48 protein-coding genes and 2 pseudogenes (1 of these 50 running past the window's edge) are annotated in these 57,101 nt (G+C 71.3%); 33 read left to right on the top strand and 17 right to left on the bottom strand.

What is annotated here, in order from left to right; translation table 11 throughout:
• Window positions 1–561, bottom strand: the 5' portion of a protein-coding gene (locus tag ACFZAM_RS34335; RefSeq protein WP_391051834.1) for a hypothetical protein. The gene continues 57 nt to the left of window position 1, outside the view; the window shows 561 of its 618 coding nt (coding positions 1–561); it begins with the start codon at window positions 559–561; its stop codon lies beyond the left edge, outside the window.
• Between the two features lie 231 nt (window positions 562–792).
• Window positions 793–1,233 (bottom strand): protein-tyrosine phosphatase family protein, encoded by a 441-nt coding sequence (locus ACFZAM_RS34330; protein WP_355343584.1) that lies wholly within the window; start codon window positions 1,231–1,233, stop codon window positions 793–795.
• Window positions 1,234–1,323: 90 nt separating this feature from the next.
• Between ACFZAM_RS34330 and ACFZAM_RS34325 the strand changes: the two genes are divergently transcribed.
• Window positions 1,324–1,719: a hypothetical protein gene (locus ACFZAM_RS34325; RefSeq protein WP_391051831.1), complete on the top strand. Its 396-nt coding sequence runs from the start codon at window positions 1,324–1,326 to the stop codon at window positions 1,717–1,719.
• Here ACFZAM_RS34325 and ACFZAM_RS34320 read toward each other — a convergent pair.
• Window positions 1,689–2,336, bottom strand: coding sequence for a hypothetical protein (locus tag ACFZAM_RS34320; RefSeq protein ID WP_391051828.1), 648 nt, complete (start codon window positions 2,334–2,336; stop codon window positions 1,689–1,691). The genes ACFZAM_RS34325 and ACFZAM_RS34320 overlap by 31 nt on opposite strands.
• Window positions 2,337–2,471: 135 nt before the next feature.
• Here ACFZAM_RS34320 and ACFZAM_RS34315 point away from each other — a divergent pair, with 135 nt between their 5' ends.
• Entirely contained in the window at window positions 2,472–3,134 is a 663-nt protein-coding gene (locus tag ACFZAM_RS34315) for a response regulator (protein WP_391051825.1), read from the top strand.
• Window positions 3,131–4,735, top strand: a complete 1,605-nt coding sequence (locus tag ACFZAM_RS34310; protein ID WP_391051822.1) for an ATP-binding protein — start codon at window positions 3,131–3,133, stop codon at window positions 4,733–4,735. The genes ACFZAM_RS34315 and ACFZAM_RS34310 overlap by 4 nt, the downstream gene beginning before the upstream one ends.
• Window positions 4,736–4,751: 16 nt before the next feature.
• Here ACFZAM_RS34310 and ACFZAM_RS34305 read toward each other — a convergent pair whose 3' ends face one another.
• From ACFZAM_RS34305 to ACFZAM_RS34295, 3 genes are all read right to left on the bottom strand, one after another.
• Window positions 4,752–5,732 (bottom strand): aldo/keto reductase, encoded by a 981-nt coding sequence (locus ACFZAM_RS34305; protein ID WP_391051819.1) that lies wholly within the window; start codon window positions 5,730–5,732, stop codon window positions 4,752–4,754.
• A 228-nt stretch (window positions 5,733–5,960) separates the two neighbouring features.
• On the bottom strand, window positions 5,961–6,647 hold the full coding sequence (locus ACFZAM_RS34300; protein WP_391051816.1) for a response regulator: 687 nt from the start codon (window positions 6,645–6,647) through the stop codon (window positions 5,961–5,963).
• Window positions 6,644–8,359, bottom strand: coding sequence for an ATP-binding protein (locus ACFZAM_RS34295; protein WP_391051813.1), 1,716 nt, complete (start codon window positions 8,357–8,359; stop codon window positions 6,644–6,646). Before ACFZAM_RS34295 ends, ACFZAM_RS34300 begins: the two co-directional genes overlap by 4 nt.
• A gap of 136 nt (window positions 8,360–8,495) precedes the next feature.
• Here ACFZAM_RS34295 and ACFZAM_RS34290 point away from each other — a divergent pair, with 136 nt between their 5' ends.
• The 6 genes from ACFZAM_RS34290 to ACFZAM_RS34265 all read left to right on the top strand — a co-directional run bounded on the left by ACFZAM_RS34290 (window position 8,496) and on the right by ACFZAM_RS34265 (window position 16,419).
• Window positions 8,496–9,932, top strand: coding sequence for a cation:dicarboxylate symporter family transporter (locus ACFZAM_RS34290; protein WP_391051804.1), 1,437 nt, complete (start codon window positions 8,496–8,498; stop codon window positions 9,930–9,932).
• A 264-nt stretch (window positions 9,933–10,196) separates the two neighbouring features.
• Entirely contained in the window at window positions 10,197–11,363 is a 1,167-nt protein-coding gene (locus ACFZAM_RS34285) for an ROK family transcriptional regulator (protein WP_355343557.1), read from the top strand.
• The gene (locus tag ACFZAM_RS34280) at window positions 11,360–12,970 is read left to right on the top strand and encodes an ATP-binding cassette domain-containing protein (protein WP_391051800.1); all 1,611 of its coding nucleotides are present in this window, start codon (window positions 11,360–11,362) and stop codon (window positions 12,968–12,970) included. Before ACFZAM_RS34285 ends, ACFZAM_RS34280 begins: the two co-directional genes overlap by 4 nt.
• Window positions 12,967–13,986, top strand: coding sequence for an ABC transporter permease (locus ACFZAM_RS34275; RefSeq protein ID WP_391051797.1), 1,020 nt, complete (start codon window positions 12,967–12,969; stop codon window positions 13,984–13,986). The genes ACFZAM_RS34280 and ACFZAM_RS34275 overlap by 4 nt, the downstream gene beginning before the upstream one ends.
• Before the next feature lie 94 nt (window positions 13,987–14,080).
• Entirely contained in the window at window positions 14,081–15,142 is a 1,062-nt protein-coding gene (locus ACFZAM_RS34270) for a substrate-binding domain-containing protein (RefSeq protein ID WP_391051794.1), read from the top strand.
• A gap of 68 nt (window positions 15,143–15,210) precedes the next feature.
• On the top strand, window positions 15,211–16,419 hold the full coding sequence (locus ACFZAM_RS34265; RefSeq protein WP_391051791.1) for a Gfo/Idh/MocA family oxidoreductase: 1,209 nt from the start codon (window positions 15,211–15,213) through the stop codon (window positions 16,417–16,419).
• A 42-nt stretch (window positions 16,420–16,461) separates the two neighbouring features.
• Here ACFZAM_RS34265 and ACFZAM_RS34260 read toward each other — a convergent pair whose 3' ends face one another.
• Window positions 16,462–18,690, bottom strand: coding sequence for a glycogen debranching N-terminal domain-containing protein (locus tag ACFZAM_RS34260; RefSeq protein ID WP_391051789.1), 2,229 nt, complete (start codon window positions 18,688–18,690; stop codon window positions 16,462–16,464).
• Window positions 18,691–18,855: 165 nt separating this feature from the next.
• Here ACFZAM_RS34260 and ACFZAM_RS34255 point away from each other — a divergent pair, with 165 nt between their 5' ends.
• From ACFZAM_RS34255 to ACFZAM_RS34235, 5 genes are all read left to right on the top strand, one after another.
• Window positions 18,856–19,941: a substrate-binding domain-containing protein gene (locus ACFZAM_RS34255; RefSeq protein WP_391051787.1), complete on the top strand. Its 1,086-nt coding sequence runs from the start codon at window positions 18,856–18,858 to the stop codon at window positions 19,939–19,941.
• A 222-nt stretch (window positions 19,942–20,163) separates the two neighbouring features.
• The gene (locus tag ACFZAM_RS34250) at window positions 20,164–21,405 is read left to right on the top strand and encodes an extracellular solute-binding protein (protein WP_391051784.1); all 1,242 of its coding nucleotides are present in this window, start codon (window positions 20,164–20,166) and stop codon (window positions 21,403–21,405) included.
• 49 nt (window positions 21,406–21,454) lie between these two features.
• Window positions 21,455–22,672: a sugar ABC transporter permease gene (locus ACFZAM_RS34245; protein ID WP_355343533.1), complete on the top strand. Its 1,218-nt coding sequence runs from the start codon at window positions 21,455–21,457 to the stop codon at window positions 22,670–22,672.
• The gene (locus tag ACFZAM_RS34240) at window positions 22,669–23,586 is read left to right on the top strand and encodes an ABC transporter permease subunit (protein ID WP_391051780.1); all 918 of its coding nucleotides are present in this window, start codon (window positions 22,669–22,671) and stop codon (window positions 23,584–23,586) included. Before ACFZAM_RS34245 ends, ACFZAM_RS34240 begins: the two co-directional genes overlap by 4 nt.
• 195 nt (window positions 23,587–23,781) lie before the next feature.
• Window positions 23,782–25,053, top strand: coding sequence for an isocitrate lyase/phosphoenolpyruvate mutase family protein (locus ACFZAM_RS34235; RefSeq protein WP_391051777.1), 1,272 nt, complete (start codon window positions 23,782–23,784; stop codon window positions 25,051–25,053).
• Here the strand turns inward: ACFZAM_RS34235 and ACFZAM_RS34230 are convergent.
• The 3 genes from ACFZAM_RS34230 to ACFZAM_RS34220 all read right to left on the bottom strand — a co-directional run bounded on the left by ACFZAM_RS34230 (window position 25,033) and on the right by ACFZAM_RS34220 (window position 26,998).
• Entirely contained in the window at window positions 25,033–25,833 is an 801-nt protein-coding gene (locus ACFZAM_RS34230; RefSeq protein WP_391051774.1) for an SAM-dependent methyltransferase, read from the bottom strand. The two genes, ACFZAM_RS34235 and ACFZAM_RS34230, sit on opposite strands and share 21 nt — an antisense overlap.
• A 23-nt stretch (window positions 25,834–25,856) precedes the next feature.
• Complete coding sequence (locus ACFZAM_RS34225; protein WP_391051771.1) at window positions 25,857–26,267, bottom strand: MazG nucleotide pyrophosphohydrolase domain-containing protein; 411 nt, start codon at window positions 26,265–26,267, stop codon at window positions 25,857–25,859.
• Window positions 26,268–26,419: 152 nt separating this feature from the next.
• Window positions 26,420–26,998 carry a CGNR zinc finger domain-containing protein gene (locus tag ACFZAM_RS34220; RefSeq protein ID WP_391051769.1) on the bottom strand — a complete coding sequence of 193 codons (579 nt, stop codon included), beginning with the start codon at window positions 26,996–26,998 and terminating at the stop codon, window positions 26,420–26,422.
• Window positions 26,999–27,054: 56 nt separating this feature from the next.
• Between ACFZAM_RS34220 and ACFZAM_RS34215 the strand changes: the two genes are divergently transcribed.
• The 7 genes from ACFZAM_RS34215 to ACFZAM_RS34185 all read left to right on the top strand — a co-directional run bounded on the left by ACFZAM_RS34215 (window position 27,055) and on the right by ACFZAM_RS34185 (window position 34,733).
• Window positions 27,055–28,254 carry an MFS transporter gene (locus ACFZAM_RS34215; RefSeq protein ID WP_391051766.1) on the top strand — a complete coding sequence of 400 codons (1,200 nt, stop codon included), beginning with the start codon at window positions 27,055–27,057 and terminating at the stop codon, window positions 28,252–28,254.
• Between the two features lie 43 nt (window positions 28,255–28,297).
• The gene (locus ACFZAM_RS34210) at window positions 28,298–29,482 is read left to right on the top strand and encodes an FAD-dependent oxidoreductase (RefSeq protein ID WP_391051764.1); all 1,185 of its coding nucleotides are present in this window, start codon (window positions 28,298–28,300) and stop codon (window positions 29,480–29,482) included.
• On the top strand, window positions 29,479–29,739 hold the full coding sequence (locus tag ACFZAM_RS34205; RefSeq protein ID WP_391051762.1) for a 2Fe-2S iron-sulfur cluster-binding protein: 261 nt from the start codon (window positions 29,479–29,481) through the stop codon (window positions 29,737–29,739). The genes ACFZAM_RS34210 and ACFZAM_RS34205 overlap by 4 nt, the downstream gene beginning before the upstream one ends.
• The gene (locus tag ACFZAM_RS34200) at window positions 29,726–31,282 is read left to right on the top strand and encodes an FAD-dependent oxidoreductase (protein WP_391051759.1); all 1,557 of its coding nucleotides are present in this window, start codon (window positions 29,726–29,728) and stop codon (window positions 31,280–31,282) included. Before ACFZAM_RS34205 ends, ACFZAM_RS34200 begins: the two co-directional genes overlap by 14 nt.
• The gene (locus ACFZAM_RS34195; RefSeq protein WP_391051756.1) at window positions 31,279–32,208 is read left to right on the top strand and encodes a dihydrodipicolinate synthase family protein; all 930 of its coding nucleotides are present in this window, start codon (window positions 31,279–31,281) and stop codon (window positions 32,206–32,208) included. Before ACFZAM_RS34200 ends, ACFZAM_RS34195 begins: the two co-directional genes overlap by 4 nt.
• 75 nt (window positions 32,209–32,283) lie before the next feature.
• Entirely contained in the window at window positions 32,284–33,732 is a 1,449-nt protein-coding gene (locus ACFZAM_RS34190) for an aldehyde dehydrogenase family protein (protein WP_391051753.1), read from the top strand.
• Window positions 33,733–34,055: 323 nt separating this feature from the next.
• Window positions 34,056–34,733 (top strand): FCD domain-containing protein, encoded by a 678-nt coding sequence (locus ACFZAM_RS34185; RefSeq protein WP_391051751.1) that lies wholly within the window; start codon window positions 34,056–34,058, stop codon window positions 34,731–34,733.
• A gap of 10 nt (window positions 34,734–34,743) precedes the next feature.
• Here ACFZAM_RS34185 and ACFZAM_RS34180 read toward each other — a convergent pair whose 3' ends face one another.
• The 3 genes from ACFZAM_RS34180 to ACFZAM_RS34170 form a co-directional block, all read right to left on the bottom strand.
• Complete coding sequence (locus ACFZAM_RS34180) at window positions 34,744–35,280, bottom strand: TetR family transcriptional regulator (protein ID WP_391051748.1); 537 nt, start codon at window positions 35,278–35,280, stop codon at window positions 34,744–34,746.
• Window positions 35,277–35,600, bottom strand: a complete 324-nt coding sequence (locus ACFZAM_RS34175) for a multidrug efflux SMR transporter (protein WP_188282846.1) — start codon at window positions 35,598–35,600, stop codon at window positions 35,277–35,279. Before ACFZAM_RS34175 ends, ACFZAM_RS34180 begins: the two co-directional genes overlap by 4 nt.
• Before the next feature lie 182 nt (window positions 35,601–35,782).
• Entirely contained in the window at window positions 35,783–36,187 is a 405-nt protein-coding gene (locus ACFZAM_RS34170) for a MerR family transcriptional regulator (RefSeq protein WP_355343487.1), read from the bottom strand.
• A 431-nt stretch (window positions 36,188–36,618) separates the two neighbouring features.
• On the opposite strand from ACFZAM_RS34170, the gene ACFZAM_RS34165 reads away from it, so the two are divergent.
• Window positions 36,619–38,121: a SulP family inorganic anion transporter gene (locus ACFZAM_RS34165; RefSeq protein ID WP_391051744.1), complete on the top strand. Its 1,503-nt coding sequence runs from the start codon at window positions 36,619–36,621 to the stop codon at window positions 38,119–38,121.
• Window positions 38,122–38,169: 48 nt separating this feature from the next.
• Here the strand turns inward: ACFZAM_RS34165 and ACFZAM_RS34160 are convergent, their stop codons facing one another.
• Window positions 38,170–38,976: a tat (twin-arginine translocation) pathway signal sequence gene (locus ACFZAM_RS34160; RefSeq protein WP_391051742.1), complete on the bottom strand. Its 807-nt coding sequence runs from the start codon at window positions 38,974–38,976 to the stop codon at window positions 38,170–38,172.
• A gap of 514 nt (window positions 38,977–39,490) precedes the next feature.
• On the opposite strand from ACFZAM_RS34160, the gene ACFZAM_RS34155 reads away from it, so the two are divergent.
• The 10 genes from ACFZAM_RS34155 (at window position 39,491) to ACFZAM_RS34110 (ending at window position 50,829) form a co-directional block, all read left to right on the top strand.
• On the top strand, window positions 39,491–40,723 hold the full coding sequence (locus tag ACFZAM_RS34155) for an ROK family protein (protein WP_391051739.1): 1,233 nt from the start codon (window positions 39,491–39,493) through the stop codon (window positions 40,721–40,723).
• Between the two features lie 5 nt (window positions 40,724–40,728).
• Window positions 40,729–42,015, top strand: a complete 1,287-nt coding sequence (locus ACFZAM_RS34150) for an extracellular solute-binding protein (protein WP_391051737.1) — start codon at window positions 40,729–40,731, stop codon at window positions 42,013–42,015.
• Between the two features lie 22 nt (window positions 42,016–42,037).
• Window positions 42,038–43,012, top strand: coding sequence for an ABC transporter permease subunit (locus tag ACFZAM_RS34145; RefSeq protein ID WP_391051734.1), 975 nt, complete (start codon window positions 42,038–42,040; stop codon window positions 43,010–43,012).
• Window positions 43,009–43,851 (top strand): carbohydrate ABC transporter permease, encoded by an 843-nt coding sequence (locus ACFZAM_RS34140; protein ID WP_355343469.1) that lies wholly within the window; start codon window positions 43,009–43,011, stop codon window positions 43,849–43,851. The genes ACFZAM_RS34145 and ACFZAM_RS34140 overlap by 4 nt, the downstream gene beginning before the upstream one ends.
• 65 nt (window positions 43,852–43,916) lie before the next feature.
• On the top strand, window positions 43,917–45,386 hold the full coding sequence (locus ACFZAM_RS34135; RefSeq protein ID WP_355343465.1) for a glycoside hydrolase family 3 N-terminal domain-containing protein: 1,470 nt from the start codon (window positions 43,917–43,919) through the stop codon (window positions 45,384–45,386).
• Entirely contained in the window at window positions 45,383–46,555 is a 1,173-nt protein-coding gene (nagA, locus tag ACFZAM_RS34130; protein ID WP_391051730.1) for an N-acetylglucosamine-6-phosphate deacetylase, read from the top strand. The genes ACFZAM_RS34135 and nagA overlap by 4 nt, the downstream gene beginning before the upstream one ends.
• Before the next feature lie 116 nt (window positions 46,556–46,671).
• Window positions 46,672–47,040: a VOC family protein gene (locus ACFZAM_RS34125; protein ID WP_391051727.1), complete on the top strand. Its 369-nt coding sequence runs from the start codon at window positions 46,672–46,674 to the stop codon at window positions 47,038–47,040.
• Window positions 47,041–47,957: 917 nt separating this feature from the next.
• The gene (locus ACFZAM_RS34120) at window positions 47,958–48,491 is read left to right on the top strand and encodes an AAA family ATPase (protein ID WP_391051725.1); all 534 of its coding nucleotides are present in this window, start codon (window positions 47,958–47,960) and stop codon (window positions 48,489–48,491) included.
• 173 nt (window positions 48,492–48,664) lie between these two features.
• Window positions 48,665–49,246, top strand: a complete 582-nt coding sequence (locus ACFZAM_RS34115; RefSeq protein WP_391051722.1) for a dihydrofolate reductase family protein — start codon at window positions 48,665–48,667, stop codon at window positions 49,244–49,246.
• Between the two features lie 1,340 nt (window positions 49,247–50,586).
• Window positions 50,587–50,829 (top strand): hypothetical protein, encoded by a 243-nt coding sequence (locus ACFZAM_RS34110; RefSeq protein ID WP_355343450.1) that lies wholly within the window; start codon window positions 50,587–50,589, stop codon window positions 50,827–50,829.
• Between the two features lie 2,406 nt (window positions 50,830–53,235).
• Here the strand turns inward: ACFZAM_RS34110 and ACFZAM_RS34105 are convergent.
• Complete coding sequence (locus tag ACFZAM_RS34105; RefSeq protein ID WP_391051717.1) at window positions 53,236–53,712, bottom strand: Pycsar system effector family protein; 477 nt, start codon at window positions 53,710–53,712, stop codon at window positions 53,236–53,238.
• 517 nt (window positions 53,713–54,229) lie between these two features.
• A pseudogene (locus ACFZAM_RS34100) lies at window positions 54,230–54,996 on the bottom strand (transposase).
• 220 nt (window positions 54,997–55,216) lie between these two features.
• On the opposite strand from ACFZAM_RS34100, the gene ACFZAM_RS34095 reads away from it, so the two are divergent.
• The gene (locus ACFZAM_RS34095; RefSeq protein WP_391051714.1) at window positions 55,217–55,402 is read left to right on the top strand and encodes a transcription termination/antitermination protein NusG; all 186 of its coding nucleotides are present in this window, start codon (window positions 55,217–55,219) and stop codon (window positions 55,400–55,402) included.
• A 9-nt stretch (window positions 55,403–55,411) separates the two neighbouring features.
• Here the strand turns inward: ACFZAM_RS34095 and ACFZAM_RS34090 are convergent.
• A pseudogene (locus ACFZAM_RS34090) lies at window positions 55,412–56,862 on the bottom strand (NF041680 family putative transposase).
• Window positions 56,863–57,101: the final 239 nt, after the last annotated feature.

Raw genomic sequence — 57,101 nt, 5'->3', positions numbered from 1 at the left:
GGCGGCCAGTTCCTGGAGTGTGCCGCCCGCCGTCAGCCAGCCGAGCAGGCACGACGGCAGTAACCAGGGTCGCAGCGACGTCGTCACCGGTACGAAGGTGATCTGCCGGTCCGTGGTGTCGAGTACCGCCCAACCGCCGTCCCTGACCAAGGGAACGGCCGCTATCCGGCAGGTGTCGTGCGCCGCGGTGACGGCCAGCAGCCAGCGGCTCGCGTCGCCTGCCGAGCGCGACCTGCTCCCGTAGAGCACATCGGCGAGCTGCCGCCACTTCGGCGCCTCGTGGGTGTCCGCGTCGACCACGAAGTGCTCGTCCAGGACGCGGTGTTCACCCGGCAGGGCCGCGCCGGGCGCGGCCGAGAAGACGGCCTGCCGCCCCGGCGTCCGTACGGCCAGCGAGAGCGCGGGCGCCGGTCGGTTGGCCACCGAGGCCGTGGGCATGTCCCTTTGCGTGACGGCGAGTTCGACGCCGAGGTCCATGCCGAGTTCGACACTGACCAGACATCGGCCGCTCGGCGGTTGAGGTCCGTCCGCCCATGCCGCCGACCCGCTGTCCATCGCCATCCGGGCCGTCCTCCCCCGCTCACCCGCTGGACCCGTCGGAACCGCTGGGTCCGCCGAGCCCCCGAGCCCTGAGCGCCTCCGGTACGGCTCTCACGAAGAGGCCGGGGACCGGGCCGTTCTGTGACTCGACAGGACATCAAACCGGCATTTCGCCCGCGTTACGATCAGCGAACAAGCGATGACGGATTCCCGTACCTGTCTGGCGCGTTGGGGATCGCCGCAGGCGCGCGCTCAGCGCTCCGCGCGGTCGAAGCGGCGGATGAAGCGGCGCTGCCACGGCGTCTCCACGGCGCGGTGGTGATAGTGCCGGCGGATGAAGGCGACGGCCTCGTCCGCCGGGACCCCGTCCAGAACGGCCATGCAGGCGAGGGCCGTTCCGGTCCGCCCGATGCCGCCGCCGCACGCGACCTCCACCCGCTCGTCCGCCGCCCGGGCCAGCGCTTCCTCGAAGGCCGCCCGCGCCTGCCGTCGATCGGCGGGCAGCCGGAAATCCGGCCAGCGCACCCACCGCGCCTCCCAGCGCGTCAACGGCGGCTCGCCGCCCAGCAGATAGACGCCGAAGGACGGCGTCGGGCCCGCCGGAAGCGGTCGGCGCAGACCGCGCCCGCGCACCAGCGCACCGGACGGAAACCGTACGATCCCGTCGCCCGACGGGTCCCAGCTCTCGGTCATCCCGGCACCCTACCGAGACCCGCCGGTCGCGACCCGTGCGCGGACCCCGCCGCCACACCGGGCGCGGCGAGCGCGCGCGGACAGGCGATCATGGCCGGTCTGTCCGGCCGCTCGTTCGACGCCCTGCTGATAGCGGGCGACCGCGACCTCATCGACCACCTCCCGCTGCTGGCGGACGCGCGCTTCCCCGTCGTGCTCTGCGCCTGGGAGAACGCGGCCCCCGAACTGTTCTTCGTCCTCACCATCGACTACGAGGGCGCCGGTCACCTCGCGGGACGGCGCCTGCGCGGCCTCGGCCACGAGCGGGTCGCCGTCGTCGCCAGCCCCGCGCACACCGTCCAGGTCGCGGGCTTCCGCCGCGCCTTCGCCGCCGCCGGCCTCGCCGTACCCGACACCGCCGTCCTCCTCGCCCCGGAACCGACCCCCGAGGGCGGCTTCGCCGCCGCGACCACGGCTCAGGAGTCGTCGCCTCGGCCCCGGTGCTGAGCGCCGTCGTCCGCGCTGTGCCCGCTCCCATGACCGTCGCCCGACCGGTCACCTCCGTGGTCGTCACTGCCGTGGTCGTCGGCTCCGGGCGAACGCGTCGGGCTCGGAGTGCCGCCACCGTGGTCGTCACCTCCGGGCGAACGCGTCGGGCTCGGGGTGCCCGCGCCGTGGTCGTCGGCCCCGGGCGAACGCGTCGGGCGGGGAGTCGCCGCGCCCCGACCGCCGCCACGGTGACCGTCCAGGCTGACGGTGCCGGAGGTCGCGTTCACCCTCAACTCGCGTAGCATGCCGTCCTTTCCGAGCGCCCTGACCTCCCAGAAGTCCGCGCGGGAACGCTCGACGGAGACGACCGTCCCCGGATACAGCGTGAGCGCGGCGGTCACGGCCTCGGCCGCCGTGAGGCCGGTGCTGCTGGGAGTCGGGACGCCCGTCGGGGTACCCGTCGACGGCGTACGGCGGTCGCCGCCGTGGTCGTCGCCCGCGTCGTGCGGGGACGTGGCGCTCGGGACTGCCGTCGCACGGCCGTTGTGGTCGTCACCCGCGGCGATGGCGGTGTAGCCGCCACCGGCGAGCAGGGCCGCCGCGGCGACGGCGGCGACGGTGATGTCGCGCTTCATGAGGAGCCTCCCCGGCCGGGCTGTACCCGGCCTGTGTCGTTGCTGTGTCCGTGCCAACACGATGGCCGGAGCAAGCTGAAGGCAGCCTGAAGCGACCTGAAGATCGCTTCAGGTTCGATTTGGGAGGGTGGGCCCATGCGCTTGCTGATCGTGGAGGACGAGAAGAGACTCGCCGTCTCCCTGGCCAAGGGACTGACGGCCGAGGGCTTCGCCGTGGACGTCGTCCACGACGGGCTCTCGGGACTGCACCTGGCCGGAGACCGCGCCTACGACCTCGTCGTCCTCGACATCATGCTGCCCGGCATGAACGGCTACCGCGTGTGCGCCGCGCTGCGCGCCGCGGGCAACGACGTACCGATCCTGATGCTCACGGCCAAGGACGGCGAGTACGACGAGGCCGAGGGCCTGGACACCGGCGCGGACGACTATCTGACCAAGCCGTTCTCCTACGTCGTGCTCGTCGCACGGGTGAAGGCACTGCTGCGCCGCCGGGCCTCTCCCGGTGCCTCGCCGGTCCTGCGGGTCGGCGGCCTCGCCGTCGACACCTCCGCCCGGCGGGTGTTCCGCGGCGAGGACGAAGTGGCGCTCACCGCCAAGGAGTTCGCGGTTCTCGAACAACTCGCCGTCCGGGCGGGCCAGGTGGTCGGCAAGCCGGAGATCCTGGAGCACGTCTGGGACTTCGCCTACGACGGCGACCCCAACATCATCGAGGTCTACATCAGCGCGCTGCGCCGCAAGCTGGGCGCAACCACCATCCAGACGGTACGCGGCGCCGGCTACCGCCTGGTCACGTCATGAGGCGCCGCCCGCTCGGCTCCGTGCAGGCCAAGACGGTGCTGGGCGCGACCGCCGTGGTGACCGTGGCGATGGTGGCCGCCGGGATCGCGGTCCTCCTCTCGCTCGGCGCCAACCTCACCGAGCAGGCCCAGAGCCAGGCCAACGACACCGCACGCCGCGTCGCCGTGACCGTCGCGACCCGCAAGGCGGACGCCGCGCTCTACTCCGGACTCGCCCTCCCCGACGACGCGCCCGTCCAAGTGGCCACCACGGACGGGCGGTTGCTCGCCGCGAGCAGGACCCTGGAGAAGATCAGCGGCACGGGCGTGCCGGACGTCACGCCGCGTGGGTCTGCGCCCGAGCCGACACCCACCGTCAGTCCGACCTCGGCACTGACGCCGCCACCGACCGTGTCGCCGAGCGGGACCGCCGACGACCACGGCGGCGCAGGCGGCGGCCGTGGCCGGGGCAAGGGCGGGCGCGACGGCGACGCGCAGGAGACGACCCCCAGCGGCCGGGGGAGCGACGACCACGCCACGCCCACCGGCACCGCCGACCCCGTCGTCGGCGAGATCAGCGGCACCGTCCAAGAGGGCGCGGGACACGCCACGTTGGACGGCCGCGGCGCCGCCTACCGGTTCGCGACGGTCAAGGCCACCGACCTCGCGGGGCAGACGGTCCTGGTCCACGCGGGCGCCTCGCTCGCGGCGCGCGAGAGCGCCGTGCGCACCACCACCGTGGTCATGCTGGCGGGACTGCCCGCCCTGCTGGCGGTCGTCGGCGGCGTGACCTGGCTGGTCACCCGCCGCGCACTGGCCCCGGTCGCGGGCATCCGCCGCGAGATGGCCGCCATCACGGCCTCGGAGGACCTCTCCCGGCGCGTGCCGGAGCCCGCGGCGCACGACGAGGTGGCCCGGCTGGCCCGGACCACCAACGAAACGCTCACCGCCCTCGAAGCGTCCGTCGAACGGCAGCGCCGCTTCGTCGCCGACGCCTCGCACGAACTGCGCAGCCCGATTGCCTCCCTGCGCACGCAGCTCGAAGTGGGCTCCGCGCACCCGCAGTTGCTCGACGTCCCCGGCGCCGTCAAGGACACCGTGCGACTCCAGCAACTCGCGGCCGACCTGCTGCTGCTCGCCCGCCTCGACGCGGGGGAGACGCCGACGCAACGGCCGGTCGATCTGGCCGCGTTGGTGCGCGAGGAGGCCGAGGGGCGGGCCGCCGACCGTACGCCGGTCGCCGTCGACATCGGTCAGGACGCCGCCTTGAGAGCGGAAGTCAACGGGTCACGGGGCCAGTTGGCCCGGCTCGTGCGCAATCTGCTCGACAACGCCCAACGGCACGCCCGCACCGAGGTCACCGTGTCCGTACGCCGCGGGGACGGCCGGATCGTGCTCGCGGTCGCCGACGACGGCGCGGGCGTACCGGAGGCCGAGCGCGAGCGGATATTCGAGCGGTTCGTACGGCTCGACGAGGCCCGCAGCCGGGACGACGGCGGGGCCGGACTCGGCCTGGCCATCGCGCGCGACGTGGCGCACCGGCACGGCGGCACGCTCACCGTCGGCGCAGCGCCGAGCGGCGGCGCCCGCTTCGAACTCCGGCTGCCGGACGCCGATGTGTGACCCCGTCAGTTCCGGGTCAGTTCCACGGCATGCGCGAGCGGTGATCCCAGTACGCGGCCGGTGTCTGCGCCAACTCGGTGACGAGACGGCCGAGTTGCGCGTCGTCGAGACGGACGTCGGTCGCGCGCAGATTCGAGGCCAGTTGGTCCTCGGTCGCCGCTCCCGACAGCACCACGTCGACCCACGGCTGACGCAGCGCGGCGGCCAGCGCCAGAGCGTCGTAGGAGGCTCCCGTCGCCTCGGCGACCGGAGCCAGCACCGCGTCCAGTCGCGGGTCGCGTTCTGCGAGACGCCCGTTGGCGAGACCTTCCTTGATGATGACGGTACGACCCGCCTCGTGCGCCTCCGCCAAGGCGGGGCCCGCCGACGGCTCCAGGACATTCCAGGTGGACTGGACGCTGCCGAACACCGGACGCCCGTCGACGCCGACATCGAGGGCGGCGCGGATCGCGTCACCCTGCCGGGGCCCGCTGGTCGAGATGCCCACGGCCACCCCCTGATCGGCGAGCGCGACCAGCCGCCGGTGCAGGACGGGATCGGTGAGAGCCGGGCTGTCCGGTGTCACCGAATGCACCTGGTAGAGGTCGAGCCGGTCGCCGAACAGCCCGCGCGTCTCGGCGAGTTGACGGTCGTAGACCCCGACGCTGTGGTCCTTGACCTCATGGGTCTCCGCGTCGACCCGCCAGTCCGCCGTATAGGTGTAACCCCACTTGCTGCCGACCATGACCCCAGGCCGGTCACCGCCCGCCTCCAGCCACTCGGCCAGGAACTCCTCGGCCCGGCCGTACGAGCGCGCCGCGTCGAAGTAGCGCACGCCGCGCGCGTACGCGAAGTCCAGCACCTCGTGCGTCCGCCGTCGCATCGCCGCCACGTCCCGGCCCGGCGGCAGATCCCGCTCCCGGCCGAGATTGATGTATCCGGGCCGCCCGAGAGCGGCCAGGCCGAGGCCGATCCGGTGGGGTACGTCGGCGAGCGACGGCGGCGGCTGCGTGACCATGCGACGGCTCCTGACCGTGGGGCGACTGCGACTGCGACTGCGACTGCGACTGCGACTTCGACTTCGACGACGAGGACGGCTGCGGCCGTGCGGCGCGGGCGTACACCCGCGACATCCCGCCCACCCGCATGATCACCGTACGTCGTCCGCCGCCGCGCCCGTCACCCGCCGCACCGACCGAGCCCTTACGGGCCCGCACCGTCCTTGACCGGCCCGGACCGTACCGCCCTACGGCTTCGCCCCGTCCGACCAGCGGTAACACAGCTCCGGGCGGCCGACCTGCCCGTACTGCGGGCTGCGGACCGCGAGCCCGGTGTCGACCAGGTGCTCCAGATAGCGGCGGGCCGTGATGCGCGAGACCCCCGCCGCCTGGGCCGCCGAAGCCGCCGACAAGCCGCCGTCCGCCGCCGCCCGCAAGGCCGAGGTCACCGCTTCGAGGGTCGGACCGCTCAGCCCCTTCGGCAGCACGGTGGCCTGCGGACTGCGCAGCGCCCCCAGCACCCGGTCCACCTCGTCCTGCCCGGACGCCTCACCGCCCGCCGCGTCACTGCGGTAGCGCGCCCAGCGCTCCAGCCGGTCCCGCAGCGAGGGGAAGGTGAACGGCTTGAGCAGGTACTGCACGACCCCGAGCGAGACGGCCTGCCGTACGACCGCGAGATCCCGCGCCGAGGTCACCGCCACCACATCGGCGCTCTGCCCCGCGCTGCGCATCCGTCGTACCAGGTCGAGACCGTGGCCGTCGGGCAGATGGAGGTCGAGCAGCACCAGGTCCACCGGCTGCCGGTCCAGCAGGCGCAGGGCGGCGCCGCCGGTGTGGACGACGGCCGCCACCGCGAAGCCGGGCAGCCGCTCGACGTACATCCGGTGCGCGTCGGCCGCCACGGGATCGTCCTCGACGACCAGGACCCTGATCACGCGCGTGCCTCCTGCCCCAGCGGCAGCCGTACGGTGAACTCCGCGCCGCCGCCCTCGGCGCGGTCGAGGCCGACCGTGCCGCCCGCGCGCCGCGCGGCCTGCTGGACCAGGGCGAGGCCGAGGCCGTGGCCCTCGCTCTTGGTGGTCCAGCCGCGCCGGAACACCTCGCGGATGGTGGCGGGGTCGACGCCGCGCCCGGAGTCGGTGACCTTCAGCAGCAGCTCGTCCTCCTCGACCTTGGCCCGTACGGTGACCGACGGCCGGCCGCCGCCGCGCGCGGCGCCCTCGATGGCCGCGTCGATCGCGTTGTCTATCAGGTTTCCCAGCACGGTGACCAGGTCGCGGGCGGTGAGCGCGGGCGGCAGGACGCCGTCGTCGATCCGGCTGTCCTCGGTGACGGTCAACTCAACCCCGCGCTCGTGGCTCTCGGCGGCCTTGCCGAGCAGCAGCGCCGCGAGCACCGGTTCGCCGACCGCCGCCACCACCCGGTCGGTGAGCGCCTGGGCGAGTTCCAGCTCGGAGGTGGCGAAGTCCACCGCCTCCTGCGCGCGGCCCAGTTCGATCAGCGACACGACGGTGTGCAGCCGGTTGGACGACTCGTGGGCCTGGGAGCGCAGCGCCTCGGCGAAGCCGCGCACCGAGTCCAACTCCCCGGTCAGCGCCTGGAGATCGGTGTGGTCGCGCAGGGTGACCACGGTGCCGCGGCGCTCGCCGCCGCGTACCGGCGAGGTGTTCACGACCACGACCCGCTCGGACGTCAGGTGCACCTCGTCGACCCGCGGCTCGGCGGCCAGCAACGCGCCGGTCAGCGACACGGGCAGGCCGAGCGTGTCCACGTACCGGCCGACGACCTCCTGCTCGCCGAGGCTCAGCAGCTCGCGCGCCGCGTCGTTGCACAGCGCGACCCTGCGGTCGGCGTCGAGCAGGATCAGGCCCTCGCGCAGCGCGTGCAGCGTCGCCTGGTGATAGTCGTACATCCGGCTCAGCTCCGTCGCGGCCATCCCGTGGGTGTGCGTGCGCAGCCGTCGGTTGGCCACATACGTGCCGAGGCCGCCGACGACGAGCGCGGCCAGCGCCACCGCGACCAGGGCGGTGAGCTGCTTGCGGACCTGCTGGCTGATGGTGTCGACCTTGATGCCGACGCTCACCAGCGCGACGATCCGGTCGCCGGAGCGGACCGGCGTCACGACGCGCACCGAGGCGCCGAGCGAACCGGTGTACGTCTCGGTGAACGACTGCCCGCGCAGGGCGGGGCCGATGTGGCCGAGGAAGTGCTTTCCGATCAGCGACCTGTCGGGATGGGTCCAGCGGATGCCGTGGGTGTCCATGATGGTCACGAAGTCCACGCGCGCGTCCGCGGTGACGCGGTCGGCGTACGGCTGGAGGGCCGCTGTGGGATCGGCGGAGCGCGCCGCCCGCACGACGGTGTCGGAGTCCGCGACGGCGGTGGCCGCGGCGGAGACGCGGTCACGGGCCGCGTCCTCGGCCCGGCTGCCCGCGTTGACGTACGCCAGCACGGCGCAGCCGCCGACCACCAGGGCCACGATCACCACCTGCACGGCGAAGAGCTGACCGGCCAGGATGCGCGGCCGGGTCCGAGTGCGGCGGAAGCGGCTCAGTCCGGGCACGGTGAACCGGGCGGCCGGGCTCGCCGCGCTGGCCTGGTGCGTCGGTCCGGCCGCCGTGCTCGACGTGGGGGGTATGGCGGGCATGCACAACAGTGTGCACGCCAACCCGCGAACTCAATGAACGCAAACGTGACCTGGCTCACGCCCCGAGCGCATAGTCACCGGGACCTGTCCGATCGCGGGCGTTCGGGACGGCGCCCGCGGACCGAGGGAGACGAAGGTGTCAGCCCAGGCCCCCAGCGACGTCACGAGCCGTCGAGACCATACCCACTACCTCTACACCGCCGTCATCCTGGCGACGATCGCGGGCGCCGTGCTGGGCCTCCTCGCGCCCGGTGTGGCCGTCGAGCTGAAGCCGATCGGCACCGGCTTCGTCAATCTCATCAAGATGATGATCTCGCCCATCATCTTCTGCACACTCGTGCTCGGCATCGGATCCGTCCGCAACGCCGCCAAGGTCGGCAAGGTCGGCGGCCTCGCGCTCGGCTACTTCGTCACCATGTCGTTCGCCGCGCTCGCCGTCGGCCTGCTGGTCGGCAACATCCTGCACCCCGGCAGCGGGCTGCACCTGACCGAGGCGCTGAAGAACGCGGGCCAGGCCCAGGCCACCGACGCCCCCGCCGAAGGCGTGGACTTCGTCCTCGGCATCATCCCGACCACCCTGGTCTCCGCCTTCACGCAAGGCCAGGTGCTGCAAACGCTGCTGGTGGCGCTGCTCGTCGGCTTCGCCCTCCAGGCCATGGGACCGGTCGGGGCGCCCGTGCTGCGCGGCGTCGGGCACATCCAGAAACTGGTCTTCCGCGTCCTGTCGATGATCATGTGGGCGGCCCCCGTCGGCGCGTTCGGCGCGATCGCCGCCGTCGTCGGCTCCGCGGGCGTGGACGCGCTCAAGGCGCTGGCCACGATCATGATCGGCTTCTACGTGACCTGCCTGATCTTCGTCGTGGTCATCCTCGGCGCGGCGCTGTGGCTGTTCGCCAAGGTCAACCTCTTCCACCTGCTGCGCTACCTCGCCAGGGAGTTCCTGCTGATCGTCTCCACGTCGTCGTCGGAGTCGGCGCTGCCGCGGCTGATCGCCAAGATGGAACACCTCGGGGTGAGCCGGCCCGTCGTCGGCATCACGGTCCCGACCGGCTACTCCTTCAACCTCGACGGCACGATGATCTATCTGACGATGGCGTCGCTGTTCATCGCCGACGCGATGGACCAGCCGCTCTCCCTCGGCCAGCAGATCTCGCTGCTGCTGTTCATGATGATCGCCTCCAAGGGCGCCGCCGGGGTCTCGGGCTCCGGCATGGCCGTGCTCGCCAGCGGACTCCAGTCGCACCGTCCCGCGCTGGTCGACGGCATCGGTCTGATCGTCGGCATCGACCGCTTCATGAGCGAGGCCCGCGCCGTGACCAACTTCGCGGGCAACGCCGTCGCCACCGTCCTGATCGGCACCTGGACGAAGGAGTTCGACCGCGACCGCGCGCGGCGGGTCTTCGCGGGAGAGCTGCCCTTCGACGAGTCGACCCTGTCCGACGAGGGCGACGCCTCCGCGCCGTCGGCCATGCCCGGCCAGCCCGTTCCCGGCCGGCCCGCGCCTGATCAGTCCGCGCCCGATCGGTCCGCGCCCGAGGGAGCTCTGGTCAAGAAGGAGACCGCCGCCCTCTGACCTCCCGCGCCCTCCCGAACGGCCCCGTCGGAACTCCCCCTTCCGGCGGGGCCCGCGTGTGTGCCCGCCGCCCCGGAACGCCCGCCACCGAATCAACTCCCTGACGCATGGCCGGAAGTGATCCACCTTCAGTTCGGACCGTCCACTCTTTTTGTCATCCCTATAACAACTTTTAGCAATCTCTGTGAAAGCTCTAGACCGACCCTTGGTGCGGTCCTAACGTTCCGTCACAACTTCTGATGCCGTCAGAGGAAGTGTGGGCCTGTGAGCATCCAGTACCGCGTACTGAGCCGACTGCGTGACCTCGGGCCGCTGTCCCGGGCGCAGCTCTCCGACGAGCTGGAGATGCCGCGCCCACGGCTGGTGGCCGAACTCGACCGGATGATCGCGAGCGGCACGATCCTGGAGGCGGGACCCGCGGCCTCGCGCGGCGGTCGCCGCTCCACCCTCGTCCAACTCGACCCGGAACTGCGCTTCGCCGCGGTCGACCTGGGCGCGAGCTCCATCGACATCGAGATCACCGATGGCCGCCTGGCGGCGGTCGCCTCGTACTCCGAGAGCGCCGACATCCGCCAGGGACCCGGACCCGTGCTCGACCGGGTCAGCGAACTCCTGCGCAAACTGGGCGCGCAGAGCCGCAGCGCCCGGCTCGACACCATCGGCATCGGCCTGCCGGGACCGGTCAGCTTCCGGGACGGCGTCTCCGTCTCCCCGCCGATCATGCCCGGCTGGGACCGCTTCCCGGTGCGTTCCACTCTGACCAGCGAGCACGGCTGCCCGGTCGTCGTCGACAACGACGTGAATCTGATGGCGCTCGGCGAACACCACAGCGGCGTCGCCCGCTCCGTCGACAACCTTCTGTTCGTGAAGATCGGCAGCGGCATCGGCTGCGGTGTCCAGGTGCACGGCCAGATCTACCGTGGCTCGGAAGGCTCGGCGGGCGACATCGGACACATCCAGGTCGAGGCGGCGGGCCTGCCCTGCTCCTGCGGCAACACCGGCTGTCTCGAGGCGCACTTCGGCGGTGTCGCCCTCGCCAGGGACGCCACCGCCGCCGCCCGCGCCGGACGCTCCGAGGCGCTGGCCGAACGGCTTGCCGCCCACGGCGCGGTGACCGCCGCGGACGTCGCCCAGTGCGCGGCGGGCGGCGACCTCGTCTGCCTCAACCTCGTCCGGGACGGCGGCCACCGCGTCGGACAGGTCCTCACCCACCTCGTCAGCCTCATGAACCCGTCGATGATCGTCATCGGCGGCGGCCTGGCCGGACTCGGCCACCTCCTGCTCGCCGAGATCCGCAGCGTGGTCTACAAACGTTCGCCGCCGCTGGCCACCGGCAATCTGGCGATCGTCCTGTCGGAACTCGGCCCGCGGGCCGGGGTCGTCGGCGCCGCGCTGCTGGCCAGCGAACTCCACTACGGGAGACAGCTATGACCGCCAACCCTCCCAGCCCACCCGCCCGTTCCCCCGCGTCCACGGGCCGCCACCTCGTCCGGGAGCCGATCCTCCGCCTGGACCGGGTCGTCAAGACCTTCCCCGGCGTCCGGGCCCTGGACGGCGTCGAGTTGGCGGTCCGGCCGGGGGAGGTGCACTGCCTGCTGGGCCAGAACGGCGCGGGCAAGTCCACCTTGATCAAAGTGCTCTCCGGAGTGCACCGGCCCGACTCCGGCCGTATCGAGTGGCGGGGCAGACCGGTCACCTTCGCCGACCCCCAGGCGGCCATGCGCGCCGGGATCGCCACCATCTACCAGGAACTCGACCTCGTCCCGCACATGACCGTCGCGGAGAACGTGCTGCTCGGCCACGAACCGCGCACCGCGGGGTTCGTCCGCAGGCCCGGCATGCGCGAGCAGGCCCGCGCCGTCCTCGGCCGCCTCGGCCACGCCGAGATCCCCGTCAACCGCACGATCGACAAACTGCCCGCCGCCGCACGGCAGATCGTCAGCATGGGCCGCGCCCTGTCCCGCGAGGCCAGGCTGCTGGTCATGGACGAACCGAGCGCGGTCCTCGCCCACGACGAGGTCGCCAACCTCTTCCGGATCATCCGCGAACTGCGCGGCCAGGGCATCGCCGTCATCTACATCTCGCACCGGCTCGACGAGATCCGCGAGATCTGCGACCGCGTCACCGTGCTCAAGGACGGCCGCACCACGGCCGCCGACCTGCCCGCCTCGACCCCCACCAAGGAACTCGTCGGCCTGATGACCGGCCGCTCCCTGGAGTACGTCTTCCCGCGCCGCCCCACCTTCTCCAGGCGGGCGGCCGCCGAGCGCACCGACCGCCAGGAGCCGGAGACCGAACTGCTGCGGGTGGAACACCTCAGTCGCCAGGGCGAGTTCAGCGACGTCTCGCTCACCGTCGCGCCCGGCGAGATCGTCGGCATCGCGGGACTCGTCGGCTCCGGCCGCTCGGAACTGCTGGAGACGGTCTTCGGCGCGCGCCGCCCGGACCACGGCCATGTCCTCGTACGGGGGCGGCGGTTGCGGCCCGGCAGCGTCCCCGCCGCCGTGCGCGCAGGGCTCGGCCTGGCGCCGGAGGAGCGCAAGAGCCAGGCGCTGCTGCTGGACGAGGCCGTCCAACGCAACATCGGCCTGGCCTCGTTGACCCGGCACACCACCGCGGGGTTCGTACGCGGCGGCGCCGAACGCACCGCCGCGCGCGGCATCGCCGACCGGCTCGACCTGCGCCCGCGCGATGTCGGACGCAAGGCCGGCACCCTGTCCGGCGGCAATCAGCAGAAGGTCGTCGTCGGCCGCTGGCTGCTCGGCGGCACCAGCCTGCTGCTGCTCGACGAACCCACCCGAGGCGTCGACGTCGGAGCCCGCGCCGAGCTGTACCGGGTGATCAGGGACCTGGCCGACGAAGGCGTGGGGGTGCTGCTGGTCTCCAGCGAGGTCCCCGAGGTGCTGGGCCTGGCCGACCGGGTCCTGGTGATGCGCGAGGGCCGGATCGTACGGGAGGCCCCGGCGCGCGAGCTGGACGAACACCTGGTCCTCGACCTGGTCATGGCGGGGGCACTGCTGGAAGGGACGGACCAGTGACGACCGACCTCACCTCGCCGCCGCCGGCGGCGAAGACCGAACCGACGAATTGGTGGAGACGGGACGCGGCCGAGCCCGTACGGCGCAATCTCGGACTCACCGCGGTCCTGGCCGCACTCGTGGTGATCGGCCTGATCAGCGCCAACGACCGCTTCCTGACCAGCGGCAACATCCTCAATGTGCTCACCCAGGCGTCGGCGATCGGCGTGATCGCCATCGGGATGACCTTCGTCATCATCGGCGGCGGCATCGACCTGTCCGTCGGGGCGCTCACCGCGCTGGCCGCCGTGTGGTGCACGACGGTCGCCACCCAGGACTTCGGCGTGCCCGGCATGGTCTTCACCGCCGTGATCGTCGGCGCCGTCGCCGGTACGGTCAACGGCCTGCTGATCGCGTACGGCCGCCTCGTCCCCTTCATCGCCACCCTCGCCATGATGGTCAGCGCCCGCGGTCTGGCCGCCAAGATCTCCGACAAGAAGACCCAGGAGGTCGACGTCGGGGCCGTCAACCGCTTCGCGGAGAACAAGTTTCTCGGCATCCCGCTGCTGGTCTGGCTGTTCGCGGCCGTCGCCGCCGTCGGCTGGGTGCTGCTCAACCGCACCGCCTTCGGCCGCCGCACCGTCGCCGTCGGCGGCAACGCGGAGGCGGCCCGCCTGGCGGGCATCAACGTCCGCCGCCAGACGGTCTATCTGTACGCGCTGTCCGGCGTGTGCTGCGGCATCGCCGCGATCATGGTCGTCGCCCAGGCCAACGCGGGCTCCTCGGGCCAGGGCGACCTGTACGAACTCGACGCCATCGCCGCCGTCATCATCGGCGGGACCGTACTGACCGGCGGCCGGGGCACCGTCGTCGGCTCGCTGCTCGGCGTGGTGGTCTTCACCACCATCACCAATCTGTTCATCCTCAACAATCTGCCGGCCGAAGTGCAGAACATCGTCAAGGGCGCCATCATCGCGGGCGCCGTCCTGGTCCAGCAGTTCCAGCCGAGCAAGCTGCTGCTGCGCCGCCGCCCCTGACCGCCACCGGCGCCCCCCTTTCCGGTCTCTCCCAGCCGCCCGCCGTACGCCGTACGCCACTCGCACGGCACCACCCACCCTCGCGGAGGACGAAATGTCTGAAAAGTCAAGAAGCTCCCGTGTCTCCCGCAGAAACATCCTCTTCAGCGGCGCGGCCGTCGGTGCCACCGCCCTGGTCGCCTCCTGCACCTCCAACAGCGAGGACAAGCCGTCCGCGCAGAGCTCCGCCCCGGCCGCGCCCGTGGACAGCGGCGCGCCCGGCAAGGCCATCACCATCGGCTTCTCCGCCCCCGCCGCCGACCACGGCTGGCTCGCGGCCATCACCACCAACGCGCAGCGCCGTGCCAAGCAGTTCTCCGAGGTCACCTTCAAGGCCGTGGAGGCGGGCGAGGACGCCACCGCCCAGCGCGCCGCGATGGAGACGCTGATCCAGTCCAAGCCCGACGTCATCGTGGTGCTGCCCTTCGACGGCGCCCAACTCACGGCCACCGGACGCAAGGCCATGCAGGCCGGTATCCCGGTGGTCAACCTCGACCGGCAGTTCTCCGACGAACAGGCGTTCCGGGTCCTGATCAAGGGCGACAACTACGGCATGGGCGTGGCCGCGGGTCACTTCATCGGCAGCCGCCTCAAGGCGGACGGGAAGACCAACGCGACGATCGCCGAGATCGCCGGGATCGACAATCTGCCGCTGACCCAGGACCGCAGCCGCGGCTTCAAGGAGGCCCTGGCCACGTACGGCATGAGCGTCAAGCACCGCGTCTCGGCGCAGTTCACCATCGACTCGGGCCACCAGGTCACCTCCGACCTGCTCCAGGCGGCGCCGAAGCTGGACGCGGTGTGGAACCACGACGACGACCAGGGCGTCGGCGTGCTCGCCGCGGTCAAGCAGGCCGGGCGGGACGAGTTCTTCATGGTCGGCGGGGCGGGCTCGCGCAAGGTCATGGAGCAGATCCGCGACGACAACACGGTGCTCAAGGCCACCGTCACCTACAGCCCGACGATGGCGGGCTCGGCCGTCTCGCTCGCCCGGCTGCTGGCCAACAACCGCGGCATGGCCGACCTGACGGAGCTGGGCGTGCCCAAGGAACTGCGGCTCGCCTCGGAGACCATCACCCAGTCCAACGTGGCGGACTACCTGCCGCTGGGCTTCTGACCCCGGCGGCTCCCCTTCCTTTCACCGCGCGCTTGCGCGCACCGAACCCCGATGAGCAGGGAGACCACATGACCACTCAGCGGCTACGCGTCGGCATGGTCGGGCACGCCTTCATGGGCGCCGCGCACTCACAGGCCTGGCGTACCGTCGACCATGTCTTCGACCTGCCCGCCCGCGTCCATATGGCGGCGCTGTGCGGTCGCGACCCCAAGCGGGCCGCGACCGCCGCCGAGCGGCTCGGCTGGGCCGAAAGCACCGCCGACTGGCGGGAGTTGATCGCCCGCGACGACATCGACCTGATCGACATCTGCACACCGGGCGACAGCCACGCCGAGATCGCCGTCGCCGCGCTCGCGGCGGGCAAGCACGTCCTGTGCGAGAAGCCGCTCGCCAACTCGGTGGCCGAGGCCCGCGCGATGTGCCGGGCCGCCGACCGGGCGCGGGAGTCGGGCGTCCGCGCCATGTGCGGCTTCACCTACCGGCGGGTCCCGGCGCTCGCGCTGCTGCGCCGCCTCGTCGCCGACGGACGGCTCGGCCGGATCCGGCACGTACGCGCCGTGTATCTCCAGGACTGGATCGTGGACCCGCGGTTCCCGCTGGTGTGGCGGCTGCGGCGCGAGCACGCCGGATCGGGCGCGCTGGGCGACATCGGCTCGCACATCATCGACCTCGCCCAGCACCTGACGGGCGACCGGCTGTCGGGCGTCGCCGCGCTCAGCGAGACCTTCGTGCCGACACGACCGCTGCCCGGCGCCGTGCCCGCCGCGCGGGGCGAGGTGACCGTGGACGACGCCACGGTGTTCCTCGGCCGGTTCCACGGCGGCGCGCTGGCCACCTTCGAGGCGACCCGTTTCGCCACCGGCCGCAAGAACGCCCTGCGGATCGAGATCAACGGCTCCCTCGGCTCCGCCGCCTTCGACCTGGAACGCCTCAACGAACTGGAGTTCCTCGACGCCGCCCAGCCACCGGCGGAACAGGGCTTCCGCCGCATCCTGGTCACCGAACCCGACCACCCCTACCTGTCGGCCTGGTGGCCGCCGGGCCACGGACTCGGCTACGAGCATGCCTTCACCCACCAGGCCCGCGACCTGGTCACCGCCATCGCGGAGGGGCGCGACCCCGAGCCGTCCTTCGCGGACGCCCTGGAGGTCCAGCTCGTCCTGGACGCGGTCCAGCGCAGCGCCGAGCACGACGCCGCCTGGACCCCGCTCCCTGCCCGTACCGCCGAGAACACCGACCCCGGACCGGGACCGGAGCCCACCGACCGGGGTCAGTGACCGAAAGAACGCCCCCTCACGGCTACGCGGGCGCGGCGGCGCTCAGCCCGCCGCGCCGAAGCGGTCCGCGCCCTCCACCGTCAGGCTGTCGGGAGCGTCGGCCCCCGCCCGGCCGTCCGCGTCGAGCCGTACGGCCAGCGGCTGTTCGCCGACCCGCAGACCGCTCATGGTCAGCGGGCCGAGACGGCCCGCCGCCAGCGGGGACATCCGCAGCGACCCGCCGGGCACATCGGCCTCGAGCCCGAGCGCGGCCTGGACGAGCAGGACGGCGGAGGCCGCCGACCACGCCTGCGGACGGCAGGCCGCCGGATACGGGGCGGGCGCGCTGTCCAGCTCGGAGCCGTGCCCGGCGAAGAGCTCCGGCAGCCGTCCGTCGAAACCTGCGGACGCGGCGATCAGGCCCTCGGCCAGCTTGGCGGCCTCGCGGGGGAATCCGGCGCGGACCAGGCCGTGCACCGCGATGGCGGTGTCGTGCGGCCAGACCGAGCCGATGTGGTAGCCGAACGGGTTGAAACCGGTGGAGTCCGTGCTCAGCGTGCGCAGCCCGAAACCGCAGTCCAGCTCGGGTCCCGCGATCCGGGCGGCCAGCAGGGCGCTCTCCTGCGGGTCCAGCAGCCCGGTGCCCAGCAGGTGGCCGAAGCCGGAGGTCACGGCGTCCACCGGACGCTTGTCGGCGTCGAGGGCGACGGCCGGGTAGCGGCCCTGCTCGTCCTCGACCCAGAAGCTCTCCCGGAAGCGGCTGCGCAGTCGGTCCGCCCACTGCTCCCAGCGCTCGGCGCCCGGCCGGTCGAAGGCCCGCAGCAGCGCCGCGCCCGCCATCGCCGCCTCGTAGCCGTACGCCTGGACCTCGCACAGCGCGATCGGCGCCTTGGCGAGACGGCCGTCGCGCCAGCGGATCGAGTCGCCGGAGTCCTTCCAGCCCTGGTTGGCGAGCCCGTGGCCGGTGGTGTCGATGTACTCCAGCAGCCCGTCGCCGTCCGCGTCGCCATACGTGGCCAGCCACTCCAGGGCGGCCTCGGCGTGCGGCAGCAGCTCGCGCACCTGCCGCGGGTCGAGACCCCAGCGCCACGCGTCGTGCAGCAGGATCACCCACAGCGGGGTGGCGTCGACGGTGCCGAAGTACACCGGCGGGAGCTTCGCGCCCTCGGCCAGGTGCAGGGTCTCGCGGCGCACCTCGTGCAGGATCTTGCCGGGCTGCTCCTCGGTACGGGGATCGGTGACGGTGCCCTGGCGCCGGGCCAGCGTGCGCAGCGTCCCCGCGGCCAGGTCCGTGCCCAGCGGCAGCAGCATCCGCGCCGCCCACAGCGAGTCCCGGCCGAACAGCGTCAGGAACCACGGCGACCCGGCGGCCAGGAAACGGTCCTCGGGGTGCAGCGGGTCCGACAGAAGCAGCCGCTCCAGGTCGCCCACCGACCGGGCCAGCAGCCGGTCCAGACGGCCGTCGGCGCTGCGCAGCTCGGTGGGCGACCACGGTACGGCGTCCCGCGCGACGGCCGGGAACTGGTCCGGCTCCGCGTCGCTGACACCGCACTCGACCGTCGCCCGCCAGGTGCCGCCCGACGGCACCTCCACGGTGTAACGCAGCTCACCGCTGTCGGCGTCGACCAGCGGCTCGCGCGGTCCTGAACCGTCGCCGGAGTCCTGTCCCGGCATCGGCGCGCGGCCGGACGCCGGACCCGACACCGTACCGGCACCGGCACCGGGAGCGGTCACGGCCACCGACACCGGCCGCAGCCGTACGGTCAGCTCGTCGTCGCCCCAGGTCAGCCCGGTGTCCTCGGCCCTCGCGGGGAGCGCGGCGACCGTGCGCCCGGACTTGACGTCGGTCATCCGCGCCAGGTCCGTGGCCGCGGCGACCACCACGTCGAGACGGATCCGCCGCAGCCCCGCGTTGACGATCTCCAGCTCCTCGCGGAGCGTGCCCGGCGCCACCGAGCGGACCCGGCGCAGCGTGACCGCGGGGTCGGCGGTGTGTTCCCCGACACCGCGCAGGATCGCGCGGAAGGCGGTCCTGTCGGCGGGGCCGAGGGTGTGGCCGACCGGGATCAGGGGGACGCCCTCGACCCGGACCGCCAGGCTCGACAGCACCCGGCGGTCGCCGTGGAAGAAGCCGTCCGCACCGGCGGAGATGTCCCCGCCTGGTCGGGACAGCACCAGGCTGGGCGCGTAGAGCGTGGTGCAGGCGTCGTGCAGGAAGGGCTGCAAGCCCTCGGTGACGACGTCCGTGGGAGACGGGTTCGCGGTGCTGTGCCCTTGGACGGCCGTGTTCACAGGGTGGTGCCTCTCGTCGGTGGACCGAGATGGTGCCTCAGAATTTGGATCGATCAAAATTCACTCTAACCCTTGCCAACCAGCAGTGAAAGGGAGTTTTATCGATCCATCGAAGATGCAGCGCCGCATTTCGAGTGGTGCGGCGCATGGACAACGGAGGCCGTGGTGCCGCGTACGACCAGCTCAGGCGGGCGCAACAACAAGCCGGTGACACTGGCTCTGGTCGCCCAGCGCGCCGGCGTGTCCGTACAGACCGTGTCCAACGCGCTGAACTCGCCCGACCTGCTCGCGCCCCGCACGCTGGAGCGGGTCCGTGAGGCGATCAGCGAACTGGACTACCGGCCGCATCAGGCCGCCCGCTCGCTGCGCACCCGGTCCAGCCGGCTGATCGGCTATGCCATCCAGCCGACGTTCGCGGGGGAGTCCACCCCCGTGCTCGACGACTTCCTGCACGCGCTGTCGGACTCCGCGGACAAGGCGGGGTACCGTGTGCTGCTGTTCGCGGCGCGGTCCGGCGCGGACGACGAGGTCGACCGCTACGACGCGCTGCTGCGCGACCACTCGGTCGACGCGTTCGTGCTGAGCAACACCCACCGCGGCGACCGGCGCCCGGCCTGGCTGCACAAACGTGGCGTACCCTTCGTGGCGTTCGGCCGGTCCTGGTCGGCCCGCGACACCGGCGACTGGGTCGACGTGGACGGCGCGTACGGTACGTCGGCGGCCGTCGACCAGCTCGTGGCCGCCGGACACACCCGGATCGCCTTCCTCGGCTGGCCGCGTGGCTCGGGCGTCGGCGACGACCGGGCCGCGGGCTGGCGTGAGGCGATGCGGCGCCACGACCTGCCGGTGCGTGACCTGCGGGTCTCCTCGGTGGGTGACGTGAACGCGGCGCGGGACGCGGTGGCGCGGGTCCTGCCCCGCGTGACCGCGGTCGTCACGGCCAGCGACACCCTGGCACTGGGCTGCTACCGGGCGCTGCGCGACAGCGGCCGGACCCCCGGCCGGGACGTGGCGGTGGTCGGCTTCGACGACTCCCCGGCGGCCGGTCTGCTCAGTCCTGGCCTCAGCAGCGTCCGTCAGCCGCTGGAAGAGGTCGGCCGGGTCTGCACCCGGCTGCTCATGGCGCGCATCGGCGACCCGCAGGCCGATCCCGAGCATGTGCTGCTGACGCCGGAGCTGATCGTCCGGGAGAGCTCCGCGGCGGGACCTTCCGCCGCGACGTCGCCCGACGACCGGCAGTCGGCCCCCTAGTTCCCGACGGACCGCCTGGTCCGAAGGGTTGAAGGACCGTGGGGTGACATGGACCGCGCCCCACGGTCCTGACCTGGCAGACCGGACACGTCTGTCACGCCATAAAGCTACAAAGCGATAAAGCGGCACGGCCACGCTGGCCCACCGCATCGGGCGCCCTCATCGCCCGGCTCGCGGAGTTCCGTAGGTTCCGGATGATCCGGACAGTCCTGGAGAGAAACGATGACAGTACGCAGAGCCGCGACCGCCACCGCCGTGTGCGGGGTGTTCTTGGTCGCCGGGTGTTCGTCCAACTTCGGCAGCGACAGCAGCGGCAAGCAGGACTCGGGCGGCAAGCAGAGCCTCACGGTGATGATCGGCTCCTCGGGCGACAACGAGACCAACGCCGTGAAGCAGGCCGCGACCGCGTGGGCGAAGAAGACCGGCAACACCGTCTCGGTGATCGCCGCCCAGAACCTCGACCAGCAGCTCGGCCAGGCCCTGGCGGGCGGCAAGCCGCCGGACGTCTTCTACGTCGGCTCCAGCGTCTTCGCCAACTACGCCAAGGGCAACTCGCTGTACGCCTACGGTGACCAGCTTTCCGACAAGGACGACTTCAACAGCGCGCTACGCGCGTCCTTCACCTACGACAACAAGTTCGTCTGCGCGCCCAAGGACAGCTCCACGCTGGCGCTCGCGGTCAACACGGCCATGTGGAAGGACGCCGGGCTCACCGACGCGGACTACCCCAAGACGTGGGACGACCTGGAGAAGGTCGCCAAGAAGCTCACGACGAAGAAGACCACCGGTCTGGTCGTGAACGCCTCGTACAACCAGCTCGGCCCCTTCATGAAGCAGGCCGGCGGCTGGGTCACCAACGCCGACCAGAGCAAGGTCACCGCGGACAGCCCCGCGAACGTCGAGGCGCTGACGTATGTGAAGAAGCTGCTCAACGAGGGCGTGATGAAGTTCCCCAAGCAGGTCGACACGGGCTGGGGCGGTGAGGCACTGGGCACCCAGAAGGCCGCGATGACCATCGAGGGCAACTGGCTGACCGGCGCGATGACCGCGGACTACCCGAAGGTCGGCTACAAGGTCGTCCCGCTGCCCGAGGGTCCCAAGGGCAAGGGCACGCTGTCCTTCAGCAACTGCTGGGGCGTGGCCAACAAGAGCGCCCACCACGACGCGGCCGTCGATCTGGTGAAGGCGTTCACCACCGTCGACCAGCAGTTGTCCTTCGCCGACGCCATCGGTGTGCTGCCCTCGCGCGACAGCGCGCTGGCGACGTTCAAGGAGAAGCACCCGGCGAGCGTGGCGTTCGCCGACGGCACCGCCTTCGCGCAGGGTCCGGTGACCGTCCCCGGCTTCACCAAGGTCCTGGCCCAGTTCGACACCGACCTGTCCGGGCTGGCCACCGGCGATCCCAAGAAGATCCTGTCCAGCCTCCAGACCAACGGCGACCAGGTACTCAAGAGCGACAACTGACCGTACCGGCCGGGCAGCACCGCGGGGGCAGGAGCAGGAGGAGAAAGAGATGAGCCAGCACGGCAGCGGCGCCGTCGCCGCACCGGCGGGGCCGGGAGCCCCGCCGGGAGGCACGGGCACACGGGGCGCCCGCGGCGGCGGGACGGCGAGCGCCGGTACGCGCCGCGGTCCCCGCTTCGGCGGCGGGCGCCGCGACCGGGCGATCAAGGGGCATCAGGGCCTGTGGGGCTGGCTGTTCGTCAGCCCGATGGTGGTCGTGCTCGGCCTCTTCCTGCTCCTGCCCATCGGCATGGCGCTGTGGGTCAGCCTGCTGCACTGGAACGGGCAGTCGAACCCCTTCAGCGGCGCCGCCGACTTCGTCGGGGTGCGCAACTACTCCGATCTGCTGACCCGGCCGGGTCAGGACCGACAGCTCTTCATGACGTCGATCCGCAACAATCTGTACTACGTCCTGCTGGTCGTCCCCGTCCAGACGGCCCTGGCCCTGGCTCTGGCCGTGGCGGTCAACAGCCGCCGCGTCAAGGGCAAGAGCCTGTTCCGCACGGTCTTCTACTTCCCGTCCGTGACCAGCTCGATCGCCATATCCACGGTGTTCCTGTTCCTCTTCCAGGGCAGCGGCGCGGTCAACGCGCTGCTGAAGTGGGTGGGCATCACCGGACCGAAGTGGTTCACCGACGCGCACGGCCTGGTGTGGACCGTGCTCGGCGGCCTCGGCATCGTCGACCCGGACAAGCCCGTGCCCGCGCTCGCCGCGCACGGCTTCCTCGGACTGTCCTGGTGGGACTGGCTGGCCGGACCCTCCATCGCGATGTGCACCATCATCATCCTCGCGATCTGGACCAGCTCGGGCACGTACATGCTGATCTTCCTCGCCGCGCTCCAGGACGTACCCGCGGAGCTGGAGGAGGCCGCGCTGCTCGACGGCGCCAACCGCTGGCAGTCGTTCCGCAACGTGACGCTGCCCGCGCTGCGCCCGGTGCTCTTCCTGGTCGTCACCCTCGGACTGATCGGCACCTGGCAGGTCTTCGACGCGGTGTACGTCATGAGCCAGGGCGCACCCGCCAACACGACCCTCACCCCCGCCTACCTGTCGTACACCGCGGGATTCCAGGACGCCGACTACGGGCGCGCGGCGGCCATCGCCTTCCTGCTGCTGGCGATCATCCTGGTGATGACGCTGGTGCAGCGCGTCCTGCTGCGCGACCGCGACGCGGTCACACGATTCAGCCGACTGCGGGCGCGGCTGGTGCGAGGGAGGACGTCATGAGCGCCGGGACGATGGAACGACGCTCCTCCGGCCGGTCAGCGAAAGGCCGTCCCGGCAGCCGGTCCTCCGGCAGCCGGGTGCTGCGGATCGTGGTGTACGGGCTGCTGATCGGCATGGGACTGCTGTACGTCCTGCCGTTCTTCGTCCAGATCGCGACCTCGCTCAAGACGGACCCGGACGCGGCGGCCCATCCCCTGTCGCTGCTGCCGAACCCGTTCTCCCTGGACTCCTACCGGCGCCTGTTCGGCCTCGGCGGCACCGGCGACGCGGTGCCGTTCACCCGCTGGCTGGCCAATTCGATCGTGGTCACGGTCTTCATCACCGCCGGACGCGTCTTCTTCGACTCACTCGCCGGATACGCCCTGGCCCGGCTGGACTTCCGGGGCCGCAACCTGCTGTTCAACGGGCTGCTGACGATCATGTCGGTGCCCGGCGTGGTCCTGCTCATCCCGAAGTTCCTGGTGCTCAACCAGCTCGGGATGTTCGACAGCTACGCCGGAATGATCGTGCCGCTGCTGGTCGACGCGGCCGGGGTGTTCATCATGCGGCAGTTCTTCGTGTCGGTGCCCAAGGAAGTCGAGGAAGCGGCGCGGATCGACGGCGCGGGCGTCTTCCGCACCTTCTGGTCGGTCGTCCTGCCGATGGCCAAGCCCGCGCTGATCACGCTGACCATCCTGTCGTTCCAGGGCTCCTGGAACGAGTTCACCCACTTCCTCGTCGCCACCCAGTCCCCGCAGTACGAGACCCTCACCACGGGCCTGGCCCACCTGGTCTCCGGCGGCCTCAGCGCGGGTACGCAGTATCCGCTGAAGCTCACCGCGGCCCTGCTGTCGACGATCCCGGTCGCGCTGCTGTTCTTCGTCTTCCAACGGCACTTCGTCCGCAGCGCGAACTCGGGCGCGGTCAAGGAGTAGCTTCCCGACCCGCACTCCGCACTCCGCACCCCGCCCACGGCCTCCGGGCCCCTCAGTCCCCCCGGCGGGCGCCCACCTGACAGGGCGCCCGCCGGGTGTGGTGTGCCGGCGTCCGCGTCGGGCCGCCGAGGGTGCGGCGGCGCGGCGGGGACGCTTCGGCCGGCGCCGAAACGATCCGGTCGTAGCGTCGGGGCCATGAGGCATCAGACGCATGAGTTCGACCGCTGGGCGGACGTGCGGGCGGCGCTCGCCGATCCGGCGCTCGTACCGGAACCGCCGGCCGGGGACGTCGGGTCCGCCGGGGCGAGCGTGGCGTGGCTGCGGTCCGCCGTCGCCCGCTTCAGCTCCGGGCGGACGCACCGCCGACGGCGCGCTCTGGTCGAGGCGGAACTCGCGCGGCTGGAACCCGTGACGCTACGGGATGCGGCAGCCGCCGACGGCTCGGAAGGTTCGGACAGCGAGACCCGAGTGCGGGTGCTGCGGGAAGCCCCGCCGGTACGGGGCATGCGGCGCGTCGCCGTCGCGGCCACCCGGATCGCGGGCCGCGAGATCGCCGCGGGCGACACCGTGCTCCTCGACCTCGCGACCGCCAACCGCACCCACCCGGTACCCCTCACCTTCGGCGCCCCGCCCCGCGTCTGCCCCGGCCGCGCCCACGCGCTCGCCCTGGCAGAAGGGCTGCTCCGGCGCCCGCTCACCCCCTTCGCCCGCCTGCACCACCAGGCCGCCCCGCTGCTGCTGCCCAACGCCTGGGACTACGCCAGCGCGGCCGCCCTGGCGGCGGGCGGCTTTCCCGCCATCGGCACCACCAGCCTGGGCGTGGCCGCGGCCCTCGGCCTGCCGGACGGCGCCGCCGCCACCGCGGACGCGACCGTGGCCCTGGCCCGCCGACTCGGCCGCGGCTCCTTCCTGTTCACCGTCGACGCCGAGGGCGGCTTCAGCGACGACGTGGCCGAAGTCGTCGCACTGGCCGAGCGGTTGTACGCGGCGGGCGCGGCCGGGATCAATCTCGAGGACGGCCGCGCCGACGGCACGCTCGCCCCCGTCGCCCTGCACGCCGCGAAGATCGCCGCCGTCAAATCCGCCGTACCGGCGCTGTTCGTGAACGCACGCACCGACACCCACTGGCTCGGCCGCGAGCAGGACACGACCCCGTCCCGCCTCGCGGTCTACGAACAGGCCGGTGCGGACGGGGTGTTCGTCCCCGGACTGTCGGACCCGGACGAGATCACCGCCCTGACGTCGTCCCTCGTCGTACCGCTGAACATCCTGTACGCGCCGAGCGGACCGTCCCTCGCCGAACTGGCCGCGATGGGCGTACGCAGGGTCAGCCTCGGCTCCCTCCTCTACCGAGGAGCCCTGGCCTCGGCGGTCTCCACCGCGACGGCCATTCGGGACGGGCGGCCGACGGATCTCACCGCCCCCTCGTACGCCGAGGTCCAGGGGCTAAGTGACCCGGGCGAGTAGCGCGTAGAGGTTGACCTGCTCGGCCGGTACGAGGGCGTCGCCGGGGCCGGGGCGCCAGTTGGCAGGATTGACGACACCGGGGGAGACGACGTCGAGTCCGCCGACGAGCGCTTCGATCTCGGCGCGCGAGCGGGCGCCGCCGTCCGTGACGTCCTCGCGGTACAGCCGGACGAGGGCGTCCATGACCTCCGGCGCCCAGTCGCGCGTGATGTGCGTGAGGGTGAGATGCGAGCCCGCCGCCAACGGCCCGGTGAAGGCTTCGACCAGCCCGCGCGCCTGGGCGTCGTCCGCGAAGAAGTGCAGCAGCGCGTTCATGCCGAGCGCCACGGGCCGAGTGAGATCGAGGACGCCGGCGATCTCCGGACGCTCGTACAGCGCCGCGCCGTCGGTGACATCGGCCTCCACGTACACGGCCCGGCCCCGCGGTGTGCTGGTCAGCAGCTCGGCCGCGTACGCGCGGACGGCCGGGTCGTTGTCGACGTACACGACACGGCAGGCCGGGTCGACGGCCTGCGCGCTCTCGTGCAGATTCGGGTATTCGGGCGTACGGGTCGGGATGCCCGACCCCAGGTCGAGGAACTGCGTGATCCCGCGGGAGCCGACCAGATACCGCACCGACCGGTCGATGAACCGCCGGTTCACGCGCGCGCTGGTGATCAGATGCGGATTGACCTCCAGCATCCGCCGCGCGGCGGCGCGGTCGGCGGCGGTGTGCAGGGTGCCGCCGAGATAGAAGTCGAGCATGCGTCCCGCGTGCGGCCTCGCGCTGTCGGCGTCCATGGACGGCGATTCTCCCGGAGTCCTCAACTCGCGCCGCCGGGCGCCCAGCCCTGGCGGCGCAGCACCGCTGACACGTCCGGGGCTTCGTAGTGCTCCCCCTTGAGCACCTTGCCGTCGGCCCGGCGCGAGACCTGTCCGTCGGGGCCCAGCTTGGTCATGTTGGACCGGTGGATCTCGGCGATGACCGCGTCGAGGTCGATCCCGTGCACCAGGGCCGTGCCGTACGCGATGTAGACGACGTCGGCCAGTTCGTGCGCCAGACGGTCCAGCGGACCGGTCACCGAGACCTCGGCGACCTCCGTCGCCTCCTCGGCGAGCAACTCCCCGCGATGCGCGGCAAGAGCGGGCGACACCTCCGTCGGCGTATCGCGGACGTCGAGTCCGAAGGCGCGGTGGAACGCGCGGACCAGGTCGGCGGGTGAGGAAGCGTTCATGCGCCGACTCTAGCCAACCGCGTTGCCGCCACGGGCTGTTGGTGTTCGCCACCGCCACCGCCACCGCCACCGCCACCGCCGGCCGCCCGTCCGGGGCCGGTCCTCGCGCCCCGGAGCGCGCGGACGGTCCGCCGGTCGGCGCCCGCGACGCGCTACGTGACCTCGCCCGACTGTCCGGTGGCGTGCGCGCGCCGATGGGCCGCGACGCGTTCGCGGGTCGCGCATCGGCGGGAGCAGTAGCGGCGTTCGGGACCGCTGCCCTGCGCGAGGAAGACGTTCCGGCAACTGGGGGAGGAGCAGATCCCACCGGGCGGGCGCTGGCGGTCCCAGACGAGAACGGTCAGGGCCATGCACGACGACGCGAGGAGCCATTCGTCCCAGGGGGCTTCGTCGTCGTGGTCGAGGTGCGGATGCCACGGCGTGCCGCCGCCGTGCGAGGACAGGCGCAGCGGTCCCGTGTGGTCCTTGAGCAGGCGGTTGAGGACGGCCGCGGCGGCGTCGGCGTCCTCGGCGGCGAAGGCGGGTCGCAGCAGGGCGGCGGCCGCGCGCATGGCCGCGACGTCGCCGGTGGTCAGGTCGATCGGCTCCGCCTCGCCGTACGCGCGGAGCGTGTCGGCGACCCCGGCCGGGTCGGGGCGCTCGTCGGCGAGGACGTTGAGCAGGGCGGCCGTCCGCCGCGCGGTGGCCAGCACCGAGTGCCGGGTGGACCAGTCGTCGCTGTGGGAGGACATCTGTCGAATGTAACGCATCTTGCCGACATTTGAGTTACCTGCGTAACGTCCTGGAGATGAGTTACCGTTACACGCTCCGCCGCTATCTCACCGGAGCGGTCGCCGCCCGTACCGGCGACGAGATGTCGGGACCGGCCCTGATGCTGGCGGGCTTCGCCCTCGCCGGTTCGACCACCACCGCGTCCTCGCTGCTCGCGGGCATCACGGTCTCCGCCGCGGTCGGCGGGCCGCTGCTCGGCGCATTCCTCGACCGAGCCGTACGACCGGGGCGCCTGCTCGCCTGGGCCCTCGCCTTCTACGCGACCGGGCTCGGCGTGATCCTCGCGGGGCTCGCCCGCCTGCCGTTCCCCGTCACCATCGTGATCGCCGTGGCGACCGGACTGCTGGGACCTGCCCTGTCCGGCGGATGGACGGCCCAACTCCCGCGCGTGGCAACGGGCGACCGCCTGCACCGCGCGAACGCCCTCGACGCGATGACCTTCAGCGCCGCGAGCCTGGCCGGTCCGGCTCTCGCGGGCGGTGTGGCGGTGGCGCTCGGCGCCTCGACAGCCGTGGTCGTCTCCCTCACGCTCATCGCCCTGGCGCTGCCCGCCGCGTGGACGCTGCCCGGCCGCCCAGATCCGGCGCGTGGTGTCCGGGCCACGTCGGTGCTCCACGACCTCGCCGCCGGAACCCGGGTCATCCTCGGCCGACCCGCGCTGGCCCGGGCGACCCTCACCTCGGTGATCTCCTGCGTCGCCCAAGGCATGGTGACCGCGTGCCTCCCGCTCCTGGGCGAGCGGGTCCTGGGCGGCGCCGGCCGCGGCGCCCTCCTGCTGTCCTGCGCGGCGGTCTCCGCCCTGCTGGCCACCACCGCGCTCGCGCGCTTTCCCCGTGCGGCGGCCCCCGACGCGATCATCTGGTCCGGGGCCCTCGTCCAGTCCGCCGCCTGGGCCTTGGCTGTATGGGGCCACCCGGCCGCGCTCGTCGCGGCCTTCCTCCTGGCGGGAATCGGCGAAGGCCCCCAACTCGCCGCCCTGTTCGCCGTCCGCCACCGCGAGGCCCCCGCGCACCTGCGAGGCCAGATCTTCACCACGGGCGCCAGTCTGAAGATCACCGCCTTCGCCCTGGGGGCGGCCACCGCCGGACCCCTGGCGAGCCGGTCCCTCTCCTGCCCGCTGACCCTCGCCGCGATCACGGCGCTGCTGGCCGCCCTGGCGTTCTCCGTCATCCCCGCGTCGGGCCGCGCGTCCGGTGGCCTGCGCGTATCGCCCTGAGCCACGTCTATCAATGACGCGTGACATGTGACATGCTACTGAAATGCGGAGTGCGGACGTCGTCATCGTGGGGGCCGGGATCATCGGGGCCGCCGTGGCCAGGAAGTTGGCCATGGGCGGATTCCGGGTGACCGTCCTGGACCGCGGCGCGTCCGCCGGAGGGACGTCGTCCAGCGGGGAGGGCAACATCCTGGTCTCTGACAAGGGCCCCGGCGCCGAACTCGACCTCGCGGTGCTGTCCGGCCGCCTGTGGACCGAATTCGCCGCCGAACTGGGGGAGGAGTTGGGGCCCGGCTTCCCCGACCTCGAGTTCGAGGCGAAGGGCGGCCTGGTGGTCGCGACGATGGGGGAGGGGGCGGACGCGCTCCTGGCATTCGCGTCCACCCAGCGGAAGGCGGGCGTGGACGCCCGTGCGGTGACGGCGGCGGAGGCCGCCGAGTTGGAACCCGACCTGACGCCGCGCGTCGAAGCGGCCGTCTTCTATCCCGGCGACGCCCAGGTCCAACCGGCCGTCGCGACGGAGGCGCTGCTCGCCTCTGCCCGTCGGCACGGCGCGCGGGTACGACAGGGCGTCACCGTTCTCGGCGGCGTCGTGGACCGCGGACGGCTCGTCGGTGTGGAGACCACGGCCGGGCGCTTCGCCGCCGGGCACACGGTCGTGGCCGCCGGACCCTGGTCCGCCGAGGTCGCGGCCGGCCTCGGCGTCCGCCTCCCGGTGCTGCCCCGACGCGGGACCGTCCTGGTCACCGCGCGCATGCCGCACCGCGTCCGGCACAAGGTGTACGACGCGGATTATGTCGGAGCCGTCGAGTCGGGGGACGCGGCCCTCCAGACGTCCAGCGTCGTCGAGTCGACGGCGGCCGGGACCGTACTCATCGGCTCCTCGCGCGAGCGCCGGGGATTCGACGAGCGGATCGAGGCCGCGGTGGTCGGCGAACTCGCCGCCAAAGCCATGCTGCTCTTCCCCTTTCTGGCCGACGTTCCGGTCATGCGCGCGTACGGCGGCTTCCGGCCGTTCGTACCCGACCACCTCCCGGTCATCGGGCCCGACCCCCGGCTGCCCGGCCTGTGGCACGCGACCGGACACGAGGGCGCGGGCATCGGGCTCGCGCCCGGCACCGCGGAACTGATCGGCGCGCTGATGACCGGCGCGGAGCCCGAGATCCCGGCCGCCCCGTACGCCGTGACCCGACCGTCGCTGGGACTGAAGGAGGAGACCACCGGATGAAGATCTCCGTGACGCTGGACGGCGAACGGCTGTCCGCCCCGCAGGGACAGACCGTCGCGGGACTGCTGATGACGCGGGGCCGGGTCTCCTGGCGCACCACCGCCGGCACCGGTCGGCCCCGCGGCCTGTTCTGCGGCATCGGCGTCTGCTTCGACTGCCTGGTGACGGTGAACGGCCTCGGTGACGTGCGGGCCTGCCAACGGCTGGTGGCCGACGGCGACATCGTCGAGACGGGGGCGAGCGATGTCGAGCGTTGACGTGCTGGTGATCGGAGCGGGACCGGCCGGGCTCGCCGCGGCTCGGGCGGCCCGGCTCAGCGGGGCGCGGGTCGTCCTGCTCGACGCGTCGGCCGTCCTGGGCGGCCAGTTCTGGCGACACGCGGCGACCGGGAATTCCGCCCCGGAAGGCCATGCGCCGACCGGGAATTCCGATGAGGACAGCCACGCGGCGGCCGGGACTTCCGCCCCGGACAGCCACGCGCCGCAGCACAAGTGGTCCCGCTTCACCGCGCTGCGCGCCGCGCTGACGCGGGACCCCGACTGCGAGATCGTCACCGGCGCCCAGGTCTGGGCGGTGGACCGCCGCGACGCGGGGCCGCCGGTCGTCCACACGCTGGTCGGCCCGGCCGACGGCGCTGACCGGCGCCGCCGGGTCTTCGAACCCCGCGCCCTGGTGATCGCCACCGGAGCGCACGAGCGCACGCTGCCGTTCCCGGGCTGGGACCTGCCGGGCGTCTACACGGCGGGCGCCGCGCAGGCGATGGCCAAGGGCGACGGCGTCGCCGTGGGCAGGCGGGTCCTGGTCGCGGGCACCGGCCCGTTCCTGCTTCCCGTGGCCACCGGCCTCCTCCACGTGGGCGCGAGCGTGGTCGGCGTCGTCGAGGCGAGCACCTGGCGGCGGATCGCCCGCGGCTGGCTGCCCCGCCCGTACGAGATGCGGCCGAAGGACGTGCTGTCCAAGTCCGCCGAACTCGGCGGATACGCCGGCGCGTTGGCCGTACGGCGCGTCCCCTATCGCACCGGCGCGGCCGTGGTGGCCGCGCACGGCGACGACCGGGTGACAGCCGTCACCGTCGCCCGGATCACCGACGACTGGACACCGCGCGAGGGCACCGAGCGGCGTATCGAGGTCGACGCGGTGTGCGTCGGCCACGGGTTCGTCCCGCGCACCGAGATCGCCATCTCGGCGGGCTGCGCGCTCACCGCCGACGGAAGCGTGCGCGTGGACGACGAACAGCGCACCTCCGTACCCGGTGTCTACGCGGCCGGTGAGATCACCGGTATCGGCGGCGCGGACCTGGCCCTCGCCGAGGGCGAGGCGGCGGGACGAGCCGCGGCCGGTCGGGCTGCGGCCGGTCGGCCCGCTGCGGGCCGGGCCGGTGGCACCGCTGAGGTGACCCGCCACCGCGCCTTCGCCGACCGCATGCACCGCGCACACAGCATCCGGCCCGGCTGGCGGTCATGGGTCGACGACAGCACCGTCGTGTGCCGCTGCGAGGACGTGACCGCGGAGCGGTTGCGCGCCGCGGCCACCGCCACCGGGAGCTGCGGGCTGCGTTCCCTCAAGCTCAGCTCCCGCGCGGGTCTTGGCATGTGCCAGGGCCGCACCTGCGGCCGGAACGTCGAGGACCTCCTGCCGACCGCGCCGCTGGACCAGGGACGTATGGCCCAGCGCCCGATCGTCGTACCGGTCCGGCTCGGCGACATCGCCACGGTCCAGCCGGCGGCGGCCCCATCGACCACCACCCCCCTTCCCGCCGACCGACCTCAGAACACCCCACCGATGAAAGGCAGACCATGACCAGTGAGCACTTCGACCTCGGCGGCGTCATCGTCGCGACGGCGCTGCCCTACAAGCCGGACAGCTCCGCCCCCGCAGGGCTCGCCGTCGACTACGAGCGATACGCGGAGCACTGCGACTGGCTGATCAGCAACGGCTGCCGCGGCGTCGGGCCGAACGGCTCGCTCGGCGAGTACTCGTCGCTCACCGACGAGGAGCGCCGCCGCGTGGTGCAGGTGGCCGTCGAGGCCGTCGGCGGGCGCGGACTGGTACTGGCCGGTGCGCACGGCGCGGGCTGGCACCAGGCCGAGCACTGGGCCGAACTGGCCAAGGCAGACGGCGCGGACGCCGTACTCGCTCTGCCGCCCACCCTCTACCGGGCCAGCGACGAGCAGGTGGTCGAGCACTACCGGCACATCGCCGGGGTCGGCCTGCCGACGATGATCTACAACAACCCGGTCGACACCAAGGTCGACCTCCTGCCGCCCCTGATCGCGGAACTCGCCGAGATCGACGGGGTGGTCGCGGTCAAGGAGTTCAGCGGCGACGTCCGGCGGGCCTTCGAGATCAGCGAACTCTGCGACATCGACATCATCGCGGGCGCCGACGACGTCCTCCTGGAGCTGATGCTCGACGGCGCCGTCGGCTGGTTCGCGGGCTTCCCCAACACCTTCCCCGCCGAGTCCGTCGCGATCTACGAGCACATGGTCGCCGGGCGGTACGACCAGGCCCGGGAGCTCTACAAGCAACTGGTCACCGTCTTCCGCTGGGACTCGCGGACGGAATTCGTGCAGGCCATCAAGGTGGGAATGGACATGGTCGGCCGATACGGCGGCCCGTGCCGCCCGCCGCGCGGACCGCTCACCCCTGACCACGAGAAGCAGGTGCGCGCCGCGATGGACCGCGCGATCTCCGGCATCGAAGCGCTGTCCGCGGAAGCGGCCTGACATGCGGGCGCGACGACGGCTGCGCCCGGCAGCCGGCCCGTGTCCGGCGGCTCTCACGCCGTCCGAGGAGGCGGCATGGATCTGACCGAGACCTCCCCGGCCGAGCGCGCGGCGCTGCTCAACGCGATCGCGGACGCGCTGTCGTCCGCGGCCGACGAGTTGATCCCGCTCGCCATGGCGGAGACCGGACTGGCCGAGGCACGCCTGACCGGAGAGCTGAAGCGCACGGTCGTACAACTGCGGATGTTCGCCGACGTGTGCGCTGAGGGGGAGTTCCTCGACGTGCGGCTCGACGCGGCCGACCCGGACTTCGTCCTGGGCCCCCGTCCCGACCTGCGGCGGTTCAATCTGCCGGTGGGGCCGGTGCTGGTGTTCGCCGCGAGCAACTTCCCCTTCGCGTTCTCCGTCGCCGGAGGCGACACGGCTTCCGCGCTGGCGGCCGGCTGTCCGGTGGTCCTGAAGGCGCACCCCGGCCACCCGCGGCTGTCGGCGCTGACCGCCGAGAAGGTGCGGGCCGCGGTGGCCACGGCCGGCCTGCCCGCGGAGACCTTCGACGTGGTCCACGACCAGGACGCCGCCGTACGGCTGCTGCGCGACGACGACCGGATCGCCGCGGCGGCGTTCACCGGCTCCTACAAGGTCGGCCGACTGCTCGCCGCGATCGCCACCGGACGTGAGCGCCCGATCCCCTTCTACGGCGAACTGGGCAGCGTGAACCCGGTCGTCGTGACACCGGGCGCGCTGGCCGAGCGGGCCGACACCCTCGTGACCGGCTTCGTGGCCAGCGTGTCCGGCTCGGCGGGACAGCTCTGCACCAAACCCGGCTTCCTCTTCCTCCCGGACGGCCACGGCCTCGCCGACACGCTCGGCTCGGCGGCGGGCGCGGTGCCCGGCCACCCGCTGCTGCACGAGGGCATAGCCGCCGCCTACGCCGCGCGCCGCGCCGCCGTGCTCGCGACCCCGGGCGTGTCCGTACTGGCCGAGGGATCGGTGGAGACCGAGCCATCCGGCCGGAGCCTGGCCGCACCGACCCTGGTCGAGGTCGGACTCGGCGATCTGCTGAAGCACCGCGCCACACTGCTCGACGAGGCGTTCGGCCCCCTGTCGGTCGTCGTGCGCTACGACCCCGACCGCCTCGACCTCCTGGTGGCGGCGGTCGGGGAGTTGTTCCCCGGCGCGCTCACCGCCACGGTGCACCGCGCCGCTGGGGAGAGCGACGCGTGGCTGCGCGGCCTTGTCGCGGTGCTGAGGGAACGGGTGGGCCGCCTGCTGTTCGACGGCTGGCCGACCGGCGTCGCGGTGACCCCCGCGATGCAGCACGGGGGGCCATTTCCCGCCACCACCGCCCCGGCGACGACGTCCGTCGGCACGGCCGCGATCCAGCGCTTCCTGCGCCCAGTGGTCTTCCAGGACTGCCCGCCGGAGCTGCTGCCTGCGCCGTTGCGCGACGACAACCCCTGGCGGGTTCCCCAGCGGCGCGCGGCAGCGGGTGCGTCGCAGAACTGGGGACACCGCTCCGCCTGACAGCGGCTGGCGGCGGTCACCGGGCGGAGCCGGAATCCGGACACGGCGATCGTCGCCATGGCGCCGGGCAAGCAGATCCGGCGCACCGCCCAGGTGGCACTCGACGGGACCCGTCCGTTCCACGACCGGGACCCCTACCGGCGGTTCGCCGAGGACGCGGCAGCGGCCGGATTGGACGGACTCACCGTGCGCGCGCCACGCCCCGACGGCCGCCGCATTCGACACGGTCGTCCCGTCACACGCCGCGTGCGGGACCTGACCAATCGGTAAGATGTGCCATTGCACTGACAGGGAATGGCTGTTGACTGGTGATGGGGACGATCATGGCGATTGAGGACAGCACATCTCTGGGGCTGCTCACCCCCTCGACCAGCCTGCGCGAGCGCGTCGAGGAGGCGATCGCCGCGGCCATCGTCTCCGGTCAGATGCCCGCGGGCGAGGTGTTCTCCGCGCCGACCCTCGCCGCCCGCTTCGGCGTCTCGGCCACCCCGGTCCGCGAGGCCATGCTCAACCTCGCCAAGCGCGGCATGGTCGAGATCCTGCGCAACAAGGGCTTCCGCGTCACCGCCGTGAGCGAGGACGATCTGCGCGCGATCGTCGACGTCCGCCAACTGCTCGAAGCCCCGGCGGTCCGCCGCCTGTCGGGCCGGCTCACCCCCACCGACCTGGCCCATCTGCGCGGCCTCGGCGAGGAGATCGTGCGCGGCGCCCGTGACGGCGACCTCGCCCGCTACCTCCAGGCCGACACGACCTTTCACCTCACCCTGCTCAAGCTCGTCGGCAACACGCGCCTGCACGACATCGTCGCCGACCTCCGCGCCCAGACCCGCCTCACCGGCCTCGCCGACCTGGTCGCCACCGAAGAACTCCAGGCATCCGCCCGCGAGCACCTGGAGATGCTCGACCTCCTCGAAGCGGGCTCCGCCGACGCGTGCGAAGACCTCATGGTCCGCCACATCGGCCACGTCCTCGGCTGGTGGTCCGGCCACACCGAAGCCTGACCCCTTCCCCCTAGCCGAGCAGGGCGGCGAGGGTCGCCGACAGCGAAGCCGCGCTCAGGGGCTCGTCGCGGGTGAGTGCGTGGAGGAGAGCGCCGTCGAGGTACGTGACGGCCGCTCGCGCGGCTCGCGGGGTGGCGTACGCGGTGAGGATGTCGGTGAGGCCGTCGGCCCAGACACGGGCGGCGGGGCGGAGTTCGGGGCGGTAGGCGGCGGCGAGATAGAGCTGCATCTCGGTCAGGGCGCGGGGACGGTCGGCGAGATACGCGGCGGTCAGCTCGGCCAGCGCGGCCGGAACGTCGGCGCTGCCGTGGAGAGCCGTCTCCCAGGCGCGCAGTTCCTGCGCCGAGAGGTCGGCGGCGTAGCGGAGCGCGGCGGCGGTGAGGTCGTCCAGGCTCGCGAAGTAGTATGTGGTCGCGCCGAGCGGCACCCCGGCGCGCGCGGCGACGAGGCGGTGCGTGACGGCGTCCACCCCGGACTCGGCGATGACCTGGCACGCGGCCTCGGTGATCCGCAGCCGACGCCCCTCGGGATCGCGCCGCCCGGTCAATGCGCACCGCTGAGGTTCAGCACCGCGACCCCGGCGACCACCAGGGCCACCCCGAGCACCTTCACCGCCGTGACCGGCTCGCCCAGGAAGAGCGCCCCGATGATGACGATCAGCGTCGTCCCCAGCCCCGACCACACGGCGTACCCCACACTGACCTGCAACCCCTTCTGCACGGCCACCGCCAGGGCGACGAACGCGCCCGCGTACGCGACCAGGCACACCACCGTCGGCCACAGCCGGGTGAACCCCTCGGTGCTCTTGAGCAGGCTGGTGCCCAGCACCTCCGCCACGATGGCCAGACCGAGCAATACGTACGGCACGCCGGACGCCCTCCCGAGTAGTACGGATGTACAAGTACAAACGTACTACTCGGTGGTCTCACGTCGTGGCCCGGGCGCCGGCGAGAAGACGCGCGAACGGCGCGACAGAGGTCGGCGAGCGCCCTCCTGAGGGCCGCTCACGGCGAGGACCGCTCCGGGTCCGGACGGGCGGTGACGGGAGGTCAGGGCCGGGGAGCGCGGTCCAGGCGTACGCGGAGGGTCGCGGCGAAGTCCTCAGCGCGCGCCAACTGGACGCGCAGATCGTGGATCTTCTGGACGGCGGCCTGCTCGTAGGCCCTGACGCGCTCCAGCAGCGCGTCGCGCTCGGCGCCCGGAGCGAGGTCCGCCGCGTCGAGCCGGTCCGTGGCGTCGAGGAGGTCGCGCATCTCCTCCAGGGTGAAGCCGAGCGGCTTCATCCGGCGGATGACCATGAGGCGGGCGACGTCGGTCTCGGTGTAGAGCCGGAAACCGCCCTGGGACCGGGCGGAGGGGGTGACCAGTCCGGCCTCCTCGTAGTGCCGGATCGTCCGCAGGGACAGCTCGGTTCGTTCGGCGACCTCGCCGATCTGCATGTGTGTGCTGCCCACGACCGTCTTCTCGGCCCCTTCTCGTCGCGGGACGCCGCCCCGGTGGTGAACCGCCGCGTCCCGTGCGGCCCTGAACCCATCTCTACCCTAACGTTAGGGTAGAGTCGCTGCTGTTGAGGACGACGTGCGTCGTTCCCCAACGGTGCGCGGCTCCGTCGAGTCCGCCCACCGCCGTGTCGGGGCCGACGACGCCCCCGCTCATTTCGCGAGCAGGAGAGACGAAGCGTGCGCATGCCACAGCCGTACGCCGCCTGCTGCCCGCCGTGACATCACCAGCGTACTGAGTCGCCTCCGCCAACTGCCGTGCGGCTCGGCCGCGCTCCCGGACGTCCGCCCGCGCCGACGGGCGATCCGCGCACCGCCGTCCCGGCCCTGCGCCCCACGACCGCGCTGCCCCGACCGGCCGCGCCCGAGCACGACAGGTCACCCCGGTGTTGCCGACCTCCTTCCCGTTCCCGTCCGCGCGCCTGCGCGCTCTGCCCCCGCCCCCGTGGCTGTCCCCGAAGGTCTTCCGCGTCGAGGTCCTGGCCGGTCTGGTCGTCGGACTCGCGCTGATCCCGGAGGCGATCTCGTTCTCCGTCATCGCGGGCGTCGACCCCAAGGTCGGCCTGTTCGCCGCCTGCACGATGGCGATGGTCATCGCGTTCGTCGGCGGCCGGCCCGCGATGATCTCCGCCTCCACCGGCGCGGTCGCGCTCGTCGTCGCTCCCGTTGCCCGCCAGCACGGTCTCGGCTACCTCATCGCCACGGTGATCCTCGCCGGGATCATCCAGATCGCGCTGGGCGCGCTCGGCGTGGCCACGCTCATGCGGTTCGTACCGCGCGCGGTGATGGTCGGCTTCGTCAACGCGCTCGGCATCCTGCTGTTCGCCGCGCAGATCCCCAACCTCCACGACGTGCCCTGGCAGGTCTATCCGCTGGTCGCGGCCGGTCTGGCGATGATGGTGTTCTTCCCCCGGCTGACCAGGGCGGTGCCCGCGCCGCTGGTCTCGATCGTGATCCTCACCGTGGTCACCGTCGCCGCCGGTATCGCGGTGCCCACCGTCGGGGACAAGGGCAAACTGCCCTCCTCGCTGCCGGTGCCAGGACTGCCTGACGTGCCCTTCACCGTCCACACCCTGACCGTCATCGCCCCCTACGCGCTGGCGATGGCGCTGGTGGGGCTGATGGAGTCGCTGATGACCGCCAAGCTCGTGGACGAGATGACCGACACCCACTCCAACAAGACCCGTGAGTCCATCGGGCAGGGCGTCGCCAACATCGTCACCGGCTTCTTCGGCGGCATGGGCGGCTGCGCGATGATCGGCCAGACGATGATCAACGTCAAGAACGGCGCGCGGACCCGCCTGTCCACCTTCCTGGCCGGGTTCTTCCTGCTCATCTTGTGCATCGTGCTCGGCCCGGTCGTCTCCCACATCCCCATGGCCGCCCTCGTGGCCGTCATGGTCCTGGTCTCGGTCGGCACGTTCGACTGGCACTCGATCAAGCCCGCCACCCTCAAACGGATGCCGGCCGGGGAGACCGTGGTGATGGCCGTGACCGTCGCGGTCGTCGTCGCGACCAGCAATCTGTCCATCGGCGTCGTCGTCGGCACGATCACCGCCATGGTGATCTTCGCCCGCCGCGTCGCCCGCTTCACCGAGGTCACCGCCGTCACCGACCCGGACGGCGACAGCGTCGTCTACGCCGTGACCGGCGAGCTCTTCTTCGCCTCCGCCAATGACCTGGTGACCCGCTTCGACTACGCCGCCGACCCCCGCACCGTCGTCATCGACCTGACCGACGCGCACATCTGGGACGCCTCCTCCGTCGCGGCCCTGGACACGGTCACCGCCAAGTACGCCGCCCGCGGCAAGAGCGTGGAGATCGTCGGCCTCAACCGGGCCAGCGCCCAGATGCACGGCAATCTCACCGGTGAACTCACCAGCACGTGACACGCGTGTCCGGGGCGGCCGACCTCAGCGGCGGTCGCCCCGGACGGGTCACCACCCGCCGGCGAAGAAGTCGGCCAGCGCCTGCGGCGAGTGCGCGGCGCTGCTGGCGTTCGCGAAGGCGATGACGAGCACGATGAGCGTCATCGCCGCGCCGGCGGCGACGCCGAACGTCATCGTGCGCTTCGACCGGGCGTCGGCCGCCGCCCTGGACCGCCTCCACAGCAGGACGCATCCGACCGCTGCCGCGAGCGCGACGAGCGCGGCCATGGCGGCCAGGACGGCGTGGTAGACGGCGAAGTCGTTGACCATGACGGTGAGCGCGGGGGAGTGCTGACCGGCGGGATAGTCGGCGAGCTGCCTGCGTACGTCGGTCAGGGTTCCGTCGAGTGCGCGGTCCGTGCCGCCCCCGGTCAGCATGGGAAGCAGCGAGGCGAACGGCGCCGTCGCCCCCTGCACGTTGGCCACCAGCGCCACCAGGGCGAAGAGCCCGAGGAGCGTGACGACGGCCCCGGGCGCCACGACGGACAGGCGTCCCACGCGCCCGCCGGTCCGCTGCCTGGCCTGGCGCCACAGGACGACGCCCAGCGCCACGACGGTGGCGAGGAGCAGTGCCGAGACACCGGCTTTCACCACGTGAAAGCGGAACCAGAAGCTCACCGTCGCGTCCAGTTGGCCCGGAAAGCCCTCCCTGCCCGAGCCCCAGTAGGCGACCATCCCGCGGCGGAACGTGTCGCCGACGTTCCCCGTGTTGACCGAACTGCGGGCGAGCGCGTTCGGCGCGATGAAGAAGGCGACCAGAAGCGCCCCGGTCAAGGCGGTCAGCGCCCCGGCCTGCCGTCGGGGCGTGGCGGTCAAGCGGGGCAGAAGTCCCAAGCTGTTCATGTAGATCTTCCCGAGTAGGAGCGTGCGCCGTTCCGCGCGAGGTCCGGGAGCCGCGTCTCCTCCGCGATCCCCGCAACCGGAAGCTATCGAGACCGCGCCCCGCCGGTCTGTGGGGCCAGCCTCCAACTCGAGGTGGGGTTAACCCCCTTCCGCGGGCGGCGCGGACGTCTCCCCGGTGCGCGTGCGTACATGGCGACGCCGACCTGCGGTGCGCCAGGCCCGCGTTGGCTCCACGCGTCAGACGCCCCGCGCCCCCCGACGCGCTCCCGCCCGGCCGCGAACTCCCCCCGCACAGCGGCGCGCCCCGGCCCCGGGCCCATCACACACCCCGCACGCCTCCGCGGCACCAGCGGCTCCGCCGCACCCCGGAGCCGTCACCATCCGTGACCACTCGTGCTTTACCGGAATGTGATCCGCATGTCTGGATCTGTTCGCCGATTGGTCGCTACAGTAAGCGCATCGAATTAATCTCAGCCTGAGAGGAATTGTGGCAACTACCTCGCTACCCCGAGCGTCCAACCGCAGCGCGGTCCTGGCGGCGCTGCTCTCGGGTGCCCAGATGGACCGTCAGCAGTTGATCGCGACCACCGGCCTGAGCCGGGCGACCGTGTTCCGGATCGTCGACGACCTGATGGAGGACCGGCTCGTCCACGAGGGCGAAAGACTGGTGCGCGAAGGCCCCGGCAGACAGTCCACCGCGGTCGGTTTCAACGCCGACTCGGCTCTGGTCTGCGGAATCGACCTCGGCGGCACCAACTGCCGGGTCGTGGTCGCCGACGCGCTGGGCCGCGCGGTGATCAGGAGCCGGGACGCGACTCCGCGCGGCGCGACCGACGAGGAGCTGGCCCGGTGGGTGGCCGACCGGGTCACCGGCCTGGTCACCCGGTACCGGGAGGACGCGCCTTTGCGGGCGGTCACGATCGGCCTGCCCGGTGTGGTCAGCGGCGACGGCACGACCGTCCTCGCGTCGCACAATCTCGGCCAGATCAAGGGCACCGCTTTCATCGACGCGGTCTCCGACTTCGTCGGAGTTCCGCTTACTGTCGGTAACGACTCCAACGTCGCCATGCTCGGTGAGCTCCAGTACGGATCGCTCCCCGACCGGGAGACCGCGGTCCTGCTGGCGATGGGCACCGGCCTCGGCTCCGCGGTCTCGATCGACGGGCGAGTCCTGCTCGGCGAGCAGGGGCTGCTGGGTGAGTTCGGACGGCTCCCGCTGCCCGGCCGCGCCGAGCGGCTGCGCGATCTGCTGTCCGGCGCGGACCTGGTCGCGTACGCCGCCACCCGCGGCGTACAGGTCCGCGGCGCCCAGGAACTGTTCGCCGACCCGGTGACGTACGCCGATCTCCTCGCCGAGGTGCACGCCTCGCTCGCCCACCTCGTGTCGATCGTCGCGCTCGCCTACGAGCCGAAGACCGTGGTGCTGACCGGCGGATTCTCCGAGTCGTTCGGCACCGACGCGCTCACGGCCATCAGCGACCAGGTCGCGGAGACCGTCGGGGTGCGCAGCGCGGTCAGGCACTCCGACCTCGGGGACTCCGCGGGGCTCCTCGGCGCCATGGCGTCCTCCCTCGACCGGCACTACACGTCGCTCGGCATCAGCGCCGAGCACATCGCGGGCATCGACGTCGACCGGCACTTGGTGCTCGAACGGCTCGGCGCATGCCCCACAACCAGCACCACGCAGGGCGACCAGCCCACCCCAGCAGCAGAAAGGTGAGAAGGATGAACCGTGCACGGTGGCGGTACGCGGTCACGTCGGTCCCGGTCATGGCGCTCGCGCTGACGGCCTGTGGCGGCAGCGGCGGCGCGGACGCCGCTTCCGACGGCAAGCTGACGGTCTGGATGATGACCGGCGGCCCCGGTGACAACGCGCTCATTAAGGACGTCAACGCCGCGTTCGCCAAGCAGCACCCCGACATGAAGGTCGACGTCCAGATCCAGCAGTGGGACGGCATCGCCACGAAGATCACCACGGCGCTGGCCAGCGGGAATCCGCCGGACATCGTGGAGATGGGCAATACGCAGACCCCGCTTCAGACGTACTCCGGGGGCCTCGCCGACCTCACCGCCGAGAAGGCCGGCTTCGAGAACTCGGCGAAGTGGCTGGCGGGGCTGTCCGGCCCGTCCCAGTACGACGGCAAGCTCTACGCCACACCGCTCTACGGCGGCACGAAGGTCGTCATGTACAACAAGAAGCTCTTCGCCGACGCGGGCATCCAGCAGCCGCCCACGACGGTCGCCGAGCTCCAGGAGAACTGCGGGAAGCTGGCGGCGGCCAACAAGAAGACGGCGAATTTCTCCGGCTTCTACCTGCCGGGCCAGTACTGGTTCAACGGCATGCCGTTCCTGTTCGGCAAGGGCGGCACCATCGCCACGCAGAAGGACGGCACCTGGAAGGCCGAGATGTCCTCACCGGCCAACCAGGCGGGCCTCGCCGCGTGGCGCACCTTCCAGAACACCTGCTCCACCAAGTCCTCGGTCGGCGTCAACACCGACAGCCCCGACCAGGACCAGCTCTTCGCCGACGGCAAGGCCGCGATGGTCTACGTCAAGGCGTGGGAGCCCGCGGCGGTCCTGGAGAAGAACCCCGCGCTCAAGGACGACATCGGCTTCTTCGCGATGCCGGGCTACACCGCGGACAAGACCATGCCGGTGATCGTGTCCGGCTCGACCATCGGCATCGCGGCCAACAGCCCCGACAAGAAGGCCGCGCAGGACTGGCTGCGGATCATCACCGGCAAGCAGTTCCAGCAGAAGATGGCGCTCACCCTCAATCTGCTGCCGATCTCGCCGGACTTCACCCCGACCGGTGTTCCCGAGCAGTTGACCGTCGCGTCGAAGGCGGCGGAGATCAGCCAGCCGCTGCCGGGCAGTCCGGGCGAGGCGACGCTGGAGACCGAGCGGTACAACGAGCAGTTCTTCTCGAAGATCGCGGGCGGCGCCGATATCGCCAAGGCGTCCGCCGACTACGACAAGCACGCCACCGACGCATTCAACTCGCTCCACTAGGACCTCGGGGAACCCGATGGCAATGACCGAAAAGCGGAGCGCCCGGCGCGCTCCGACCGGTGTCCGCCCCCGGCCACAGGCCCGGGGCGGCGCCGCCCGGCGGCGTCTGCTGCCGTGGGCGATGATCGCCCCCGCGGCTGTCGCGCTGCTGTTGATCCAGGGGTATCCCCTGCTCCGCCTGCTGGTGCTGTCCACGCAGGATTTCGGCCCCCGGTCGCTGTTCACCGGGCACGCCGATTTCGTGGGCGTCGACAATTTCACCCACCTGTTCTCTGACGCGGACTTCCGCTCGGTCCTGCTGCGCACGGTGGTCTTCACCGTGGTGTGCGTGGCACTGCTGATGGTGCTCGGATTCCTGATCGCGCATCTGCTGACCGGCGTCTCGGCGTGGGCCCGCGTGGTCACGACCGTGTCGCTGGTCCTGGTGTGGGCGATGCCGATGGTCGCGGCGACGCTGGTGTGGCAGTGGATGTACCAGCCGCAGTACGGGGTCGCTAACTGGCTGCTCACCAAGGTGCGGGTCTTCGGAGACCTCACCGCGTACGACTGGTTCTCCCACCCCCACCAGGCGCTCGGGCTCGTCATCCTGCTCACGGTCTGGAAGGGCCTGCCGTTCGTCGCGCTGACGCTCTTCGCGGCGCGCGGCCAGATATCCGAGTCGCTGTACGAGGCGGCGCGCCTGGACGGTGCGGGGACGCTACAGACATTCCGGCACATCACGATTCCGGTGCTGCGGCCGGTGCTGGCGATCCTGACTCTGCTGGAGGTCATCTGGTCGGTGAATTCGTTCACCCCGATCTGGGTGCTGACGCAGGGCGGGCCCGACGGGCAGACCACGACGCTCGGGGTGTACGCGTACATCACCGCCTTCAGCCGCAACGACTACGGCAGCGGCGCGACGATCGCGGTGGTGACCGTACTGATCCTCGCCGTGTTCTCCGTCGCCTACGTCCGCAGGACGGCGAAGCAGGGAGACGACCAGGGAGAGACGGCATGAGTATGCGCATGACCCCCGCGCGGCGCCGCCGCAGCGTCAACAACACGATCGCCGTGGTGATCTCCGCGGTGATGCTCTTCCCCGTCTACTGGATGGTGGCCACCGCGCTGAAGCCGCGCGGGAAGATCCTCAGCGCGGTGCCGCAGTTCATTCCCTGGCCGATCAGCCTGGGCAACTTCCAACGGGCCCTGGCCAAACCGCACTTCTGGGTGTTCGTGCGCAATTCGCTGACGGTGACCCTGTCGTCGGTGGTGCTGTCGCTGGTCATCGCGCTGTTCGCGGCGATCGCCATCGCCCGTTTCCGGTTCGCGGGGCGGAAGGTGCTGCTGGCGATCCTCGTTCTGGTGCAGATGATTCCGGCGGCGGCCATGGTCATCCCGGTGTATCTGATGCTGCGCTCGATCAACGCGCTGGATTACGTACCCGGCCTGGTGCTGACGTACATGACGTTCGTGCTGCCGTTCACGATCTGGACGCTGCGCGGCTTCGTGGACGGGGTCCCGGTGGAACTGGAGGAGGCGGCGCTGGTCGACGGGTGCGGCCGGTTCCAGATGTACGTACGGGTGCTGCTGCCGCTGCTGATGCCGGGCATCGTCGCCACTTCCATCTTCGCGTTCGTCAACGCGTGGGACGACTATCTGTTCGCCTACGTGATCATGAAATCGCAGGGCAATTACACGCTCCCGGTGTGGCTGGTGTCGTTCAAGACGTCGGAGAGCGTCGATTACGGCGCGATGATCGCCGCCTCCACCATTTTCTCGCTGCCGGTCCTGGTCTTCTTCCTGCTGGTGCAGCGCCGTCTTGTCGGCGGGATGACCAGCGGCGCGGTCAAGGGATGACCCGCGTGCCGCGTACCGGACCGGCTTTCGCTGTAGGGCTTACCGATCGAAGGAGTGAGGATTCCATGACCGAGCTGTCACGCCTTGCCCATGGCGTGCTGTTCCCCGCGCTGGGGCGCAAGACCGTGCCCCGGTGGGCCCGCGCCCGTGTCGAGGAGGGACTCGGCGGCTTCGTCCTGTTCGGCAAGGACATCGCCTCCGCCGAGCAGATCCGGCAGTTGACGTCCGACCTGCACGGCCTGCGTGAGCATGTGCTGCTGTCCGTCGACGAGGAGGGCGGTGACGTCAACCGGCTGGAGTCGTACGGGGGTACGTCGGTGCCCGGCAATCACGCGCTGGGGCGGCTGGACGATCCGGAGTCGACGCGTGAGGCGGCGTACCAGATCGGGCTGTCGCTGGTGGCGGCCGGCATCGACTGGGACCTGGCGCCCGCCGTCGACACCGCGGTCAATCCCCTGAGCCCGAACGGCATCCGCTGTTTCGGCGCGGACCGGACCCTGGTGGCCCGGCACGCCGCCGCGTGGGTGGAGGGTCTCCAGGCGGCGGGGGTGAGCGCGTGCGCCAAGCACTTCCCCGGCCACGGGCTGAGCTCCACCGACGCCCACCTGGGCACGCCCACCGTCGACCTCTCCCGCCAGGAGCTGGTCGACCACTATCTGGACCCGTTCCGAGCGGCGATCGCGGCGGGCGTCGACAGCATCATGGTCTCCCACGTGCTGCTGACGCAGCTCGACACGGTGCCCGCCACGATCAGCCCGGCGGTTCTGACGGGTCTGCTGCGCGGTGAGCTCGGGTACGACGGGGTCGTGATCACCGACGCGCTGGAGATGCGCGGCATCAGCGATGTGGCGGGGCTGCCGGAGGCGTCGGTCCGGGCGATCGCGGCGGGCGCGGACGCGCTGTGCCTGGGCGCGTGGGCGTTCGGCGATGACGTGGACGCGGCAGCCGCGGCCCTGGTCGCGGCGGTCGAGGACGGCAGGCTCCCGGAGGAGCGGCTGCGCGAGGCCAACGCCCGTATCGCCAAGCTCGGCACGCGCCCCAGGGCGACCGGCGCCGTGCACGACGACGCGGTGGGCGCGCGGCTGGCGCGCGAGGTGGTCGAGGTCCACGGCGACCCGGTGCTGCGCGGCCGGAAGGTGATGGTGGTCCGGCTGGACCCGACGCATTCGCCCGCTCAGGGCGGTGCGTCGTGGGGGATCGCGGAGCCGTTGCGGGCGGCGGGTCTTGAGGTGGAGTCGGTGGCGGTGGCCGGTGACACGTACAACGCGGAGGGAGTGATCAGGGCCGAGATCGGCCTGTACCTGGACGAGTTCGGGCCGGACGCCGACGTCGTGCTGCTGGTCCGCAGTCCGCACCGCTTCCCCTGGCAGCGGCCGGTCCTGGACGAGGTCCTGGCCCGGTGGCCGGAGTGCGTCGTGGTCGACATGGGCGTGCCGGGCGACGACTTCGGCGGATTCCGCGGCTGGGTGCGGACGTTCGGCGCCTCCGGGGTGTGTGCGCGGGCAGCGGTGGACGTGCTGCTGGCGGCCGGGTGACCGGCGGCGGGCAGGTGCTGACCGGCGGGCGCTTCGTGCGGGCCGACGGCGGTGTGACACCGGGGTGGCTGCTGGTCCGCGGCGGTCTGATCCATGCCATGGGCGAGGGCGGTCCGCCCCCGGTGCCGGAGCCGGTGGTGGATCTGCGGGGGCGGCTGGTCGTGCCGGGGTTCGTCGATCCGCACTGTCACGGCGGGGCGGGCCGTTCGGTCTACACCGGCAACGCCGACGACGTGCGGATCGCCGCGGCCGGGCACCTCGCCCGCGGCACCACGTCGATGCTCGCGTCGGTGGCCAGCCTCGCCCTGCCCGCGATGGAGGCGGCGGCGCGCGCGGTCGCCTCGGTCATCGACGACGGATCCGCGCCCAACGTGGCGGGCATCCATTTCGAGGGGCCGTTCCTGTCGCCGGGCCGCCGCGGCGCGCAGAGCCCGGACGCGCTGCGGGCGCCGGACCGTGCGGTGGTCGAGCGGCTGCTGACGGCGGCCGGGGGCCATGCGGTGTCGATGACGGTGGCTCCGGAGCTGCCCGGTGCGCTGGAGCTGATCAGGGAGTACGCCGATCGTCTCGTGATCAGCCTCGGCCACACCGAAGCGTCCGCGGCGGTCTTCGCGCGGGCGGCCGGTGCGGGCGCCCGCGCGGTGACCCACCTGTTCAACGCGATGCCCCCGCTGGACCACCGGGAACCGGGCCCCGTCGCGGCGGCGCTCCTGGACCCCCGGCTGTGCTGCGAGCTGATCGTCGACGGCCACCACCTGGCCGACGACACGGTGCGCCTGGCCCACCGCACGGCAGGCGCCGACCGCCTGCTCCTGGTCAGCGACGCGATGCCGGCGGCGGGCATGGGCGACGGCACGTACCGTTTCGCGGACCGTGAGGTGACGGTGTCGGGAGGCGCGGCCCGGCTGTGCGGCACGGACACTCTCGCGGGTTCGACGCTCTTCGTGTCCCGCGCGTTCGGTCGCTCGGTCACTACGGTGGGTCTGCCGCTCGCGGACGCCGTACGCATGTCGTCCACCACCCCGGCCCGGCTGCTGGGCCTGTCCGACCGCGGTGCCCTGCGCCCGGGCCTGCGGGCGGACTTGGTCGAGCTGGACGCGTCCCTGTCCCCGTCCCGTGTCTGGCTGGGGGGCCGCCCGGTCCTGCCCGGCGGCGGCGCGGGCCGGTAGGGGAGTCCGGTGGGCGGGCGCCCGGTGCCGGTCCGGGTGCCCGCGTGCTGGGTCCGATGAGTTCGCCGTCGCCGAACGGTCTACCGAGCGACACGACCGTTCTCGACAGGAGTGCCATGTCCACCATCCAGCCCGTGATCGTGACCGCGAACCAGGACGTTCTGCTCGGCTTCTATACGCAGTTGTTCGGCGCTGAGGAGATCTTCCGGGAGCCGGCGGAAGGCCCGGCCTTCTACCTCGGCTTGCGCATCGGCGACACCGACCTCGGGCTGGTGGCCAAGGCGGACCCGGGTACGCCCGCGGCGCCGCGGATCCTGCTCAGCATCGGGGTCGCCGACGTCGATGAGACGCTCGGGCGGGTGGAGGCGCTGGGCGGCTCGGTCCGCGGCGGCCCCACCGACATGCCGTGGGGGCAACGCGTCGCCCACATCTTGGATCCTGACGGTAATCCGGTGAATCTCACCCAGCCGGTCCCGGCGTGCTGAGGCTGCTGTGGGGTGTGTTGTTGTTGTGGTGGTGGTTGTCGTATTTGATTCGCGGTGGGTGGTGCTGTGTGCGGCGTCCCGTGGCTTCGTGATGTGGGGCGGTATCTGTGCGGGTCAGGGGGTGGGGCGGCCGGTGAGTGTGTCAGAAAGCCGGGCGGTGCGGTCCGCCCTGCGCCGCCACGACCCCGGGGCAGCATTCTCCTGATGGAGAAAAGGGGCATGACAGCACTGATGTTCAAGGCCGCGTCGGCGTCGATCGGCGCGCTCGCTCTGGTGTGCGGGGCGTTCATCGTGGGTCCCGCACAGAGCGCTTCCGCCGCGGGCTGCGGGAGTTGGGGCTGGGGCACCGGCGGCACGGCCGGGGACGTCGCGGGGGCCTCCACGCACGGGGAGGGATGCGCCGCTGGGCAGCGGCAGGGTCCAGATCGGCGTCACCGTCGCGGACACCAAGGGCGAGGGCTAGGGGGGCTGCGTGCAGTTCCGCGCCACGTACGCCGACGGTGGGACCGGGATGAGCGGGTGTAGGTCGCGGGGGCCGGCCGCACCCTGGACACGTCCTTCAGCTATGCCTCCAGCGTGCGCAGGATCTGGGTCCGGGAGGGCGTGGGCAACAACGGTAGGTGCATTCGGATGGCCGGGGGCATGCACACGGTCCGGCCCACGTAACAGGGGCCCGTTTCCCCGGTGGGCGCGGCTGCGTCGCCCGCCCGGATCTCACCGAGTGCCAGGGGCCGGGCTCCGGGGCCTGGTCCTCGCCGCCGTCACCCCGTACGCCGACCGTGACCTCGTTGCCCGGCAGTTCGCCCGCGAGGAGGAGAGGCTCGGCCGCGACGGGTCGGGTCAGCGTCCCGGTCCGGCACCAGCGCTCCCAGGGCACCGCCTGCTTCGTGGCTTTCCGGCTCCGGCAGGATGGGGGCATGCTCATTGTGATCGGCGGACTCCCCGGCACCGGCAAGACCACCCTGGCCCGGCTGGCTGCGGCGCGCATCGGCGCGGTCCACCTGCGTATCGACACCATCGAACAGGCCATCGTCCGCTCGGGCCTGGCACAGCACCCCGTCGGACCGACGGGCTACGTCATCGGATACGCCCTGGCCGAGGAACATCTCCGGCAAGGACTGACCGTGATCGCGGAATCCGTGAACCCCATGGCGGTCACCCGCGACAGCTGGCAGAGCGCGGGGACCCGGGCGGCCGTCCCCGTCGTCGAAGTGGAAGTCATCTGCTCGGACCCTGCCGAGCACCGCCAGCGCGTGACCACACGATCGATCGACATCCCCGACCTGCCCCTGCCCGACTGGCAGCAGGTCCTCAACCGCGACTACGAGCCGTGGAACCGGGAACACCTCGTCATCGACACCGCCGGACAGGACCCGCAGCAGTCACTCGCCCTGCTCCTTCACCATCTTGATCGCTCCGGCGGGATGCCAACCGAGGCCACCGAAGCCTGACGCACCGCGCTATGTCATGACCGGCTCAGCAACAGGCTCTTACGGCGAGTGTGGGCCGGCGCAGGCCGGGCCCCCTGGGCTGTGGCTTGACTGGGATCAAGCTCCGGCGAGCCCGGAGGCGACAGTTCATGACACGCTAATTTTGGGGCATCCCAACAGCAGAGGAGAGCCCCGTGGGCAAGGTGGTCATGTACAGCTCGGTGTCGGTGGACGGCTTCGTCGCCGACGACAAAGACCAGCCCGGACCGCTGTTCGACTGGCTGTCCAGCGGTGACGTCCCGCTGGACAAGAGCGGCGTGCTGACGGTGTCGCAGGCGTCCTACGACTACATCCGGCCGTACTGGGACCAGATCGGAGTCACCGTCGTCGGCCGCCACGTCTTCGACCTGACGGACGGCTGGGACGGGAAGCCGCCGAGCGGGATCGACCACGTGGTCGTCGTGACCCACCGGCCGATGCCCGAGGGCTGGGACCCCGAGGCGCCCTTCCACTTCGTCGGCGGCGTCGAGGCAGCCGTGGCCAAGGCACAGGAGCTCGCGGGTGACCGCCTGGTCGAGGTCGCCGCCGGCGACGTCGGTGGCCAGGTGCTTGCCGCCGGCCTGGTCGACGAGGTCCGCATGGACGTCGTGCCCGTCGTGTTCGGCTCCGGCAAGCGCTACTTCGGTTCGGCCCCCACGCAGCACCTGTTGGAAGACCCTGACGTGGTAATCCAGGGCAACCGCGTCCTTCACCTGCGCTATCAGGTGCGCCGCTGACCGACCTAACCGGACTCCGCGAAGAAGTCCACCGCGATCGAACACACACAGGGCGCCCCCCTCGTGGCCAGACACAATGCGGTCCCCAATGCCGGGAGTTGACCTGCGGCGGTTCGAACCCCGCTGACGCGAACGACTCCCGGTCCAATTGTGTTGGCACGCGCCCGAGCTTCGGTGTCACAGGACAGCGGGGGCTACCAGCCTGGCCCGGCCCGCTCGGCGCCTCCAGGCACGGGCTCGTCTGGTCGGGCGCGGAGCTGGGCTTCCCGGGCGCCGGATTTGGGCTTCCCGGGCCCGAGCTCGGGCCCGGCTCGGTGTCGGGCCGGGGTGGTGGGGACTGGAGGCCTCTCGGCGGTAGCGTGCGGTCTGGTGTCCTTGGGCGCGTTGGGGGAGGGCCAGGCCGTTCAGAGCAACCGAGAACTTTATGCCGGGCTCAGTGCGGCTGTCCGGGCGTGTCGCGCTGGGGCAGGGACGTGGTGTTTGCTGTCAGGGGTGAGGAGTCCGTGGTCGCGGACGCCGTCGGTGCCGCGCGGCAGGTGCGTTACGACCGGTACGTCCGGGCCCCGGATGGTCCTCGGCGCGGCGGTTCTCGAGATAGGCAAAACGGTCGGCCGGTGCGTGGGTGCCGGCTGTCGCCTAGTCCGGCGTCTGCGGCTGATTCTCTCGGGAGGAGGGCCTGTCTGCCGTGCGGACGCGCGGCTTGTTCGGGCGAAGCGGTGGTTCGCGGGGTCCTCGTCCGGTGCGGTGTATCTGCTCCGGGATGCGTTGCGTGCCGAACTGGGTGTGCACGGTGCGCTGTCCGTCGAACGACTCGGGGCCAAGGCGGCGGTGCTGTCCGGTGCCCGCGTGGCTCTCCGGCAGGAACGACGGCGCCTCCAGGCCCGACAGTCCGAACTGGTGGGCCGGGGCCGGTATGCGCGCCCGGCCGCTGTCCGCTGTGTGGCCGTTGTGCGTTTCTTGTCGGGTTCCGCACTACGGGGCGGGTGCCCTTTGCCGGCGGATCGTCTGCGGCTGTGCGCGGGTTGTTGGCCGGCGGGCTTGGGTGCCAGGGCGTGCTGGGCGTGGGTGCAGGTGTCGGACCACCCCCAGGGCCTCGTCGCGGTTCCTGAGGGTGTGGACGTCCTGCCGGGCGGCGTCGGCTACGCTGGCGATCTCCCCGCGGGGCGCAGGGGGAAGCGTGGTGGGTAGACCGTTTCGATGGTGCCGGAGCGGATCTTGCCGTCCACCGGGTTGACGTTGCTGCCGTGGAGGGTGACGGAGTCCTGCGGTGCGTCCTTCCCCGTGGTTTCCCGGGGGTTCGCCAGCGGTTTGGGGGTCAGGTGCGGGGGCATCCGGCCGCTATGGCCGATGAGACGACTGGAACACCCGCCGAAGACCACCTCCTCCTCAGTGTCGACACCAACGGTGACGGAAAACCCGACGTATGGATGACCGACACCACCGGTGACGGCAAGCCCGACCTCTATCAGTTCGACACGACCGGTGACGGCGCGGTGGACGTGACTATCGTTGAAGAGCCCGGTGCGGGGGAAGCGGGACGCACCGTCATCGAGGGCGACGGAGGTCACCCCGTTTCTTCCTGACTGTCGTGCCTGCCCCGCCCCTTGTGTGCGCGGGGGCGGGGCAGGCGGGTGTGATGCGGGTACGGGGCTGCCTTGCTCGACGCCTGGCCGGCCGGAGGTGGGAGGCCGGTGAATGTGCGGCCGGCCCGATGGGCCGCGACCCCAGCGGTCTGCGCCGCGCCCTTGCCGGGCTTGTCGTGTTTCTGCTGCCTCGCCGCCCTTGCCGGCCCGCGTGACCTGCTCCGTGCCCCGGCCCGCAGCATCGGGAATGCCGAGGCCCGGGGCGCGCGCCTGCTCACCTGGGATGCCGTGCCCGAGCCGGACTGCCGGCCTTGGCGGCACGGCCATCGCCGTTGGTGGTCTGGTCCGGCGGGGGCCGTCTGCTGCTGGGCGGAAACATCTACGGCGCCGGGCACGGCATGCTTGTCGTCCGCGCGCACTCCGAAGACCGTCGTGGTGCCGCCGGGCGCGGGAGACGGGCACCGGATGAGCGCTCTTGACGCCGGCCGGAGGGGTGCTGCCGGTATGCCGCGGTGAGTGTCTGCTCGTAGGCCGTCCGCAGCGGTTCGGAAGGTCCGGGGCGGTGGGGGTCCGGGCGGGAACTCCCGGGTGCGTCCCGCGGGGTTCTTTCGTGAGGGCGGCCCGGAGAGCGGGCAGGCTCCGGCGGCGTACCGGCTAGCCAGATGCATTCTTCAGCGTGCGGGTGCCGGCAGATCTGTGGTGGCGTTGTCGACCAGGGTGGCGAGTTGTCTGTCGCTGAGGGCGTAGGGGCCGGTGGGGCCGTGCCTGTATCTGAGGGTGATGTTGACGCCGTTGAAGCGCAGCCACGCTCACCGGGTCACGCACTCGTCCTGCTCCCGCTCACCGCATGTGAATTGCGCTTGGTCTGCGCCCTCGGAGCGTAAGCCGATATCGTACGGGCTGGCATTTACGTAAGCGTCCGGGGTCATTTTCTCTGGTGGGGATGAACGGAAGTCCCGTTATTTTGCTGTCGGCTCGGATGCGAACCCGTAGACCACTTCGGTGAAATCGTCTGGCCCCCGGTTCCAGGTTCGAGAAACCGATTCGTCGATCGCATAGTCACGTGCCGCGGTACCGCTCCAATTGCCGGGCCCGCGCAGTGCGGGCAAAAGCATGTCACGCCGCTGTCCGCTGTCGCCGCCGGCTGCCCTGTGGACAATGACCGCTGTGACCAGTACGGCAACTGCGACGGCTCCTGCCATGGCGGCCGCTCTTCGTGTGTTCACCGCCCGGCATATTTGATCTGATCGAACCCGGCGGTGGCGTTGATTCTCATGAAGTGCAAAAGCGATTTATCGAACTCCGTGAAGGTGAGTCCTGCTCCCGTTGCCGTCCCGCGGGTTCATGCCCAGATCGCTCACGGCCAGGTCTCCAGGGTCGGTGTGACCGGTTCCGGGGAGTTGCTGGCCTTCCTTCGGTGCCCGTCGGATGAACTCGGCACTGCGTCCGGCATAGCCGTAGTGGATATTCGACCAGATGTCGTGGAGAACCTCCCATTGCATTCCCGGAACTTGAGCCCGTGTCTGGCCACCCGTCATTTCCAAGACGGCTGGCTCATGATCCCGATCGCCTCCGGGGCGCGCTTCGGAAATCCGCGTCCTCCGTCTTCCGGGGGCGGTGGATGCAGAATCTGCTGTCGGGCAGGACGTGGCGGATGCGTCGTCCCAGCGTGTGAGGAGCTGCGCCAGATCCTGCGCGGCACCGTCCGGGGCGGCGATCTGCGGCTCCACCAGTGCTGTCGGCGGATTTTTCGGGAGCGGCAGGAGGACGGCCTGGAGGGCATCGGCTGGGTGGAGATCACACAGTCGCTTCAAGAGCCGCGGTCTCTCCCCGAAAGCAAGAGGCATCAGTGGCTTCAGTGGGGGACTTGCGGAAGTCGCGGATCCAGTGAGCGGCTCCGTAGCCGTTGAGGAAGACCGTTCGCTGTTGATGAAGCGCCGTTCGGCTGTCTCTTCGCCGGTGGGTTCGAGTGTGACGTCTGTGGGGAAGAGAGGGGCTTGGCCTCCCGCGAAGCTTGTCCGAGGCGGCGGCGTGCGGCGCCCGGGGCGATGCCCGGCAGGCTCAGGCGCTGAGATAGGGTGCCCCGCTGTCCGCGCAGTGAGTAGGAAATCGTGAACGACGTCAGCCGCGGTCTCGGGATCGGTGATGTTGACCCGTTCAACCGTGAGCATGTCGTCGGTGAACGCTGCGAGGAGGATATTGTCCGGTGCGTCTCTCGGTTGGCTGACCTGCATATGTTCACCCGCAGGCTCTCCGGCTGTCCACGTGTCCCCCTCCGCGCCTGCACGCGGGATCCTCACTGCCAGTTTCCGTCCCGGCCGATCGCCAGTTGTGCTTTCCCGGGGTTGCTCCGGGCGTTGCCGCCGGTGGTGTGCGTGTTTGCGCAGGGGCTCTGGCCGACGGTCATCAGAGGATCAGGCTCAGCAATCCTGCTGCGGAAACCAGAGTGACGCCGGCCAGGATGAGGTTCACTGCGCGCCGCAGCATCTGAAATTTTGAGCTGATGATACGGGACAAGAAGACGATCGTCTCCGCCCGTCTCTCGACGGCCAGGTGGAGGCGCAACTCGTCGCTGTCCATTGCTCTCCACCGCGACCAGCCCAGCGAGGTACCCGAACGGTCAACTACGTTCGGGCGGACCGCTATGAGCAAGGTGACAGTGGCTAAGAGGAGGAAGCCCGCACCAACGGCTCCGGTGACGGTCACAGCAGTGGGCTGGCCACTGTCGAAGTTCGTCACGACGAAGCCCAGTACAACGCTGTTAATGGCAAGGAGAATGCTCGCCTTCGTCTCTCCGCGAGCTAGTTCGACGGCGGTGGTTCTGAGAGCCGAATCCAAGTTGCCCGACAACGGTTCCGAAACATCAAGCCCGGGTTGACCCATGAGTGCTCCTTCTGCCGCGTCTGATGACGCCTGTATACCCCTGACCGGTTCCGGGCGGCCCCCTTCGCAGCGGGTTCTCGACGGCGCACCGAGCCGTCCTGCACTGGCGCCTGCGAGAGTTCATCGATGTCCCCGGCCGTCTGTCAGCGACCCGGGTCGGCGCTGCCTGCGGGAGTCCGGGCGGCGTCGTGGTTCGGCCACGGCTGACGGCGGCACGCGCACCCTGGTGTTACAGGGGAGGGCGAGATCCGGGTGGGGGGCTTCTGTCCCGGGCTGTCGATCTTCTGTGTAGTTGCAACATCTGAAGCTTGCTGGCCTTGAGTGCTGAGGCTTGGGCTACAAGGCATTGGTATGGCTGTTGACTTGGGATGGTGTAGTTCTAGGCATCTGGCTGCCCAGGAAGCCGAGGCTCTGAGCTGCACTGCTGGAGTTTGACAGAGAATGTCGTGACTAAGGGCTGTCCCGTAATGATCTTGAGGTCGATGAGGGCGTAGCGTGGCGCTGCATCGTCCCTTCTCTATCCGGTGAGGGTGAGATTGTGCAGACGGGCGATGCCGAGCATGGCGTGATGGACGCCGTCGCCCTTGAGGCGGCAATCACGAAGGATCTTCCAGCCCTTCATGCGTGCGAAGGTGTGCTCGACGCGGGCCCTGACCTGTTTGTGGGACCGGTTGTGTTCCTGCTTCCAGTCGGGAAGTTCCTCACCCTTGCGGCGGCGGTGCGGGATAACCAGACCAGTGCCCTGAGAGCCGCCGTCGGCAATCGTCATCGTCGTGCCGACGGCGGCCTTGGCCCCAGATTCCTCCCAGCCACGGGAGTTGTGACGGTGGCCGGGTACGGGCCGACCCGCCACGACGACCAGACAGGTGTCGGCATCGATGACCACCTGGTGGGCGGTGGAGTAGCGGTAGTTCTTCGATTGTTCGGCGATCGTGTGGTCGCGGGTGGGCACCAGGGTGCCGTCGACGATGAGGACGGCGTCCTTGCGGAACCTATTGCGTTGCTGGAGCGCGAGCATCGGGCCGAGGTGGTCGATGATCCGGTTCGCGGCCGACTTGGAGATGCCGAACAGCGGGGCCAGCTGGCGCATCGTCAGGTTCGTGCGCCAGTAGGCCGTGACCAGGAGGATGCGATCCTCCAGGGGAAGGCTCCACGGGCGCCCCGCTGTGGCACTGCTTGTTGTTCGCGCCGTACCACGGTTACCGGCTTGCCGAAGCAGCGTGGGCTCAGCCCGGTGAACGGGCCTATCCAGGACGGCTCCGACGCCGTGATCACACCAGCCACACCAGGACCGTAGAGGTGGCCCCGTATATCGCCGCCCGACTGCGACCCTCGCCTTGGACTTTCTGGGGTCGTACGGTTGCCCCCGGCACCTTAAAGCTTGTGCTTTAACCAACGGTCAGATCGCAGCTTGCCCCCAACCCCGTTCGGTGCTGTACCGCCGACGGTAGGTTGGCTTCTGTCAGCACTGGCTGATCGAAGTAGCAGCGTAAAGGGGGCTGGTGTGTCCCACGAGATGGACATCCAGGTCGGGACTGACGTGCTGATCACCGGGGGACCGTTCACAGACTTCACGAGCTCTGTCGTGGCTGTTGACCATGTTCGTGGCCGTGTCGAGTTGACCGTGGACATCTTCGGCGACGTGACCAGGATCGATATCCCCTTGTCGGATGTCGTGAGGGTCGCCTGATCTTGCTCCTCAGGGTCTGATCCGGTCGCGTTCGCTGATGGTTTCGGGGCGTCGGATGGTTTTGCCCACGTCGTAGCGGGTGGCGGGTCGCTGGTTCTTCGAGCCGAGTGGCCTGCCGGGGCCGGGCCTGGTGGGTTTCGGCGCACGGGCCGGGCAGGGCAGCGCCTGGCGGAGGTTTCTGAACCCCCGGCGGACCCGGGCCGGGGTGAGCCTGTTTGGTTTCACCGGTCGTTCCCAAGGGCGGCGAATGTCCTCGGCGAGTGGCCGGGTGAGACGGAGCTGGGTGTGCGCGACGATGATCAACCAGGTCCAGCGGTCCGCTGCTTCGGGGGTGCGGAGCTTCGGCCGGGTCCAGCCGAGCGTCTGCTTGATCATGCGAAACGTGTGTTCCAGATCGAAGCGCCGCAGGAATGCCTGCCAGCGCAGATCGACGTCGGCGCCGGTTAGGCCGGTGGCGGAGGACCACAGCCACAGCGGCAGCGGATCTCCGCCGCCGGGCAGGTGGTCGACTTCAAGGCGGATCAACGTCCCTTCGATGATGGGGAGTTCGCCGTCGTGGTCGATCCAGGCGGAGCGGGTGGTGAGCCGGGGGTGGAGGCGGTCCCAGGCCATTGCCTTCGCGGTGCCGTAGCGGTCGGTGACCTGGACGGTCGCCGTGTCCGGCTCACCCCAGGTCTCGGGCTTGGCGAAGCGGAACTCCTTGCCGTGCTTCGGATACCGTCCGCCCCGGGGATAGGCCTGGGAGTAACCCAGCTGGGTGGTGTCGGCCGGCGCATGACGCGGTCCGAGCGCATCCGCCCCAGGACCTCGACGGGCAGTCCGTCGAGCAGGTAGGCCATGCGCGGAGCGTCGTAGCCGGCGTCGAAGACGACCAGGATGTCCGGATCGCCTTCGCGCCAGCGGCCGGCGGTGATCAGGTCCTCGACGACACGGCGGACCTGGACGGCGGTGACCTCGGCGACGTCGTCCTCGGGGCCGAGCCGCAGCGCGTCCAGCAGCTGGCACCAAGACGTGCGGCCCGCCTCCAGCGCGGCGCCGAACGAGTACGGCCAGCCGGGGATCATCAAGTGCTGGTCGCGGCCGCGGCCGAAGGTGTGGCAGAACAGCCTGTCCACGCTGCACCCGGCGTCCGGCCGCAGCCAGTTGCTCACGTCCACGGCCAGGACGAGCCGGTCGTCGGCGGCCTTCGGCTGGGACAGCGCAGCCAGCGTCCGCCGCAGCCGAACCGCGTCGAGACGGCCACGGTTGAGCGCGCCGTACATAGCACCGTGCCCACGGCGATGCTCAGCCACCAGTGTCAGGTCCACCGGTGCCGTCACCGGCCCGTCCGCACACAACAACGCGTCCGCGAGCTCGAACAGTGCGTCACGCCGCGCGGTCAGACACGCGAAGAACTCCTCCCGGAAGTGCGACGCTTCAGCAAACGGCTCCCGCTGGACATCGTGGTGCAGCAGACTCATTACCCCACGGCCTTCGTCAAGTTCAGGTGCGTCCTTGGTCGGAGCACATGATCAGGCGAAGGCCGTGCCCACGCCGGGCGAACACCCGGAGGAGCGATCACGTTCGAGGCATCGTTCGAGCCTGGTGGATAAAGCACAAGTTAAGTGCCTGTTTGTGAGTCGTTCATGACAGGAACATCGTTGGAACCTTGGCGTTTTCCCAGGTCAGAATTCGAACTTGCGGGGATCGCCTCGCTGTT

Source organism: Streptomyces sp. NPDC008079 (assembly GCF_042957385.1).
Taxonomy (GTDB): domain Bacteria; phylum Actinomycetota; class Actinomycetes; order Streptomycetales; family Streptomycetaceae; genus Actinacidiphila.
The sequence above is the reverse complement of the archived record's forward strand: the minus strand, read 5'-3'. Positions and strand labels throughout refer to the sequence as shown.

What these genes read in the sequence shown, in the direction of transcription:
- ACFZAM_RS34330 (WP_355343584.1), bottom strand. Translation starts at nt 1,233, where the DNA reads ATGACCGAGAGCTGGGACCCGTCGGGCGACGGGATCGTACGGTTTCCG.
- ACFZAM_RS34325 (WP_391051831.1), top strand. Translation starts at nt 1,324, where the DNA reads ATGGCCGGTCTGTCCGGCCGCTCGTTCGACGCCCTGCTGATAGCGGGC.
- ACFZAM_RS34320 (WP_391051828.1), bottom strand. Translation starts at nt 2,336, where the DNA reads ATGAAGCGCGACATCACCGTCGCCGCCGTCGCCGCGGCGGCCCTGCTC.
- ACFZAM_RS34315 (WP_391051825.1), top strand. Translation starts at nt 2,472, where the DNA reads ATGCGCTTGCTGATCGTGGAGGACGAGAAGAGACTCGCCGTCTCCCTG.
- ACFZAM_RS34310 (WP_391051822.1), top strand. Translation starts at nt 3,131, where the DNA reads ATGAGGCGCCGCCCGCTCGGCTCCGTGCAGGCCAAGACGGTGCTGGGC.
- ACFZAM_RS34305 (WP_391051819.1), bottom strand. Translation starts at nt 5,732, where the DNA reads ATGGTCACGCAGCCGCCGCCGTCGCTCGCCGACGTACCCCACCGGATC.
- ACFZAM_RS34295 (WP_391051813.1), bottom strand. Translation starts at nt 8,359, where the DNA reads ATGCCCGCCATACCCCCCACGTCGAGCACGGCGGCCGGACCGACGCAC.
- ACFZAM_RS34280 (WP_391051800.1), top strand. Translation starts at nt 11,360, where the DNA reads ATGACCGCCAACCCTCCCAGCCCACCCGCCCGTTCCCCCGCGTCCACG.
- ACFZAM_RS34270 (WP_391051794.1), top strand. Translation starts at nt 14,081, where the DNA reads ATGTCTGAAAAGTCAAGAAGCTCCCGTGTCTCCCGCAGAAACATCCTC.
- ACFZAM_RS34265 (WP_391051791.1), top strand. Translation starts at nt 15,211, where the DNA reads ATGACCACTCAGCGGCTACGCGTCGGCATGGTCGGGCACGCCTTCATG.
- ACFZAM_RS34250 (WP_391051784.1), top strand. Translation starts at nt 20,164, where the DNA reads ATGACAGTACGCAGAGCCGCGACCGCCACCGCCGTGTGCGGGGTGTTC.
- ACFZAM_RS34245 (WP_355343533.1), top strand. Translation starts at nt 21,455, where the DNA reads ATGAGCCAGCACGGCAGCGGCGCCGTCGCCGCACCGGCGGGGCCGGGA.
- ACFZAM_RS34240 (WP_391051780.1), top strand. Translation starts at nt 22,669, where the DNA reads ATGAGCGCCGGGACGATGGAACGACGCTCCTCCGGCCGGTCAGCGAAA.
- ACFZAM_RS34235 (WP_391051777.1), top strand. Translation starts at nt 23,782, where the DNA reads ATGAGGCATCAGACGCATGAGTTCGACCGCTGGGCGGACGTGCGGGCG.
- ACFZAM_RS34230 (WP_391051774.1), bottom strand. Translation starts at nt 25,833, where the DNA reads ATGGACGCCGACAGCGCGAGGCCGCACGCGGGACGCATGCTCGACTTC.
- ACFZAM_RS34225 (WP_391051771.1), bottom strand. Translation starts at nt 26,267, where the DNA reads ATGAACGCTTCCTCACCCGCCGACCTGGTCCGCGCGTTCCACCGCGCC.
- ACFZAM_RS34220 (WP_391051769.1), bottom strand. Translation starts at nt 26,998, where the DNA reads ATGTCCTCCCACAGCGACGACTGGTCCACCCGGCACTCGGTGCTGGCC.
- ACFZAM_RS34215 (WP_391051766.1), top strand. Translation starts at nt 27,055, where the DNA reads ATGAGTTACCGTTACACGCTCCGCCGCTATCTCACCGGAGCGGTCGCC.
- ACFZAM_RS34210 (WP_391051764.1), top strand. Translation starts at nt 28,298, where the DNA reads ATGCGGAGTGCGGACGTCGTCATCGTGGGGGCCGGGATCATCGGGGCC.
- ACFZAM_RS34205 (WP_391051762.1), top strand. Translation starts at nt 29,479, where the DNA reads ATGAAGATCTCCGTGACGCTGGACGGCGAACGGCTGTCCGCCCCGCAG.
- ACFZAM_RS34200 (WP_391051759.1), top strand. Translation starts at nt 29,726, where the DNA reads ATGTCGAGCGTTGACGTGCTGGTGATCGGAGCGGGACCGGCCGGGCTC.
- ACFZAM_RS34195 (WP_391051756.1), top strand. Translation starts at nt 31,279, where the DNA reads ATGACCAGTGAGCACTTCGACCTCGGCGGCGTCATCGTCGCGACGGCG.
- ACFZAM_RS34190 (WP_391051753.1), top strand. Translation starts at nt 32,284, where the DNA reads ATGGATCTGACCGAGACCTCCCCGGCCGAGCGCGCGGCGCTGCTCAAC.
- ACFZAM_RS34185 (WP_391051751.1), top strand. Translation starts at nt 34,056, where the DNA reads ATGGCGATTGAGGACAGCACATCTCTGGGGCTGCTCACCCCCTCGACC.
- ACFZAM_RS34150 (WP_391051737.1), top strand. Translation starts at nt 40,729, where the DNA reads ATGAACCGTGCACGGTGGCGGTACGCGGTCACGTCGGTCCCGGTCATG.
- ACFZAM_RS34145 (WP_391051734.1), top strand. Translation starts at nt 42,038, where the DNA reads ATGACCGAAAAGCGGAGCGCCCGGCGCGCTCCGACCGGTGTCCGCCCC.
- ACFZAM_RS34140 (WP_355343469.1), top strand. Translation starts at nt 43,009, where the DNA reads ATGAGTATGCGCATGACCCCCGCGCGGCGCCGCCGCAGCGTCAACAAC.
- ACFZAM_RS34135 (WP_355343465.1), top strand. Translation starts at nt 43,917, where the DNA reads ATGACCGAGCTGTCACGCCTTGCCCATGGCGTGCTGTTCCCCGCGCTG.
- ACFZAM_RS34125 (WP_391051727.1), top strand. Translation starts at nt 46,672, where the DNA reads ATGTCCACCATCCAGCCCGTGATCGTGACCGCGAACCAGGACGTTCTG.
- ACFZAM_RS34120 (WP_391051725.1), top strand. Translation starts at nt 47,958, where the DNA reads ATGCTCATTGTGATCGGCGGACTCCCCGGCACCGGCAAGACCACCCTG.
- ACFZAM_RS34110 (WP_355343450.1), top strand. Translation starts at nt 50,587, where the DNA reads ATGGCCGATGAGACGACTGGAACACCCGCCGAAGACCACCTCCTCCTC.
- ACFZAM_RS34105 (WP_391051717.1), bottom strand. Translation starts at nt 53,712, where the DNA reads ATGGGTCAACCCGGGCTTGATGTTTCGGAACCGTTGTCGGGCAACTTG.